The following is a 57,671-nucleotide window of genomic DNA, read 5'->3' as shown; positions in this document are numbered from 1 at the left end:
GTAGTAAAAATTATAAATTTTAAATGGAAAGATGATTTCTTAAAATAAACTCTTCATTTTTAAAACCTAGAGAAGGTTAAACGGCTTTATTCGTCTTCCTCTCGCGCCGATCTGATATAGGTAATATACGCCTCATATTGCTCCAGTACATCATCAATCACCTGCTGACGGCTCAATCCCATTAAATCATAGCCACCTGATCCAGTTTGGGTAGTGACTTCGAGACGATAATAAACATCGTTGTCGGAGGCCATTTTTCCGCTAAAGGTCGGTGCTGGTGTCGCCACCATAGCCACTTGATAATAAAAATCATGAACACCGTCCGTCGACACCCTCAGTAAAGGTCCCGAAGGGCGAGTAGGATCGATGGTTGAGATTGTTTCGTCGTGGTCGGCATTCTGACGCTCGGCATCATAACCCTGACCTCTAAATTCCGCCGCCACGTCATCAAGAGCAGGGCGAATCACACGCTCTAAATACTGTACTCCTTCTTTTTTTGAGGCAAAAGTAAGCATCTGCCCAAGTTGCTGTTTCCAGGAACGATCGGGAATATGACCACCGCTTGGAGTAATTGTTGGATCGCGAATTACTTTTCCTTCTTGTTCTGCACGCTCTATCCGAACCGCTTTATAAAATGAAAACATGACCAGATAAGCAATAACAGTTACCGGAAGCGCAAAAATTAGCGTGGCATATTCCATTGTAATAACGCCGCCTGCCAGAAGCATAGAAATGGTCAGTACTGCTGTTAGAACGGCCCAAAATATTCGTAACCATTTAGGACCATCCTCACTGGGATCAGGAATCGAGGCTGAAAAATTTGACATTACCATAGCACCAGAGTTGGCACTGGTAATGTAAAATAACAATCCTGAAAAGGTGGCAAGAGCAATCAGGAATAGGGGTGCAGGGAACATTCCCAAAAGTGTATACCAGCCATGTTCAGGACTTGTGATTGCCAGTTGGGCAAATTTTGTGTTGCCTTGTAATACTTCGTACAGGGCTGAGTTGCCAAAAAAGGACACGATAATAAAGTCACAAAGCACCGGTACCGTAATCGCCGCAACTACAAATTCGCGTAACGTTCGGCCCCGGGAAATCCGAGCCAAAAATACGCCTACAAAAGGTCCCCACGCCAGCCAAAAGGCCCAAAAGAAAAGGGTCCAACTGCCCATCCAGTCACTGCTGTCCGGAACGTAGGCAAAAGTTTTAAACATTCTTGAAGGCAGCGTCACCAAAAATTGACCGATGTTTTCTACCAGGGCGTTAAGTAAAAATGCGGTTTGGCCTGCAAACAGAATAAAGGCCATCATGGCCACGGCGCTCCACAGATTCAATTCAGAAATCCAGCGGATTCCACGATCTACGCCCGATGTTGTTGCTGCAATCGTTAAAATCACAGCGCCAATAACCAGTGCAATTTGCAAAGTTAGACCTTCGCTAAAGCCAAACAGTTTTGCGAAACCAACGTTAAGCAGCACCACGCCAATTCCCATGGTGGTTGCGACGCCAAAAACAGTTCCTATCAATGCGATGGTGCTGATGGCGTGACCTAACGGACCTTTTACTCGTTTCCCAAAAAGTGGATAGAGCGCTGCCCGGATTGAAAGCGGCAAATTCCATCGATAAGCAAAATATCCCATTGCCATCCCGAGTAGTGCATAGACCGCCCAACCGGCGATACCATAGTGAAACATGGTCCAAACGACCGCATCCTGTAAAGCAGCGGCAGATTCTGCATCACCCGAGGGTGGCGTTAAATATTGTACGACGGGTCCCGTCACCGAGAAAAACAAAAGGTCAATTCCGACACCTGCTGCAAAAAGCATTGCGGCCCAGGTAGCCAGTCCATATTGTGGCCGCGAATCATCAGGTCCCAAACGCAAATTTCATGCTTTTGATAGTGCCACCCAGACGACAAAGAAAATGACAAGCGCCATCGTCAAAACGTAGTACCAGCCCAAATTGGTGGCGATCCAGTTAACGGTTAATTTCATTGTTGATCTCGCTTGATCAGGCATCGCAATTGCCCAAAATGAAAACGACGCAATTACTGCAGATGATATTATTAAAACACTCCAGTTAATTTGGGTGGTTTTATTCTGCCATAGTTTTTGAGCGCCTTTCCCCAAATCACTTTTTGATACAGGAACCTCACTTTTAACTTTAGGCGACTTTACGCTGCCACCGAAGCGACTGCGTTCAAACGGCGATTTTTCTGAATGAGTGCTATCATTCAGGTTATCTTTCTTGGAGTTTTGGTTCATGGGTATCGTATTTATTTAGGGAACAAGGTTGTAGCGACATCGTCACGAAATACAATTCCGCCACATCAGGTTGTTTAACTCAAATTTACATCTTTTTTATTTTAGAAAAATAAATAGATAACAAAGTCGAAAGCCTTCCTGGTTTCGAGAAAGTTTCTTCGTTCTATTCAATAAGCCACACGAAAGGATTCGTGCGGCAGCGCGGGAGCGAGAGGGTTTTAATATTTCGTTTCCTGTATTTTTTCAGGATTTTGTCTTACATCAAAAACATTTGCAATTACAATTCTCTTTGTTTCAAAATTGATGTAATAGATTATTTTGTAATTTGTTGAAATCAAATATCTAAATTCCTGCAAGCGGTCTTTCAACAATTCTTCTTCGGGACCAATTCTTGGGTTTTTATTTAAATCAATTGTTCGGTCAACAATTTGTGTGATTATTTTCCTTGAAGTTTTAATTCCTGCTTTACCTTTGTAGTAGTCAAAAATATCTTGCAGTTTGTCTTCTGCAAGTTGAGTCCAAAAGATTTCTAACTCCATTTCTGGATTTTTTTCTTTAGATCTTCTGCTGGGATAAGACGATTGTTTTCTTCATCATTCATGGCTTTGTCAATTTCTTTATTAAAATCTTCCAAAGACATTGGTTTCAAATTCTCTTCAAAAAATTCAGTTTTTGTTTTGTAAAGTAAATTTTCTAAAGCAGTGATCAACTTTTCGTTATCAATTCTCAAAAACTCCTGAACCAGTGATATTTTACGTGCTTCTAAATTCATTTTGTCCAAATATTTAATTCAAATTTACGTAATTTTTATTTTGAAAAATTGAAACTTCTAAATTTACTTTTGAAAGTTTTGTATACTATAAGCCACACGAAAGGATTCGTGCGGCAGCGCGGGATTCTTTCTTAGATTTGGAATTATCTTGTTGCAAATAGTAATAATTAAAAAGGTAAATTATCAATATACACATTCAAAGGAAGTTTCTTAGTGAACGTTCCCTTATCTGTAGCAATTTCCAAAAGTAAATCGCCTTTAATAGTATAGTTTTCCCTGATAGTAGAGCCCTCAAATGCGTACGCTAATGTTCTTTTTAAATTTAAATTTAATTGTGTCCAACCTTTTTTTGCAAGTTTAGGATTTTCAGTGCTCAATTGATATTTATAGGAAAACGGTTTGATTTCCGACTTTCTGTTTGGTAATTTTTTTCCATCTTGAGAAATATTCCATTGTTTGGTTGAATGAAGATAAATTCCATGTATTTCAGTAGAAATTTTTTCTGAGATATTTTCAATGTCAATTTTGAAATCTAATTCTGCTTCAGCATATTCATTACTTGAATTTAAAACCCCAACAGTTTTTAATTCAACTTCAAGTGGAATATTTTTGCGTTGTTCAATTTCTTTTTTAGCCCAAATGATATTTTTTTTAAGTTGGTCTTGTAGATGTTTTATAGAATTTCCATAAATTATGTGACGTTTATGCTTTAAATCAAATGGTATATCTTCTGAGTTTTGAGTTAATAGAATTGTTAATTTTCCAATAGCATGTGCATAACCTAGTTCATAAAAAAACATTTGCATTTTTATTTGATAAATCAGCAATTATAAAATCAGAGTTTTCGATCTCCTTATAAATTTTTACTAGCATTCCTTCTTCAAATAATTCTTCATCTAGTCGATATGCAGTTACCTTTTCATTTTTTGCAGTTTCTTTAATTCCCAATTGATAAATATCATCAAACTCTTTGGAAAATGGCATTATGACAAATGATTTCATATGACGGATTTTGGTAAAACTTAGTTGTATGTATGATGTAAAAATAAAAATACTATAAAATATTGATGATTTTTCACTATGCTAAAATAGGTAAAATACTGTACAACTCCTCAATTGCAGTTTTCCAATTGGTTTATTTTATTTACCTTCGCTATTTTTATTGTCAAAGTTTTGAATTTGTTGTAAAAAAAAACACGTCTCAAAAGACGTGTTTTAAAAATAGATGTAAAAAGAATTTATCTCTTCATAATTCTCTTCACCGCTGCAATAACCGCGTCCGAATCAATTCCGTATTTCTTCATTAATTCTGCTGGGGTTGCAGATTCTCCGAAAGTGTCATTTACGGCTACGAATTCCTGGATGGTTGGTCTTTTTCTGGACAACATTCCGGCAACGGATTCTCCTAAACCGCCGATGTAATTGTGTTCTTCGGCTGTTACGATTCTTCCTGTTTTTTCTACCGATTTTAAGATGATTTCTTCGTCTAAAGGTTTGATCGTGTGAATGTTGATGACTTCACAAGAAATTCCTTCTTTCTCTAAAGCATCTGCAGCCAATAAAGATTCCCAAACTAAATGTCCGGTTGCTACGATGGTTACGTCGGTTCCTTCTTGAAGCATAATTCCTTTTCCGATTACGAAAGGCATATCTTCCGGAATGAAAACTGGAACAACAGGTCGTCCGAATCTTAAATAAACCGGTCCTTCGAAATCTGCGATGGCCAATGTTGCTGCTTTGGTTTGGTTGTAATCACAAGTGTTGATTACGGTCATTCCAGGAAGCATTTTCATCATGCCGATGTCTTCTAAAACCTGGTGTGTTGCGCCATCTTCACCCAAAGTTAATCCTGCGTGGGATGCACAAATTTTTACGTTTTTGTTTGAATATGCGATTGACTGACGAATCTGGTCATAAACTCTTGAAGTAGAGAAGTTGGCGAAAGTTCCGGTGAAAGGAATTTTTCCGTTGATGGTTAAACCGGCTGCGATTCCCATCATGTTGGCTTCTGCGATTCCGATCTGGAAAAAACGTTCTGGTGCTTTTTCAATGAATTTCTCCATTTTCAAAGATCCGATAAGGTCTGCACAAAGTGCTACGACATTTGGGTTTTTATCTGCCAATTCTGCTAATCCAGCGCCGAATCCGCTTCTTGTATCTTTTTGTTCTGTGTATGTATATTTCATGACGACTTTGTAATGTTTTTTAACTGAGTCATGTAACCTTTCGGTTTCATGAGGAATTTTAAATTTTGAATTCTAAATTTTAAATTTTCCGAATCTATCGGATTTAAATAACAAGTTTTCTAATTATAACTGATCTGCAGCCCGGCCTGAGTGGAGCTCTTTTTAATTGGTGGCTGAGCATGTCGAAGCCAGCAATTAAAAAAGCGGGAACGGAGGACGGAATTGTCTGCCCAAATGAGTTTAATAATCAGCTGGCGCTTCTAAATACAATTGTTTGAAAGCGTTGTCCAGTTGCTCGTTGCTAGGCGCTTTTCCGTGCCATGCGTGAGTTCCCATCATAAAATCTACACCATGTCCCATCTCGGTATGCAAAAGGATACACACTGGTTTTCCTTTACCGGTCTCGGTTTTTGCTCTTTCTAGAATCGCAATTACGGTTTCTAAATCGTTTCCGTTTTTCTCGTTCAAAACGGTCCAACCAAATGCTTCCATTTTTGCGTGTAAATCTCCAAGATCTAAAACGTCATCGGTATCACCGTCGATCTGACGTCCGTTGTAATCGATGGTTGCAATTAGGTTGTCTACTTTTTTAGCAGCGGCATACATGAATGCTTCCCAGTTTTGACCTTCCTGCAATTCGCCATCGCCTTGTAGCGTGTAAACCAAACTGGTATCACCGTCTAATTTTTTACCTAAAGCGGCACCAATCGCAACCGACAATCCTTGACCCAAAGATCCTGAAGCGATTCTGATTCCTGGAAGGTGATCATGCGTGGTTGGATGTCCCTGTAATCTGGTTCCCAATTTTCTGAAAGTTGCCAATTCTGCAACGGGAAAAAAATCGAATCTCGCTAAAGTGGAGTAGAATACGGGCGAAATGTGTCCGTTGGAAAGAAAGAAAAGATCTTCGTTTTTTCCTTCCATGGTGAAAGGGAGTTTGTAGTTCATCACTTTCCCATAAAGGGCGGTGAAGTATTCGGTACAGCCCAAACTTCCGCCTGGATGTCCTGAATTAACGGCGTGAACCATTCTTAAAATGTCTCTTCTAATCTGTGTGGTAAGAGATTTCAGCTCTTCAGTAGATTTACTCATTATTGTTGATTTATTAGGTTGCGAATTTACAAATTTTTGATGGGTTTGGGAAATGAAACGAAATGATGTTTCGCGTATCATTGTTAGCCTGTTATTTGATTTTTGAACAGGGAGTTTTTATTAATAAAACATGGATTTAGAACTTAATGTATTATAAATAGTTTTGTACTTTCAAAAATTTGATTGGTTGATTTTTTATCTGCGAAATTGTGTTTTCTTTTCGCAGATATTATTTTTTTTATTAAAAAGTTGTCGTGAACTAAAAATTGGTGTTGAAATTCAAAATTTACTTCAATGATGAAATGTTTATGAGGAAAGCCATTATATCATTTTCTTAAGGGTTCAAATTTTATACCTTTGTGGAATCGATTATTACACTGCGATACCATCTATAATTCTACTCATGAGGCGAAAATTAATTATCATTTTCATTATTTGTTTTTCTTTTACTCAAATTTTCTGCAAAACGGCGGAGCGTACTATTTTAAATAAGGAAATTGATTTAAATTTAGAAAAGTCACAAGAATTTTTTGGGAAATTTAATTTTGTTGAATCGATCCGTTATGCAGAAATTGCTAGAAATCATTCTGTAATAAATAGATATGATGCAGGTATTATAAAATCAAACATTTACTTAGCCAAAAATTTATTAGAAATAGGAGCTTACACTCACGCTCTAAAATGCTTAGATGTTGTAGCCAGCCAAAAAACTTTTAAAGATCATCTCATGAGTCAGGTAGAAGTGCATCGCATCAAAGGTCGCACTTATGGAATGTTGAAGTTATATGACAATTCGATCACTGAATTTAAAAAACAATTAGAATTATCAGCGAAAATTGAGGATCATGAGAAAAGATTGCTTTCTACATTTTGGGCCCACGAAAACCTATCGCATATTTATGGAACACTAAATTTAAGGGATTCTGCCTACAGTCATTTGAATCAGCAAATCGAATTGCTGAAAAACTTACCTGAAGAAGCCAGTTTTTATAATGTGAGTTCTACTTACGTTCAGTTGGCTGAACAATATATCAAAGACGGTCAATTAGAAAAAGCGGAAGATTTATTAAATCAATCAATGGCTTTGTTAAAAAAGTATGAAGCAACTTATCTATTCGGCACTTTGGAACAATATGGCAATTTAGAATTGAGTAAAGGAAACTTAAAACTGGCTGAAACTTACTTTCGAAAAGGATTACAAAATGCGCTGGATTTAAAAGACAAAGATGCTGAGATGCATTTTTATGATGTGATAAGTGATTTTTATTTTGACCATAATCTAAGCAGGCAAGAAGCAAATATTTTTTTATCAAAACATAAAAAATTAAAAGATTCCCTTGATCGGAAAAGTACGACGGCTTTGAATATTGGTTTGAAGCAAATTACTGACGAAAAAAATAGTGAACTGAAGCAGAAAGACACTACGAAAACCATAATACTTATTATAGGGAGTGTTTTATTTTTACTAGGCGTATTGTTTTTTGCTTTTTCAAAAAGAACACATGAAAAAAACATTGCGCATTTTCAAAAAGTGCTGACAGATTTAGATGAGAAATTAAAAGTTAAAGCACAATTTATCGAGCAACTACAAAGGGATGAATTAAGTATTCCAAAGGTAATCACTGCAACTTCAAAAACAGATGCGTCTGTCATTATGAATGCGGAGACCGAAAAGAAATTATTATTGAAATTACAGGAATTTGAAGAGTCGACTTTATTTACAGAAAATACGATTTCTTTATCGACCCTTTCAACTTTTTGTGAGACGAATTCTAAATATCTTTCTTACGCAATAAATGCTTACAAAAAGAAAGATTTCAATAATTACATTAATGAACTTCGTGTTAATTATATCATTGAAAAATTAAAAAACGTACCGCTTTACAGAAAATATAAAATTGCGGTTCTTGCCGAAGAAGCCGGATTCTCTTCTCAGAACAAGTTTTCTTCCGTTTTCAAAAAAGTAACCACTATTTCTCCGTCCGTTTTCATCGCTTATCTGCAAAAGAGCGATGAGGTATAATTTTGCAAAAGACTTAAGACTTCATTAATTAGATTTTGAGAAATTATTATTTTGTCCTTTTCGGGAAAATGATAAGTTGATTATTGAGAGTCAAAATTTTATAATTATTAAGGAGTGAATTTAAATACGAGTTTAAACCTTTCTGCAATAGACTTTATTATAAAATCATAGAGCGTTTTTATCTTCAAAAAACGGTATTCATTGAAAAAAATCATCTTTAATGAAATAGTCACAAATATTCGGTGATTGTTCTTTAAAAGTTATAATTTCGCTGCGACAATTAATAAACCTAAAATGGAGTATTTGGAATTGTAGATTCTATTACTAAAGTTGTGTCAAACTTTAAATTTTTAAAAAGTGTTTGTTGATGAGGTGATAATCGCAACAAAAATATTATGAAGAAATCTGTTTTATTATTTGTCTTATTTTTTTATGCTCTGTCTTTTTCTCAGGATCTGGAAGCGTACAATAAAGTCTATTCTAAAACCTATTTAGAAACTGCTCAAAAGGATTTAAAAATTGCGTTCAAGGTCGCAGATTCTCTCTACAAAATTTCTAAAACTCCTTTGTTGAAAACGAGAAGTTTGATGCTTACGGCTTCCTTATACAAACAGTCGGGCGATGTTAAAAAATCGATAGAATATGCTTTGAAATCTGGCGAGATTATTGAGCAGACCGACAATTATTCGTGGCAGGCTAAGGTTTACGGTTTTCTGGCGACGCAGTACCGAATGGTGAAGTTGTATAATTCATCCAGAAAATATTTAGAAAAAGCTTTTGAAATAAGTGAGAATATTGAAAATCCAAAAGCAGCCAATAATATAAAGGGTTTAATGTTGCAGGAGAAAGCATATAATGATATTGAACAGAAAAATTTTAAAAAGGCAATTGAAAATATTAACCGATCCCAAAACTATTTTAAATTAACTGAAGCTAATCTGGATTTTTTTACGGCCAATAATGAACAGTTGTTGGGTTTAAGTTATTTTAATCTTAATGATTTGGATCAAGCTTTGTCGCATTATAAGAAGGCTTTGAAATTCACAGCCAATGATCCTGAGAATTTCTTAGTTGGGCTAATTTATAATGGTTTTGCTGAGGTTTATCTGGAGAAAAAAGATCTGAAAAGCGCAAAAAAATATTTGTCTTTAGCTGAAAAAATTTCTGAGAAGTCACAATATTTAGAACTTAAAAATGAAATATATAAAACGTCGCAAAAATATTATGCAGTTATCAATGACGTTGAAAAATTGGTTGCGGTACAAAAAAAGCAGGATTCGGTGGTTGAGAAAATAGAAACCAAATCGAATGAATTTATTAATGAATCTTTTTCTTCTTTAGAAACAAATAGTCATTTGGCAGAAAAGAAGAGTTCAAACAAAACCTGGATTATTATAGTCGCTATTATATTAATTGTTTTAGGAGCGGTTTATATCATTTTTTCTAAAAGAAAGCATAAGAGAAACCAGGAGCATTTCAAAGAAATTCTGGCTGATTTGGATCAAAGATTAATTGCCAAAAAAGAATTTATTAATCAACTGCAAAGAGATGAACTGACTATTCCAAAGGTGATTTCTGAAATTCCAAAAATGGATGGTTCTGTGATCATGAATGCGGAGACCGAAAAAAAATTACTACTAAAACTTCAGGAATTTGAGGAGTCCAATTTGTTTACAGAAAATACGACTTCATTATCCACGCTTTCTACGTATTGCGAAACGAATTCCAAATATCTCTCTTATGTGATCAACACTTATAAGAAGAAAGATTTTAATAATTACATTAATGAACTGCGCGTTAATTACATCATTAAAAAATTAAAAGAAGTACCAGTTTACCGAAAGTACAAAATTGCGGTACTTTCCGAGGATGCCGGATTCTCTTCCCAAAACAAGTTCGCTACTGTTTTCAAAAAGGTAACGACTATTTCTCCGTCTGTTTTCATCGCTTACTTAGAAGAAAGCGACAAGATGTAGTGATTGTAACTTATTCATAATCAAATTTTTAGAAATACATATTTTACCACTTTAGCGAAAGTGGTAAGGCTTGTCCTTTTATAATGCAAGGTCTACCAGTACTTTTGCTCCGTCAAAAAAGACAGCTACTGAAAATGAATTACGGATCAGTACCATATTAAAGAATGTCCCTTCAGGGCAGATGATGAAAAAAGCAAAGACAGAATGCGGAGATGAAATGCTCCGCGTCTGAATTTGTAAAATTCACTTCTTTACCATTGCTAGAAAGATCGTATATCATTTTTCAGAAATTAAATCCTATTATTTTACCGACCTAAAATTCATTTGGATTCTGAATCTATTAAGACTAAAAACTTCCTTTTAATTGACTGGACGATGAATGCTAAATTTGATTTTACGATACTTTTTTAATAACACTTATGAGAAAACTTTTTTATTTTTTTAAATTTCGTATTTCCATTATTGGACTTCTTTTGCTGGTGAGCAATCAATTGTATGCCGATGGTTCCCGGGATCTTTATCCAACGGGTAAAATAGGTTACCGTGCTTATTTGCGCTCAAGTTCAGTTGCTGACGCCCAAAGATGGCCTTTTCCAACTTTAGGAACGCATTATGTTTATGCTAATGTTGGCGAAAGAATTACTTTGGCTTCCAGTGCCCAACTTGCGAGTGGATCTTCAGCGATTAAACTTTATAGTCCTACAGGAACTGAACTTATTAATAATGCTACTGTTGCCGGTCAAATTGCAAACCGTGCTGCTGAACTCGCTGGTCCTCAATTAAATGGGCAAACTGGTGGTAATCGATATACTCCAATTTATTACCAAGTGCCAACTGGTGGTGCCGGTATTTACCGTGTAGAATTTCTGGCAAGAGGGACAGGCGATCCAGGAACCACTATTCTTGCTAATGGCAACTGGACACAAGGTGATAATGCTGGTATTTTCGCCTGGGATGTTTCTGTGATTAATGCTGCCAATTCGGGATTCATCCAAGGTCGTGTTTATACAAATGTTCTCAATCTTACGAATGGAACGAGTAATCCTCAATCGAACGGTTTTCATGGTGTCCTTTATCCTTTGACAAAAGACGGCTACACTTACAAGGTTAATAATAATGGAAACAATGGAATGTACTTTACATTCTTTGTTAACAATAATGGTTTCTTAAAGCCGGATGGTTCTGCTCTTTATAAAAGTTTAAACAATACCAGTTTAGGAGCAGGTGCGGTTCATAATCCTACCAGTGCGGATACTACTCAACAGATTACCCATAAAATGTTTTATACTTTACCCGCATCTGATTTGCCGGAGAGTGCGATCGGTGCTGTTCCGGGTGGATCAACCTGGTTGAAAAACAGCCCTGTTGCACCGTCTCTTAGCGGAGTTTCGTTAGTTGGTGTTGAAGGCACACAAGGTCAATTGAGTAGCAAAGGAGGTTACGTGAAATTTATAGCGACGACCCAAGGTGCTTATACCATCACTCTTAAAAGTCCAATTAACCCTTTAGAGTTTCCCACGCGTACTATTACCGGATTCGCAGTAGCAGGTGAAAACAGTGTTTTTTGGGATGGTAAGGATGGTGCCGGAAATCCATTACCAACAGGAGAAGTTCCTGTTGAAGTTACGGTGCAATTGCAAGGTGCTGAGGTTCATTTCCCCTTTATTGATATGGAATATAACATTAATGGAACCATCATTCAACTTTTAGATAAAGACAATTTATCAAACGTAGTTTCTGATATCGTTTATTGGAATGATGAAAATATTGCTAATGGAACTTCTGGTACGAATGCACCGAGAGGACGTTATTCTGACCCAAAAAATAATAGCCAATTAGCACCAACATACAGCGCTGGAATTAGCAGTTCAACCAACGGACATATTTGGGGAGTGGGAGCCAGCGGAACCAGTGGTCAATTTGGAGATTCTAAGTCGATGGATACCTGGACATTTATTAAAGGCGCAGCGGTAACTGTTCAAAGTTTATTAGAGGTGAAAATTGCAGATTTGAAAATTTCTCAACTTTATGCGGACAAGACCTCGGTTTCACCGGGAGATCATTTATCATTAACCGTAAAAGTGAAAAATGACGGACCAGATGGAGTAGAAGGTTCAAAATTTAATTTTACACTTCCTCCAGGCTTCGATCCCCAGAGTTTCGTGTTTAATGGAAATGGATGTGGTGCAGAATCTATTGGAATTAGTTATAATCCCGTAACAAGAATTTATTCATCCAAACTTGATTTGCCAAATGGTTGTGAAATTACTTATACGTTTAAGCTTTTGGTTTCCAATACAGGGAACGATGGAAATGCATTTTTTGTAGCAGATATTTTAAGACCAAATGATGTTACCGATCCCGATGCTACCAATTCAGATCCTAATATTCTTCCTACCAATGCTCAATTTGAATGTGTCAATAATGGTTTGGATGGTATCTGTAATAATATTAAAAATATCGCAATTGTATATTCTTTAGAACCAATTTGTACGGAACAGATTTTAGGGGAAACATTTACTGCAGAAGGTGGAGCGGAGAAAGTCTTTAATCAGCCTGCTACCAATTTCGGTTTTGTTTTCGATATATATTCTTTAGATAATTCATTTAATATGAATATCAATGGAGTCAATTTGGCAAGTTCAGAAATTGAGTTTCAACAGGAAAGTACGCCCGCTCCAGGAATTAATATTCGTTTTATGGACGGGACAACTTACGGAACAGGTGGTGCGGACGGTACTCAAAAGATATGGGAAATGACCGGAACTTCAGTCGCTCCTTTAATTAGAATGGTCATTAGCCCAACCGGAGCAGTCACCATGTTCGGAAGCAAAGTATCAGGTGGATCTTTATTTCCTTTGGAATTAATTAATGGCAATGCTTTTAATACTATTATGTGGAATGCAAGTTCACCAAATATCATCACTATTACTCAAAATGTGGTAGGAACAACCAAAATTTCAGGTCGAGGATATGGTTTAAATATAGTGCCTTGTGCCTGTTATAATCCTGCGAATACTACTGGTGCAGCCGACGATACAAAAATGGGAATCACCTTATTGCAAAGAGCCGGAATCGAAAATGCAGATCAATGGCCAATGGCTAGAAAATCAGGTCATATCGCCTTAGAAGCAAATACGAAAGGTTTCGTTATCACCAGAATTGCCAAAGCAAACTTAGGAGGAATTACCACTCCTCAAGAAGGAATGATGGTTTACGATACCACCGATAAATGTCTTAAAATTTTTGCGGATGGAGTTTGGTCTTGTTTCTCTCAACCCGCTTGCCCATAACAAATGACATTGATTGATAGTGCTTTAATTCATTTTGAAATAGATATAAATTTTTAAAAAAATACGATGAAAAATATAGTTTCAATTTTACTTCTGCTCGTTTCAGGTACTGCTTTTTCGCAGGTAATTATTGGGGATGAGATAGGAACGGCAACAGATAAAACGTCTGTATTACTGGAGTTTGCATCTGGAAAAAATAAAGGGATTATTCTTCCTTATGTTAAATTAAAACCTTCCGGTACAGGTCTTGTGGAAGGAACAATTATTCTGGATGCTACAGATCCCACCAAAGCAAAAGTGAAATATTATAACGGATCACCAACTTGGGTAGATTTGAGTAATGGCAATGAAGCCAACATCACTTCAGCCATGAGCATTCAATCATCAACAATTACAGAAGACGCTTCTGCTAAAGCCATTATAGGATCGAATTTTTCTGTCGCTGATGGAGTTTTGGTTTTAGAATCCGAAACCAAAGCAATGGTTTTACCGATGGTTGCAAGTACCGATGATGTTCCAAATCCGTCGCCGGGAATGTTGGTTTATATTAATAAAACTGGTGCAAAAAGGTTAGCCGTATTTAACGGTGCTAACTGGACTTACTGGAAGCCATGATTTTTAAAGTAGAATTTTGTGATGTTTTGTTTTTATTATAAAAGAATCCGAGGTTTTTGTCTCGGATTCTTTTCGTTTTAAGCAGTTTGCTAAATATTAAAAATATCAACTTTGTAAACTTAGCAACCTTCATTCATGAAAACACTCACTTCTGTGACCACATTATTAATCATAATGAACGATAAAAGCGTTCCCGCGTCATTGTCTGTAAGGGTAAAAGTGCTTTTTGTAGTGGAGATTTTTTCTGTTTTTTCATCCCACATTTGGGCGACAGAAAAATTGGGGTAGTTTCTATAAGCGTCGATTAACTGGTCTTTGGTGCTGCCAACGCCCATACCACTTTTGGTACGGAATTTTTTACTTTTGGTCATTAAAGAATAAATCTGGTAGCCTCCTGTATTTTGACCTTGATCATCATAATTCTGCATAATGCTAATCTCTATGACTTCCCCTAAATAATTCACTTTATTTGTTTTCATGTAATCATCATCGCCCATAAAAGAGGTGAGTTTTGATTTACTGAATTTTTCAACGTCTTTATTTTTCATAAAAACAGTATACGGACCTATTCGCAAGGTAGAAAGATCAAAGTTGTCTTGAGCAAAAGTCAAGTTCATTCCGAAAATAAATAAAATTAGAAAGAGTAGTTTTTTCATGGTTCAATGGTTTTTATGGTGATCATAGTTTTGTACTGCTAAATTAAGGATTTGCGATGAGTATTCGAAATAAAAAATCCGAGTTGTTAACTCGGATCATATTTTAATAATTTTCAAAAGTTTTATGTAATTGCTCCCTGTAATTATAAATATCGTCAAGTGAATTTAATAGAATTTTCTCTCCTAAATCTTTACCATGATGGAAAACTTCAATGTATTTATTGGAAGAGTTGAAATGTAATCTTGCTAAGGGCTTTCTGTTATTATCATCTAATAAAATTCCAAAATAGGATTGCGTATCTCTAAATGCAATTCTTTCGGTTGCGATTTTTTCTCGTAAAATTGCTTTAACAATTTGAAAGCCTTCAAGTTCTTCCTCTGTTGTTATAAACTTAGGAACTTCAACATCAGAATCGATTGGATTTTCTATTTCAGGAGTTTTATCTTTTGTAATGCTTTCATTAATATTTAACGCTGACTTTAACCGTAAACTGATGGAGTCATTTATTGAATTATTTACTGCTTTTTTCGTGTACTCTCTGAAAGTTACCATTCTGGAAGCAGTTAGAGGTTTATCAAAAAATTTATTAACAAGCATTTTCACAAATTCATCCGATGGATCTATAACTTCCTTTTCAAACTCTTTTCTAATTGCTTTAATATATTTTAAGGCTTCTGCAGAATCTAGAATGCTTTCTAAATTATAATCAGTTTTAGTGAAATTTCCTAAAATTTTAATTGATGAATCCCTGATGTCATTTAGATTTAAAGTAAAAAATGGCTTTTCATCCATTATATTAGGTTTCTCTAAATCAGTGTAGAAATTATAAACATGACCATTCGTTAGAACTCCAAATCTTGCTTTGGCAAGATGGTAATATCTATGAAGTTGGGAATTGTGCGCATCTACATTTTCCTTCCAGTTTTTGCATTCTATGATTAGGATTGGTTCATCATTGTTTTAATTACATAATCAACCTTTTCTCCTTTTTTAGTTCCAATGTCACAAATGAATTCAGGAATCACTTCCGTTGGATTAAAAATGTCATATCCTAAAATCTGTATAAACGGAAGAACGAAAGCGTTTTTAGTTGCCTCTTCAGTATTAATTTGATCTTTTAATGAATCAACCCGTTGATGTAGTTGTTGCAGTTTAATTTTTAAATCAATCATCTCATTTTTCATATTTTCAGTTTAAAACAAATATACTTAAAATGTTGATATTAGGCAGCATAGATAATTTGCCGGCTACTTCTTCCGAATCATCCACAACCCAATAAAAGTCAGCAAACTATTAAGGATAATCATCTACGTCGGTTTAGTACGATTGTCAATTTTTTGAAGAACCTTGTCACGGTTTCAAACCTTGACAAGGTTAGAGCAGGATTTAATTTAAGATTATCAGAACTGATAATCAGTTTCTTTTTTATGACAGAACCTAAAGTTTTCCTTATCCTCGAATAGTTCAATTACTTCATCTCTTTTCAACGAAGTAAAACTGTTGCTTATAACTGTTTTGTAAGAAGAGTATGGGTAATCTTTAAAATCTTCTGAAATAGGGTTTTGATAAATATAAATAATACATTGTCTTAAATAATCTTCAGAAGAAATAAGTTTTCTTTTGAAAGGTGACTCGATTAAAGCACCATGACGATTATTTTCTTTGTTAAATGCTTGCGAATAAGAATTAAAAATATTTGAAAATTGTTTCGAAAAAACATGTTGAGGAGCGTGTAAACCATCAACCTTGTCAAGGTTCAGAACCTTGACAAGGTTTTCTAATTCAGAATCAGATTTAATTCGTACTAACAAATGAAAATGATTTGGCATCAAGCAATAAGCGTAAATATCACAAACATTTAGAAGATTATCTTTAATTTTATTTAAGAAAAACAAGTAATTTCTTTTAGTTTTAAAATTAAGTTCACCATTGATACCACGGTTATAAATGTGGTAGAAACGATCTGATTCTATTGGTGTTAATCTGATGTCCATTTTTATTTTTATTTTCAGAACCTTTTTAAATTATGCCTTGTTTTTGAAGAACCTTGTCAAGGTTTTAAACCTTGACAAGGTTAATTCCGAGTACATTCAGAAAACACTAAATTTAAAAAATTCCTACTTCTTCCGAATCAACCACAACCCAATAAAAGTCAGCAATCCATTAATAATAATCAGTTCCACCCCGATTTTATAATCGCTGTTGTGCGTGACAAAATAATTAATTAACCACGTTAAAACCGGCGAAACCAAAGTCACCACCAGAATTCCGTACTTTTTTACAATCTGAAATTTCGTTAAAATACCGAAAGCAAAAAGTCCCAGAAGTGGTCCGTACGTATAACCCGCAACTTCCATAATTAAATAGACAATCGACTTATCGTTGATGGCTTTGAAAATCATTATTAAAACAAAGAAAATGATGGTGAAAGTCAAGTGAACTTTCATTCTCAATCTTTTCTTTTGCTTTTCTGTTTTGTCCTGGTCTTCGTTCATGTTCAGTAGATCGACGCAGTAAGAACTGGTAACCGCCGTTAATGCGCCGTCAGCAGAAGGGAAAAGCGCAGAAATTAAACCGATAATAAAGATGATCGAAATGAAAAGTGGGAAATATCCTTGCAGCGAAAGTGCCGGAAATAAATCGTCACCCATAATATTATTGATCACGCCCGTCGCAGAATCTTTAAATCCAAAAGCGTTCGTAATACTTTCCTGGCCGTTCACGATGTTTACAATTTGTCCGTATTCCGCCCCGTTTTCCATGGAGAAAAGATAGAGCAGTCCACCTAAAAATAAGAAGGCAAGATTCACAATCAAAAGCGTTCCCGCAAAAGTGAGCATATTCTTTTTTGAATTGTGAAGGTTATCAACCGAGATGTTTTTCTGCATCATCTCCTGATCCAAACCAGTCATGGCAATCGTAATAAACATTCCACCCAAAATTGTTTTCAGGAAAAAGGTTTTTGAATTCACATCAAAATTAATAAAATGCGTATAATCTTTCGCTGCCAAAACGGTGTACGCCTCGCCTGCAGAAAGATTCAAATGAGATAAAATATAAACAATACAGCCAATCAAACTGATGATCATAAATGAAGTTTGCAGCGTATCGGTAATCACAATCGTCTTCACACCACCTTCAAAAGTATAGAGCAGAACCATCAATAATATCACCGCCGCCGTTAACCAAAACGGAATACCCAATCCTTCTAAAAGGAAAATCTGCAAAACATTAACAACCAGAAACAACCTTGCGGTCGCCCCAATCGAACGGGAAATAATGAAAAACAGAGATCCAATTTTATGCGCTTCTACATTAAACCTCCTTCCGAGATAAGTGTAAATCGAAGTTAGATTCATCTTATAATAAAGTGGCAATAAAACAAAGGCCACAATAAAATAGCCAATAAAAAAACCGATAACGAGCATGTAATATTCAAAACCACCGAACGCATAATCGCCGGAAGTCATTTTTCCCACCGTTCCCGGCACCGAAATAAAAGTCACGCCACTCAAACTCGTCCCGATCATCCCGAAGGCAACCAGCCACCATTTACTTTTTTTGTTCCCGATGAAAAAAGACTGGTTATCCGCATTTCTGCTGGTAATATAAGAGATCACCAAGAGTCCAATAAAATAGGCGAAAACAAATAAGAGTAAAATAGTTCCTGTGTTCATTTTTGAAAATTTATGAGCAAATATAGTTTTTTTTGGCAGGATTAAAGCGTCTTTCTACCTACTTCCCATCTTCCCTTATTTTATTTGGGCGCACATTTCCGTCTCCCACTCCCGCTTTTTTCCTCCTCGTTCCTCGTCAAAAAAAGAGCTCCGTTCAAGCCGGGGCGCAAACCTTCACTTCTATTCAAATTCAGGCACAAAAAAACCTTTCAGTTGATATTACCGAAAGGTTTTATTTTTAATCTATTTGTCAGACTGAACCTGCCGAAGTCTTTATCTGTAAACTAACTTTAAACACGCTGATAAAAGCGCGCAATTACATATGTTTTAATGCATCTTAACTAATTCGTTACCTAAATGTTGAAAAAACTACTCCACCAAAAGAACTTTAAATTCCGGCGTTTTTTCAATCATCTTTTTAGCATATGGACACAGAGCAAGAATCTTTAAATTATTTTTCTTCGCAAATTCCACGGAGGTTTTTACCAATTCCATTCCCAAACCTTTTCCACCAAATTCTGCGGCTACTTCAGTATGAAGAATTTCCAGAATTCCTTCTTTTACTTTGTATTCCATAAAGCCGGCCTTTTCTGCATCATAATACACATCAAAAGTCCCGTCGTTTTCTTCGATATTAATCATATCATAATTTTGTGATGCCATCTTATTTTTATTTGCTGAATTAAATTTACAAAAAAAAGTGGAAATGCTTTTAAAAAACATTTCCACTTTAATATAACATTTTCAGAATTACATTGTTTGTCTCGGCGCCCACTGATCGTATGGAGTCATATCAAAACTGTTGACTTCATCCATACTCAAGCCCAAAGCGTTTGCCACGCCTTGTCCATATTCAGGGTCTGCTTTATAGCAGTTTCTGATGTGACGGATCTGTACAAATTTTTCTGCACCTCCCACATTTGCTGCGGTATTTTTAAACAGTTGATCTGCTTTTCCATCTGCCTTTATAATTCGGAATAAATCGCCAGGTTGGGTGAAATAATCCTCATCATCATCCCGAAAATTATGAGCATATGCGTCGCCCGATAATTCCAAAGGAGGTTCTTTTGCAGAAGGTTGTTCCTGCCATTCGCCGTAACTGTTAGGTTCGTAATGTTTCGTACCGCCGTAATTTCCATCTACGCGCATTTGTCCGTCTCTGTGATAAGCGTGATAGGGACATCTCGGTTTATTTACCGGAATTTGATAATGATTCACGCCTAATCGATACCGTTGAGCATCACCGTAGGAAAATAATCTTCCCTGTAACATTTTGTCGGGAGAGAAACCAATTCCGGGAACAATATTCGTTGGGTTAAAGGCGGCCTGCTCAACATCTGCAAAATAATTCTCAGCATTTTTATTCAGTTCAAATTCTCCCACTTCAATTAAAGGGAAATCTTTTTTAGACCAAACTTTGGTTAAATCAAATGGATGGAAACGATAGGTTTTGGCTTCTTCCTCCGTCATGATTTGTACAAACATGGTCCATTTCGGGAAATTGCCTTTTTCAATATTGTCGAATAAATCACGTTGCGAAGATTCACGATCCATTCCAACTAATTTTGCGGCTTCCTCATCGGTTAAATTGTCAATTCCCTGTTGGGTTCTAAAATGAAATTTTACCCAATGGCGAACATTCTCCTTATTGATAAAACTGTACGTATGACTTCCGAAACCGTGCATGTGTCGGTAGCCATTTGGCAAACCACGATCACTCATTACAATGGTCACTTGGTGCAAAGCTTCTGGCAATAAAGTCCAGAAATCCCAATTGTTTTGGGCGCTTCTCATATTTGTTTTTGGATCCCGTTTTACAGCGTGATTCAAATCAGGGAATTTCATCGGATCACGGAAAAAGAAAACAGGCGTATTATTTCCTACCAAATCCCAGATTCCTTCATCGGTATAAAACTTCAGCGCAAAACCACGAATGTCTCTTTCTGCGTCGGCAGCACCTCTTTCGCCAGCAACGGTAGAAAAACGTGCAAACATTTCTGTTTTCTTACCGATTTCATTAAAAATATTGGCTTTGGTATATTGTGAAATATCATGTGTTACAGTAAAGGTTCCAAAGGCACCAGAGCCTTTGGCGTGCATTCTTCTTTCCGGAATCACTTCTCTGTCGAAGTTCGCCATTTTTTCTAAAAACCAATAATCCTGCATCAGCAGCGGTCCTCTTGGTCCGGCAGTTTGAGTGTTCTGATTGTCTGGAACGGGCGCTCCGGTTTGTCTTGTTAATTTTTTCTTGTCTTCCATGTTAAAATATTTGAAGGATTAAAGTTAGGAATTTTAATCTTAGATAATTATTAATTTTATCTAACTCCGTTATTCATAACAAACGATCGATCTAGTTATTGAGAATTTAATAAACAATTAAGAGAATGCTTGTTAAAATAAAAAAACAGCCAAATACTGACTGTTTCATTTATTGTGATTAAAATTAATCGAGTTCTTTAATCTTCCAAAAACCCAAACTTACCGTTATTGTAATCATCAAAGGCTTGATGGATTTCTTCTCTGGTATTCATTACAAAAGGACCATGCGGAACGATCGGTTCGTTTAAAGGTTCGCCACTTAAAATTAAAACAACGCTGTCTTCGGTTGCTTCAATAGTGAATGTTTCTCCTTCATTATTAAATAATGCAAAATGATCGGTCGGAACTTTTTCGTTTCCATTAATGATAATGTTTCCTTCAATCACCAAGGCTCCGGTGCTGAAGTTTGCTGGGAAGCTAAACTCGGCTTTTCCACCAGTTTTCAATTTGGCATTCATCAAATGAACCGGGCTGAAAGTTGTTGCCGGTCCTTTTTTATCTTGATAACTTCCTGCTATTAATTCAATAAAACCATTTTCACCTAAATCAATTTTTTGCATTTCAGTATTAGAAATTCCCTGATATTTGGGCTTACTCATTTTATCTTTTGCAGGAAGATTTACCCACAACTGAACCATTTGAAAAACTCCGCCTTCTTTTGCCCATTCCGTTTCATGAAATTCTTTGTGTAAAACTCCGGAAGCCGCCGTCATCCATTGCACATCTCCTTGTCCTATAATTCCACCGCCACCGGCGGAATCGTGATGTTCAACTCTTCCCTGGTACGCAATGGTTACTGTTTCAAAGCCACGGTGCGGATGAACGCCAACACCTCTAGGCGTGGAAGTCGGTCCAAAATTAAATTTCGAATTGTAATCCAGCATGATGAACGGATCCATTCGTTTCATAGTCAAATGTGACACGCTCGGAATAAAATTATGCACTCGGAAACCATCTCCTACAAAATGTGCAGGTCTCGGTTGTACTATAATTTCTATTGTTTTAGTTGCCATTTTATCTCTTATTTTAAAAGACAAATGTACAGTAGAATTAAATCAAAAACATTGATATAGGATAAGTTATGCGCCAACTAATTTGTAATTCGGGTCTGCTTTAAAAAGAAATAAACTAAACATGAGATCGCATATTTTCGCCGTCGGTAGCATGAAGTCGTCTAAATACAAATCCAGTAAGAATGGTTAGAAAACCGACGAGGAAAAAGGTATATCGGAAAGCGAGATGAATTTGACCATCAGTTATCGCAGCGTTGTTTTCAAATAATTTTAAAGTAATTAAACCAATCGCAATACCAAATCCAACAGCAAGTTGTTGATTCACTGCTAATAAAGAATTCCCGCTACTCGTATGAGAATCCCGTAAATCTGCAATCGCAATTGTATTCATCGCAGTAAATTGAATTGAGTTGAAAAAGCCTAATATCGCGATTATCGGCACAAACCAATAAATGGAAGTGTTAATTCCTGGAATACCCATAGAGGCAATTAGAAAACCGATGATAAAAGTATTGGTCATTAAGGTTCTACGGTACCCAAATTTTTCCAGAATTTTGATAACAAATGATTTCCCAAACATAGCGGTTAAAGCCATTGGTGCTACAATCCATCCAGAAACTACAGCGGTTTGCCCGTAAGCAATCTGAATCATTAAAGGCAGTAATAGTGGAATAGCACTTATTCCTAATCTGGTGGCGAGGTTTCCTAAAATTCCCACGCGAAAGGTTCTTACCTGAAATAAATTCAAGGGGAAAATAGGGTTTTTTGTTTTTTTGGCGTGAACGTAATAGTAGTAAATCATCAAAAAACCTAAAGTGAAAATCAGTAAAACCGGCGTTATGTTTTTTACGGTTCCAAACAATTCAAGCGAAATAGATAACAGGAGAGAAGCGGAAGCGAAAATTAGAAATCCTTTTAAATCGAAACTCATTTTCTTCGATTGGTAGTCGGGCATGAATTTTAAACTGAGTATGATTCCTAATAAACCAATAGGAATATTAATTAGAAAAATCCAGTGCCAAGACAAATAGTCTACCATATAACCGCCAACTAATGGTCCGAGAACTGGCCCAATTAAAGCGGGAATAATTGCATAATTCATGGCTTGTACCAATTCGTTTTTTTGAAAAGTTTTTATTAAAGCAAGTCGTCCAACAGGAGTCATCAAACTTCCGCCAATTCCCTGTATGACTCGTGAGATAACCAAATGGTTAAGGTTTTGAGAAAGCGCACAAAGCAAAGAGCCCAAACTAAAAACGACTAAAGAAGTAATGAAAACTTTCCGCGTTCCAAATTTATCCGCCAGAAAACCACTTACAGGCATGAACAAAGCCAGCGTCAAAACATAAGAGATAATCGCATTTTGCATATTCAGAGGCGATTCGTGTAAGTCTTTTGCAATCGAAGGTAAAGAAGTATTTAGAATGGTAGAATCCAGCATTTGCATAAAAATGGCAGTCGCCAGAATTAAGGGTAGAAATTTTTTAACAGCTGTATCTTTGGGTTTTGGCATAATACAAATTTAGGGTAATTCACAGCAAAGTCATTGCCATGAATTAGAATCTTTATAAAAAAATAAACGGTGGTTCCAGTGCGAAAATCAGGGTTTTGAGGCAAACTTTTTCAATGCCGTTAAAAATCGAGTAATTGTAAATTGACAATTCAATTTTGGAATTTGTTTTACTTTTCAAGGTCGAAAAATCTTTTTTCGTAAAGCAAGTCTTTAACAACATTCATTTCATATTCTGTTTTTATTTCCGAACAACTTTCACGCATTTGTCTACGAAGACTATTTGCGGTTTCGGGCAGTTTATCGGTTGAGTTTTTCCATGTTTCTTTGTCTGGCCATTGAGCGTAACCAATGAAAAATTGCACTTCAACTTTATGCAGTCTTGAGCCATAACTGCCTGCAAATTGATAAATTAATTTTGTCAGTTCTGTCCAGGCATTAATAAAATCATTTTCTTTTCCTTCAATTATTTTGAAAGAATAAATAACGGTGAATTTGTGATCAACTTTCATATCATATCAATTTCTAAATTTAACTCAGAGGGTTTTCATCAGCATCGTGTAAAATTTAAACGCTTTTTTTTTCTTAAAACAACCATAAAAATACGAAAAGTCGTACTAACAATAATTTATTCGGTGTGTGGTTGCGTCTCTAAAAATTCTCATATATATAACTTCAAATAATTATTCAAAAGTTCATTAATCAAATTCACTCTCATTTTTTTCTTCGTATTCCTTTATAGGAGTAAAATTGAAATATCGAAAATAAGCATCTGAAACTTCCGTGTCATTTATTTTGAAAAAAAATCAGGGTCTTTATTTTAGCCTGTATGAAAACGGGATTCCGCGATGATATTTGTCATGCTTTTAAAACTGTTTTTTCCTGATGGCATATATAGTGCACATCGGCAGGGGTTTGTGGAAAAATTATATTCTAGTTACTTCTAATCTCGAAAGAGGATTTCGCTAAATATATTGCGTATATTAGAAATTAATTTATATATTGCGACACATTAAAAAAAGGTAATAATATGGCGAAAACGAAAGTGCAATACGAATTTCCAATGCACTGTCAGTCAGAGATTTTGTACGAATATATGGCGAGCGCAGAGGGACTTTCTGAGTGGTTTGCGGATGATGTTGTGGAAAAAGGAGATGACTTCTATTTTAGTTGGAGCAATGGCCCCGAAGAAAAAGCGACGCTTATTCGTTACAAACCGGAAGGTTTTGTGCGTTTTCGTTGGGAAGAGGATGAAGGAACCAAAAATTATTTTGAAATGACCATCGTTATCGATGATATTACTGATGATTTGGCTCTTAATATTGTTGATTTTTGTGATGCTGGGGATGAAGAGGAAAATAAACTTTACTGGGAAAATTTAATCGAAAATTTAAAATTGAAGTTAGGCGCATCCTAATTTTTTTAATCTAAATATAAAATGAACGATTTATCGTTCATTTTTTGTTACTAAAATCCTGACTATTTTGAAATTATCATTTGCTTCTGAGCAGTCTCAACTAAACAATCGCGCATTCTTATATGGGGATGTGGTGCAAGTTTCTTTTTTTATCCGCAACTCACAATTGATCATGGCGGAGGAATGTTATTTTTATTTAATGGCTTCAATGCGTAAAATGAGAATGGCAATTCCGCTTTCCTATACGCTGGAGTTTTTTCAGAATTTATTTACAGAAAAGGTTTTGCAGCAGGGTGTTGAAGACGGTATTGTTCATTTTTTTGTCTACCGGAGTGATGACGAAAAAGTACTTTCTAAAAGTGAGATTTCTTTTTATTTCGAAGTTGAATTGATGCAGGATATTCTAGGTATTCAGCGTGATTTTGAAATCGATTTGATTAAAGAGATCAATGTGAACACGAATGTTTTAAGTGGAATTCATGTTCATTCTGCAGAAAATATTTATGCTGAAATCTATGCCAAAGAAAATGATTTGGATGATGTAATTTTCTTGAATCCAAATAAAAGAATCGCGCGAAGTATTTATGGCAATTTATTATTCCTGGAAGAGAATATGATTAACATTCCGAAAACAACAGAAGGTGCGTATATTTCGCCTTTGCTGGAGAATTTCGTAACCTTTGTTCATAAAAATAATTTGGCCAAAATTCAGGAGTCAGAAATGATTGCTTTTGAATCTCAGAAAGCAGAAGAAGTTTTGCTGATGTCTGATTTGAAAGGAATTTTTGCAGTGACTAAAATCCGAAATAAAACTTTTGGAAAAGACCGTTTCGCCGAAATGATTGAAAAATGGAAGGTTAATTTCCTCTAGAATTGACAAACCCAGTCAACCGCCTTTAAAGAAAGCCATTGACCAGGTTTTTAGTTTTTTTAAACTAGTTTAATAACGGGATGCTTTAGTTTAAATTATAAGTGATAATGCTAAAGTTTTGTTAATTTTTTGAAGGTAAATTGGTTGTAAGTAAAGCATGATTAGGAAAATATCCAAACGTTCAGAATTTGTTCAAATATCTAGTGCGACTTCTAAAAACCCCGTGTCTCCAACCTCAATTCATCGAAACATCTTCCGGAGCATTTGCCCATAACAGGTATTCGCCACCTAAATTCTGCATGATGTTTTTCCAGAGTGATTGGTCGTTCGGTGAAGTGTAATCTAAATTATAAACCTCTACTGGCGTCCACATTTTTCGCAGAATTTCACCTTCTAATTGTTGACCAGACCAGCCAGAATAGCCTGAAAATACTTTCACATCATTAATCGAGATTTGATGATCTAAAATAGAAGAAACAACATTTTCAATATCTTCCGTAAGATAATATTCCTCTGTAATCGCAAGATAATCTTTCGTTATTTTTTTTCCTTTACAAATGAAAAAAGTCTTATCATTTTCTACAGGGCCACCTTCATATACAGAAACTTGAAATCCAAAAATCTCGAGCAGTCGTGAACTCATATTTTCATTTTTCTTGTTGAGAATGAGGCCGAAAGCACCTTGCTCATTATGGTCGACTATTAAAACTACCGAACGGGAAAATATGTCTCCCGAAATATCGGGAGTGGAAATTAAAATTTTACCTTTGTAAGAAGTATTCATCAGATTGATAAGGTCAATTAAAAAACCTTAATCAAATGTAATAAAAATTTAATGGAAAACCTGCACGACAAAAGAAAAATATACGATCGCTCCGAACTTCTGGAAAGTCAAATTAAAGAAAATCCGATGGAACAGTTTCGGAATTGGTTTTTGGAAGCTGAGCAAACTCCACAAATTTCTGAGGCCAACGCAATGGCGATTTCAACTTTGGAAAATGATGGCTGCCCAAGAACCAGAATGGTTTTGCTGAAATCTTATACGTGGGAAGGATTTATTTTTTATACCAACTACGACAGTAGAAAAGGGAAAGCGATTGAAAGTAATCATAAAGCGTGTCTTCATTTTTTCTGGCCCAATTTAGAACGCCAGATCATCATTAAAGCAAATTTGGAAAAACTGGGAGAAAATTTAAGTGATGGTTATTTTCATTCCCGCCCAAAGGGCAGTCAGTTAGGAGCAGTAGTTTCACCTCAAAGTCAAGTGATTCCTAATCGGGAATTTTTAGAAGAAAAGTTAAAATCACTTGAAGAAGAATTTGAAAATCAAGAAGTTCCAAGGCCGGAAAATTGGGGTGGTTATTTGGCAAGACCCTATGAAATAGAATTTTGGCAAGGTCGCCCGAATCGTCTTCACGACAGAATTATTTACGAATTGCAAGAAGATTTCGACTGGAAAATTTCTCGTTTAGCACCCTAAAAAAGTCCCGATAATTCGGGACTTTAATTTTTAAGTATAATCGATTGATTATTTTTTCTTACCACCCATTACAGCGTCTGCTAAGTCAGAACCTGCTTTGAATTTCGCTACCGTTTTAGCAGCAATTTTGATTGGTTTTTTAGTAGCTGGGTTGATCCCTTGTCTTGCAGCTCTTTGTGCTACAGAGAAAGTACCGAATCCTACTAAAGAAACTTTACCATCTTTTTGTTTCAAAGTATCAGTAACGTTAGAGATAAAAGATTCAAGAGCTGCTTTTGCTGCAACTTTTGTAATGTTCGCGTCTTTTGCGATAGCGTCGATTAATTCAGACTTGTTCATAATATTAATTAGTTAAGGTTAGTTCTATTGTTAAAGCAAATATAAAACAATTTTCATATTGTGCAAATTTTTTGCTAATATTTAATCAATATTCAATCAAATTCTTGAATACTAAATAAAATTTATAATCGTGATATTTTTGTTTTATCGGTGTTTGCAACTTATAATATCATGCCGAACTCCATCTATATCGCAATTTTCTGAAAATAATTTATTGCTCAATGTAATTGCGAATTATGGAATTTTGTGGTAAATCCAAATTGGTAATTCAATATTTTTAAAAGATATGGATTTTTAAGATGTGTTTATTGTTTAATCACTAATCGTAATTATATTAGAACTGACCAAATAAAAATTAATTTTATTCCTTTAATTAAAATAATTAAATTTGCGCCATGTTAATTGAAATTTTTAAATCTAAGATCCATCGCGTACGCGTTACCGAATCAGATCTTAATTATATAGGAAGCATCACCATTGATGAAGATTTGCTCGAAGCCTCAGGAATTATCGTGGGTGAACGAGTGTACATCGTTAATGTGAATAATGGTGAACGGTTCGATACTTACGCCATAAAAGGTAAAAGAAAATCTGGAGAAATCTGTTTGAACGGTCCGGCAGCACGACGCGTTCAGAAAAATGATATCATCATTATAATGGCTTATGCTCAAATGACGCCGGAAGAAGCAAAAGCTTTCCAGCCGAAAATTATTTTCCCAGATGAGCAGACCAATCTTCTTACCTAATTCTGAAAATCCCTTACTTTGGAACAGAACAAAAAATCAAACCCTCTTAAAACCTTTTTAACGATTGCTATTTCTCTTGGTATTGCTGCACTTTTTATGTGGTTGGCGCTAAAAGGGATGGAGTTTAAAAAAATCGCCGGCTATTTTGCGAAAGCCAATTATCTCTGGGTTTTTATCGCTTCGATTTTTGGAATTCTTGCGTATTGGTTTCGTGCAATCCGTTGGAATCTTTTATTGGAACCGATGGGGTATCAAATCTCCAACTCTAATTCTTTCTGGACCATTTCTTTTGGTTATTTAATGAATTTAACCATTCCCCGAAGTGGTGAATTGGCTAGGGCAACCGCTTTATTTGGCGTAGAAAAAGTTCCGGTTGAAAAATCTTTTGGAACAATTATTTTAGAAAGAGTAATAGATTTAATATGCATGGTTGGTTTTTTAGGTTTAACCTTAATATTTAAATACAAAGCATTCCTTGCGTTCTATTCTTATATCACCGAAGAAAAAGGAAAAACAGCAACGACAACATCCAATTCAACAATCTATATTTTTGGTGGGATTTTGATCTTAGTAGCAATTTTATTTTTCATATTTAGAAAAAAACTGGAGCAGTTTTCTATTTATCAAAAGGTCCTGAATTTCGCAAAAGGAATTGTTGACGGTTTGACTTCAATTTTTAAAATGAAGCAGAAAGTGAAGTTTATCGCTTATTCTCTGGCAATCTGGATTTGCTATTATTTAGCAGCGTATTTAGTTTGTTTTTCACTACCGGAAACGTCTCAGTTTACTTTTGCTGATGGTTTCTTTATCATCGTCGTAGGAACGTTAGGAATGATGATTCCGGCTTCTGGTGGAATCGGTGCTTTCCATCTGGCTTTAAAGTTTGGTATTATGGCCTTGTTTCTTTCAATGGGTAAAAATCCCGAAGAAGGTGGCGAAGTTGGATTGTCGTACGCTTTTATCTCGCATACTATGCAATTGGTGATCATGTTGGTGATGGGCGCAATTTCAATTCCTGTTTTGACGAAAGCCAGAAATAAAGCAGTTAAGAATCAGAAAAATTAAACTAGAAATACAATATAAAAAAAGGGTTTACTTGAATTAGTAAACCCTTTTTTTTATGGTTAATTAGATTAATCTTTAACGAAATATACTTCTGACTCATCTATAATTGGAATATAAATGCGATGCCAGTTTTCATGTCCTTCAATCATTTCCCACGTATGACCTTCACCATTGATGTCTTCGGCTAGAAGAACGATTCCTGGTTCTACAATAAAAGATAAACCGTCGCTTGTTGTGAATTTTAATTTCCCACTCAATGTGATAACGAATTGTTTTCTTGGTGCGATATGAGTTCCTATTTGCCAAGAATCAATTTTAATGGCAAACCAAAATTCAGTTGATTTAATTTTTAAGTCAGTTTGAATCTTATCCAAAGGCTCTTTTCAATAAACTCTCTACTTTCGGTTCGCTTCCTCTAAAATTTTTGAACAGTTCCATCGGATCTTTCGTTCCGCCAGAAGAAAGTAAGATTTTATATTTTGCTGCGATTTCTGGATTAAAAATTCCATTTTCTTTAAAATATTGGAATGCATCCGCATCTAAAACTTCTGCCCATTTATAAGAATAATATCCCGCCGAATATCCACCCTGGAAAATGTGTGAAAAACTTGTACTCATAACGGTTTCAGGATTGCTTGGATAAAGATTGGTTGCTTTGGTTTCTTCTACTTCAAAGGTTTTAATATCACCCACTTTTTCAGGATTACTGTGATATTCCATATCCAAAAGTCCGAATCCAATTTGTCTTAAAGTTTGGTAACCTTCCATAAAGTTTTTGGAATCTGATATTTTCTGAATTTTCTCATTCGGTAAAACTTCGCCGGTTTGATAATGTTTTGCAAATGTTTTTAAGAATTCAGGTTCGTAACAATAATTTTCTAAAAACTGAGATGGAAGTTCTACAAAATCCCATTTCACAGAAGTTCCCGAAAGATTCGGATAAGTAGTATTTGCCAAAACCCCATGTAAAGCGTGACCGAATTCATGGAAAAGCGTTGTCACTTCCTGAAAAGTCAATAAACTTGGTGTGTCAGAAGTCGGTTTTGAAAAGTTACAAACCACCGAAATATGCGGACGGTTATTTTCCTTATTTTTAATGGATTGACTTTTAAAACTCGTCATCCAGGCGCCGGCTCTTTTTCCTTTTCTTGGGAAATAATCGGCGTAGAGTAGGGCTTTGAATTTTCCGTCTTCGAAGATCTCGTAAGTTTTTACTTCCTCGTGGTATTTTTGAATTTCTGTTGTTTCTTTAAATTCTAAGCCGAAAAGTGTTTTTGCCAAACCAAAAACAGCCTCCTGAACTTTCTCCAGTTGGAAGTAAGGTTTCAGTTCTTCATCATCAATATCGAATTTTTGTTTGCGTAATTTTTCAGCGTAGAAAGCATGATCGTAACTTTCCATTTCTTCGATGCCGTCGGCTTTTGCCAGTTTTTTTAATTCCTCGATTTCCTTTTCTGCGTAAGGTTTTGCTTTCTCCAAAAGTTCGTTCAAAAATGATTTAACCTGTACCGGAGATTTCGCCATTCTTTCTTCCAGAACGTAATCTGCATAATTTTCGTACCCTAATAATTTTGCTTTTTCCTGTTTTAAGGAAATGATTTCTTTAATTAAATTTTGATTATCGAATTCATTATTTTGAAATGATTTTTTACCATTTGCCAACGCCAATTCTTTTCGTAATTCACGGTTTTCAGCATAAGACATTAAAGGTAGAAAACTTGGATATTGCAAAGTCACCACAAAACCATCCAGATTTCTTTCTTTCGCTTCTTCGCGATATTGTTCCAAAATTGCTTCCGGAATTCCTACCAATTCTTTTTCGTTCGTAATATGTTTGAAATAGTTATTCGTTTCCGCTAAAACATTTTGTCCGAATTGAAGTGATTTTTTTGATAATTCAATACTGATATTTTTAAATTTTTCTTTGTCCGCATCGTTTAACAAAACTCCACTTCTTACAAAACCTTTATACGTTTCATTCAAAAGCATTTGCTGTTCTTCGTTCAGATTGTATTTTTCTTTTTCATCAAAGACTTTTTTTATCTTTTCAAAAAGGGGTAAGTTTTGAGAAATCTTTGCAGAAAACTCAGTTAAAAGTGGCGAAACTTCCTGAGCAATTTTCTGAATTTCGTCATTGGTTTCAGCAGAATTTAAATTAAAGAAAATACCGGAAACAACTTCTAATTTTTCCCCTGAAAAAGCCAAGGCTTCAATCACGCTTTCGAAACTTGGTTCTTCTTTATTGTTAACGATTTCGTCAATTTCTTTTTCTGAAATTTTAATCAATTCCTGAAATGCAGGAAGAAAATGTTCTTCTTTAATATCGTTAAAAGGAGCGGATTGATATTTTGTTGTAAATGTTTGTAATAATGGATTTTGCATTTTTAATTGAAGTATAATTAAATTTTATCTATTTAAGATCGAACAGCAAATTTACTGAAAATTAAATTTTATATTTGATGAAATAAAACTCTAAAAAACCATGAAAAAATTCTTAAAAATTCTCTTGGCGATTGTTGCCATTCTTATCATCGTGATGTTTTTAATGGGAAAAGCATATCATTTTGAAAAATCAATTGTCATTAATGCTCCTGTAGAAAAAGTGTATGCACAGATTAACTCCACAAAAGCAATTAATCAATGGAATCCATGGATGAAACTGGATCCGAATTTGAAAGTAACTTATTCCGGAAATCCTGGCCAAATTGGCGATAAATATTGCTGGGAAGGAAATGATGAGGTCGGAAGTGGTTGCCAGGAGATTACGGCATTAGTTCCGAATCAAAAACAATCTACAAAGATGATTTTCTATAAACCTTTTGAAAGCGATGCTACTTCTAATATTATCCTTACGCCGGAAGGAAATTCGACTAAAGTAACGTGGGATATGGATTGTGAATTGGATTATCCGATGAACTTAATGAAATTATTTATGGACGGGCAAATGGATAAATCTTATGGCGACGGATTGAACGCTTTGAAAGCGATATCTGAAAAATAAATTTTGAAATATAAGATGAAGTCGGTTTTTTAAGCCGACTTTTTTGTGAAATGATAAAAGGTATTCAGTTACTTTTTGTAATTAGTGACAGACTGTTAAAATTGTTATAATGTTTGAATCCATCAGAAATAATTACCTTAAATTTGTATTTCGTTTTTTAAATTTAAAAATATTTTAAGAACGACTTTAAATAAAATTCAGAAAAATCAGTAAATGAAAAAATTCACAGCCATCGCGCTTCTTGCTATAACATTAGTTGCCTGTAAAAAAGAAACTCAAACCGTAACCAAAGTAGATCCGGAAACCGGAAAAACAATCACCGTAGAAGTTCCTGTAGAAAACACGGCAGATTCTACAAAAATTGAGAAGACGCAAGCAGCAGTGCCTGCTATTCATGATTCGCTTGGAATTTACAAACAGACTTTCAAATTAGTAAAAGGCCAAACTTATCCTTTAGTTACTTATCAGAAAGATGTACAAACAATGACGGCGCCGGACGGGAAATCCCAAAGCGGAACCAGTGAAATGACCGATGAAATGTCTTTTACCGTGAATGATTTCAACAATGGAACTTATGATATTACTATTAATTTAACCGGAAAAAGAAATTCACAATCTGCCAACGGGAAAACAGTTTCCGTTGATACCAAACAAGCAGAGCCGAAAGACGAGCAGTTGAAAATGATGTGGAAAGTGAACAAGGCGTTGGTGGGTAATAAACTGAATTTAAAAATGACCGAAAGCGGAAAAGTTCTTTCTATTACGGGCTTTGATGCGGTTTATAATAAAATTTCAGCATCTGTCGGATCAACAATTAAAGACGCTAAAGACAAAACTGCTTTTATCAATAGTTTCAAACAAAGTTTTAACGAGAAAATGTTGAAAGACCAGTTCACGAAAAACTTGGTTTTGATTCCTGCAAAAGGAGTTAAGATTGGCGACAAATGGTCCGAAAGCGAAAATGCAACTCCAGACGGAAAAATCAAATTAACCACGACTTATACTTTGAAAAGTGTTGGTGATGGAATCGCAGAGATTTCTGTAGCGGGAGGAATTCCTAAAAAATCGGATAAACAAACGCAAGAAGGCGTGACCAGATCAATGAGTTCTGAATTGGCACAAAATGGTACAATCACTTTAGATGAGAAAACAGGTTGGGTGAAAAATCAAAATATTTCTGTAAAAACGACGCAAACAGAAACGCTTTCAGATGGTAAACAATCGCAAACGATGAAATCTGTTTCTAATTCAACTGTAATTGTAAATCCTGCAAAATAAGATTGTAGTAACTATCAAAGACAAACATGATCTATTATCAAAAATAAGAAATGAAATATATATTAGAATTAATTCTAACCACAGTAATCATTTTTTTTGTTTGGAATTTTTTAAAAAGAATGTTTTTTACTAAAATTTTTAAATTTCCACAGCCGAGAAATGATGAGAATGTAACGCAGCAGAAATCCAAAAATAATCTGGACTCCAAAATCCATTGGGATGCTGAAACGGTAGATTACGAAGAGGTTAAAGAACCTAAAGAAAAATAAAGATTTGAAAATCCTTTGACAATGTCAAAGGGTTTTTCTCAATAATAAACCTAAAGATGTTAAAAAACAAAAACTTAATTTTCATTATCGGAAGCCTGGTGGTTTTCATTTTGTTGGCGGTCATTTATGCCAATCCTGTGTTAACCGGAAAGCAACTTTTTCAGCACGATATTGTGCAGTATAAAGGCGGTGCCAAAGAACTTTTGGATTATCGTGCCGAACATGGCAAAGAAACTTATTGGAGCGATTCTATGTTTGGCGGAATGCCGACTTATCAAATGGGAGCGCAGTTTCGCGGTGATGTTATTAAAAAGATTGATGATTTGCTGAACTTTTTACCAAAGCCGGCTAATTATATTTTCCTTCTTTTTTCAGGATTTTTTCTTTTAGGTTTAGTGGTAGTTAGAAATTGGAAATACGCACTTTTGGGCGCTACCTTTTTCGGACTTTCTACTTATTTTTATATCGCACTTGCTGCAGGACATAATGGTAAAATTCATACGGTTGCTTATTTCGCGCCACTTTTAGCCGGAATACTTTTGGTTTATATCCGCAAAAAATATGTCGTTGGATTTATTGTGACGGCACTTTTTATGGGATTGCAAATTGCGGCAAATCACCCGCAAATGACGTATTATTTATTCATTGCGTTGGCATTTTTATTCTTATCAGAATTGATTCGTGCTTTCCAAGGGAAGACCGATTGGAAACATTTCGGTATTTCAACCGGAGTTTTAGCCTTAGCATTTGTATTAGGAGTTGGAATGAATTCTCAGCGGATTATGGCGAACTCAGAATATATCACTGAAACCGTTCGTGGCAAACAAATCTTAGACAACGAAAAACATTCTGCCGACAAATCCGGGATGGATAAAGAAAGCATGTTGATGTGGAGTTACGGGAAATTAGAAACTTTGAATTTATTTATTCCGCGATTAATGGGTGGCGCAAGTAATGAAGAAGGTTCTGATAAAATGATGGCGAAAGTTCAGCAATTAGTTCAGGAAAATGTAGGATCGCAACAGGAAATGGACAGAATCTCGAAAGGATTTGGAAATTTGACTTATTGGGGCGAACAACCAGGAACTTCCGGACCGGCTTATCAAGGTGCTGTCGTTTGTTTTCTGGCAGTTTTAGGTTTTTTCTTTGCCTGGAAAAAATACAGATATTGGATTTTAGGAGCATCAATTTTAACCATTCTTTTGGCGTGGGGAAGTAACTTCATGATTGTCTCCGATTTCTTCATAGACTTCGTTCCTTTCTATAATAAATTTAGAGCGCCGAGTTCAATTTTAGTCGTTGTAGAATTACTATTTCCTTTGATTGCCATTGTTGGTTTATACCGATTTTTTAATTCAAATGAAAAGACAGAAACCTCTACGGATAATATATTAACAGAAGATTATAAGAAGAAAACTTTGATTTATGTAAGTTCTGTAGTTTTAGGAATTACGGTTCTATTATTGATTTTCGGAAAGTCTATTTTAGGTTTTTATACGCCTTCAGAAAAAACTTATCTTCCGCCATTTTTATTGGAGTTTTTGGTTGATGAAAGATATAAAATGTTTAGTATCGATGCATTCAAAGCGATTCTCTTCGTAGGAATTACGGCAGGAGTTTTATTTTTAAGTTTAAAAAATAAAGTCACTCAAAATATAGCGATCATCATTATTGGATTAGTGAGTTTCTTTGATTTGTGGAGCGTGAATAAAAGGTATTTAAACAACGATAATTTCATTGATAAATCATTTACAGAAAATCCTTTTCAGACAGAAAATTCAGATTTGTTAATGCAGAAAGTCGGTGATAACGCCAATTTAAAATCCCTTTTGGATAATACCAACATGAACAAAACGTTGGAAACAATTGCCGAGAAAGATAAAGGTCATTACCGAATTTACAATCAAGTTTTAGGAGCGTTTGGCGAAACCAATACTTCTTATTTTAAATCGTCCGTTGGTGGTTATCATGCAGTGAAACTAAGAAGATACGATGATTTAATCAATGAATATTTTGGTAAAATGGATACGGTAAAAGTTCCACGAATCCTGAATATGTTGAACACCAAGTATATGATTTTTGGATCTCCTGAACAACCTCAAGGAGTTACCAATGCTGACGCAAATGGAAATGCCTGGTTTGTGTCTGAAGTAAAATTTGCGAATACTCCAAATGAAGAATTGGATCAGATTGGAATCATTGATAATAAGAAGGTCGCAGTAATTGCAAAAGAAGATCAAAAATATTTTGATGGAAAACCTTTGCAAAAAGATTCTACCGCCTTTTTAGATTTGAAAAAATACGAAGCCAACGAACTTGAATTTACGTCTCAATCGAAAACGCCTCAGTTAGCCGTTTTCGCTGAAATCTATTATCCAAAAGGGTGGAAGATGTTTGTTGATGACCAGGAAGTTCCTTATATCAAAGCAGATTACTTGTTGAGAGCGGTTTATGTTCCGGCTGGAAAACATTCGATTAAAATGATTTTTGCACCAGCAGTTATCGAGAAAGGGAAAATTATTTCGATGATTGCATTTGGATTATTTTTATTGTTGAGTGGATTGGGTATTTATTTTTTATATCGCCAAAGACAGGAAAAGAAGTTGGTAAAGAAGTGATTATTCGTTGTGAACTTAATGTTTCTGTCATTCTGAACGGAGCAAAGCGAAGTGAAGAATCTAAGTAATAACTATCAATGAAAACTTTAGGAACACATAACTACTTTATTTATATTTTAACAAATAAGGAAAAGACGGTTTTATATACTGGAGTTACAAACAACCTTGCAGAAAAGGTTGTATTGGCATCGGAATCCTGAAGCAATTTCGAAACATTTCACGACGAAGTATAAATGTTTTTATCTTATATACTTCGAGCAATTTCAAGATGTTGAGACGGCAATAAGCCGAGAAAAGCAAATAAAAGGATGGACGAGAAAGAAGAAGGAAGATCTAATTAATATAGTTAATCCCACTTGGAGATTCTTAAATGATGAAATTTGAGATTCTTCACTTCGCTTTGCTGCGTTCAGAATGACAAATCAAAAGATAATATAATCAGTAAGACAAAAAAAATATTAATCATCACCTATTATTGGCCGCCTGCGGGTGGACCAGGTGTTCAGCGTTGGTTGAAATTTGTAAAATATTTACCCGACTTCGGTTGGAAACCTACCGTTTTCATTCCCGAAAATCCGAGTTATCCGATTGTTGATGAAACTTTAGAGAAGGAAGTTTCTGAGGATTTAGATATTATTAAAACGAAGATTTGGGAGCCATATCAACTGGCGGAAATCTTCGGCAAAGACAATAAGAAATTTAAAGCCGGACAATTTGATGTTGGTAAAAACCAATCGTGGAAATCTAAACTTTCAATTTGGGTTCGGGGGAATTTCTTTATACCTGATGCACGAGTTTTTTGGGTAAAACCTTCTGTTGAATATTTGAAGAAGTATTTGAAAGAAAATCAGTTTGATGTTTTTGTCACAACTGGTCCGCCGCATTCAATGCATCTGATTGGTTTGGAATTAAAGAAGGAATTTCCTCATCTAAAATGGATTGCAGATTTCCGAGATCCGTGGACAGAAATTTCCTATTATAAACATTTGAAACTGACGAAATCTGCAGATCAAAAACATAGAAATCTCGAACAGAAAGTATTCGAAACTGCGGAAATTACTTTAGCCACCAGTTTCTCCGATGCGGAAAATTTCAGAAAAAAAGGAGCGAATGCTTTTTGTATTACGAATGGTTTTGATAAGGATGAGGTTGAGCAAAAGATTCCACAAAAGAGTTCCAAATTCACTTTAAGTTATATCGGAGTTCTCGAACAGTTGCGAAATCCGCAAATTTTATGGAAAGTTTTAAATGAAATAGTTTCTGAAAATGAAGATTTTAAAAATCATTTCCAATTAAAATTTGTCGGAAGAATTGATGATAAAATTCTGAACGAAATAGAACAGTCATCACTGAAGAATTCAGTAAATAATCGAGGCTATCTTTCTCATGCAGAAGCAAATGTGGAAATGGCGAATTCTGATTTGCTGTTAATTACCAATTTTCCTGATGATATTTCAAAAGGAATTATTCCCGGAAAGATTTTCGAATATTTAGCAACAGGAAAACAGATCATTTCATTCGGTCCAAAAGAAAGTGATGTCAAGAAAATATTAGAACAAACCGACGCTGGAAAGCATTTTTCCTATGATGATGAAGCAGAATTAAAAGTGTTTTTAGTAGAAAAATATAAAGAATGGAAATCAGGAATTTCAAATTCTCAGACTCAAAATATTGAGCAATTCTCCCGAAAAAATTTGACTAAAAAACTGACTGAACTTTTGTAATCCACTTTGCGTGAGGGAGAAGGTGGAAATCCTTTTTTTCTAATCCTAACTTTCAACATTAGATAGAATCTACATCAAAAAAAGATTGGGAACCGGATACCAACGTTTATAAAAATAGCCGTAAAAGTTTACTTTTACGGCTATTTTTATAAAGGGCACGCCCATAAAATTTTACAACCAACCCATTTCTTTCATCCAGTCATCATTGTAGATTTTCCCCACATATCGGGAACCGTGATCGTGTAGCAAAACAACAATCACATCATCTTTGGTGAATTGATCTTTCATCTGAATCAAAGCAGCAATCGCACTTCCCGCAGAATAACCACAGAAAATACCTTCTTCTTTTGCCAGTTTTCGGGCGTAAATTGCACCATCTTTATCGGTTACTTTTTCGAAATGATCGATCACCGTCATATCGTAATTTTCAGGAATAATATCTTCGCCAATTCCCTCTGTAATATAGGAATGCGCGTGTTCCGGATGAAATTCACCCGTTTCATGATATTCCTTTAAAATCGAACCATAAGTATCAACTCCGATTATTTTAATATTTGGATTTTTTTCCTTGAAGAACCTGCCACAACCCGTTACCGTTCCGCCCGTTCCCGCACCTGCCATGAAATGCGTTAACTTTCCGTCGGTTTGCTCCCAGATTTCTGGCGCAGTTTGTTCGTAATGCGCTAATCGGTTCGATAAATTATCATATTGATTCACATACCAACCGTTTTCAGTTTCTTCGCCTAATCGTTTAGAAACGGAATAATAAGAACGTGGATCTTCTGGCGTTACGTCCGTCGGACAAACGATTACTTCTGCGCCAACGGCTCTTAAAATGTCATTTTTTTCTTTCGACTGTTTCGCGTTCGTTACGAAAATACATTTGTAACCTTTCACGATTGCCGCCAAGGCCAAACCCATTCCGGTATTCCCGGAAGTACCTTCGATAATGGTTCCGCCTGGTTTCAAACGTCCGTCTTTTTCAGCATCTTCAATCATTTTCAGCGCCATTCTGTCTTTCACAGAATTCCCGGGATTGAAGGTTTCTACTTTTGCCAAAACCAAGGCTGGGAAATCTTCACCCAAAACTTTGTTAAGTTTTACAAGCGGCGTATTTCCGATGGTTTCTAGAATATTTTGTGCGTATTTCATTAAGTTAATTTTTTGGAGCCACAAAAGTAGGAATTCTTTTACACTCAGTCCCGCTTTCCGTTATATCTTTTTCTTTCCGCGCCAAATGCCCCTTTCAAAGAAAAAGGATACCACTGCAATCTGGGCTAAAATTTCTTACCGTCTTTTTTTGACAGGATTTTAATTGTACTTGATCGCTTTTACCGGAGAAATTTTACTGATCAAATAACTCGGTAGAACCAGTGAAATCCCAGATACAATAAGGATTCCCACAGAGATTAATAAAATATGGAAAATGTTTATTTCAACTGGGACGACACTTAAATAGTAGTTTTCAGGATTCAGGGTGATAATGCCGAAATATTTTTGAATGAACAAAAACCCTAAACCAATTAAGTTTCCGACGATTAGGCCCGGAATCATAATCAGCAAAGTATAATTAATAAATATCGCTCGAATCTGGCCGTTGGTCGCGCCTAAAGTTTTCAGCATTCCAATCGAGTTGGTTCTTTCGATAATTAAAATTAATAAAACCATGATGATATTAATGATCACTACGACCAACATAATGGTAATAATGAGCGCAATATTCGTGTCAAAAATCGCAATGAAATCCATGATTTGCGGATATTCGTCGGTGGCTTTTACAGTGTAGTTTTTGTAGCCAACGAGTTCGTCAACTTTGGGTGCGTCTTCATCAATATCATTAATGTTCTTCAGAAAAATATCGATTCCGCCAATTTCCGAATCTTTCATTCCCTGAATTTTGCGGGCGTGATTAATTCCACCAATGATAAAGACATCATCAATTAATTTAATATCAGTTTTATATATTCCAGCAACTTCAAATTTCCGGTAAAGCGGACTTTGATTTTCCTTGGAAAAAATGGCGACGATACTGTCCTTGACTCCCAGGTGAAGATCAGTTGCGATTTTTTGGGAGATGAGGATTCCACTGTCAAAACCTTTTTCAGTAAAGGTGGGTACGCGACCTTTGACGATGAATTTTCGGAATCGCGCTGAGTCAAATTCATTGCCAACGCCTTTAAAAATGATACCGGCAAAATTATGTTCGTTGCGCAAAATTCCACTTACAGAAATATATTTTTGAGTAGAAGCAACGTCGGGTAAACCTTTTATCTTATCGAGTTGAAGCCCGTCATTACTCAGAATGGAGGAATTATAAGAATTGTTAGACTGTTTTGATTTTACCGAAATGTGTCCGGAGAAATCGGCCATTCTTTCTTTAATCGCTTTTTTCGACCCAACTCCAGTAGAAACGGTGATGAGCGAAACAATAACTCCAAGCGCGACGGATAGCCGACCAATAAAGACAATAACCCGTGAGAGATTATTTTTATTATCTTTGGAAAATGCAATTTTTTTAGAAAAATATACCGGAAAATTCAATCGTATGATTTTAAGCCTCAAAAATAAAGATTTACTTCTGATTGTGCTAATTTATTTTGGTTTTTGCCAAATGAGTTTTGCCCAAAACCTCGATACAAACTGTTTTAAAACCGGCGCCGACCGCCCGGAATTGTATCTGCCTTTATTGAAAAACAAGACCATTGGAATCGTCACCAATCAAACCGGTTTGATGAAAGATAAAACGTTCCTGGTTGATTTCTTGGTTAAAAATAATGTTCAGATAAAATCAATTTTCGCCCCAGAACATGGTTTCCGCGGAGATGCAGATGCAGGCGAACACGTGAAAAATGGAGTAGATACCAAAACTGGAATTCCGATTGTATCTCTTTATGGATCGAATAAAAAGCCAAAACACGAACAGTTAAAAGGAATTGATATTATTCTTTTTGATATTCAGGATGTGGGCGTGAGATTCTATACTTATATTTCTACTTTAACTTATGTAATGGAAGCGGCTGCAGAAAATAATGTGGAAGTCATTGTTCTCGACCGACCAAATCCGCACGATGGATATATTGATGGACCAGTTCTTAAAAACCAATGGAAAAGTTTTGTTGGAATGCATCAAATTCCGGTTGTTTATGGATTGACGATTGGTGAATATGGAAAAATGGTCAACGGTGAAAAATGGTTGGAGAAAGGAATTCAAACAAAATATACTTTGATTCCGATGCAAGGTTATCATAAAAAACAGCGGTATGAAATTTCTGATAAGCCGTCCCCGAATTTACCGAATGACAAATCCATCAACCTTTATCCGAGTTTATGTTTCTTTGAAGGAACTCAAGTTTCTGTGGGTCGTGGAACGAATTTGCCTTTTCAGATTTATGGTTCTCCGTGGACCAAAGATTTACCGTATCAATTTACCCCAAAACCTTCTGCAGGCGCAAAAGATCCTTTCTTAAATGGTAAATTATGTTACGGTGAAAACCTGTCAGAATATCCAGAAGATTTAAGAGCACTTAATTTAGACTGGCTTTTAAAAGCATATAAAGACGATAAAAATCCACAACAGGATTTCTTTTTAAAGAATTTATTCTTTGATAAATTAGCCGGAACTGATGAATTGAGAAAGCAAATCATCGCCGGAAAATCTGTGGTTCAAATTAAAGATTCCTGGAAAAGTGATTTGGAGAATTTTCAGAAGATAAGAGCGAAGTATGTGATGTATGAAGATTAAGTTTCAAGAGCCAAGTAAAAAGTAAAAATACCCAAGAGGAAAAAGTGAATGGTCAATGGTGAAATGTGAATTTTCGACTTGTTTTTTAATCTAAAAAGTCAGAAAATTTTTGAGCAGTTCATTATCTGAAGTAAATTCTAATTCTCTTAATTCCTCAATGAGCCTTAATGGTTACAATTTTAATTTGTGCAATTTCTGCCTCAAACGTAAGAGTGAATTTTTTTGAAAGTTTCAATAAAAAGTGTAAAAATATTCGTGCATTCGTGGCAAAATATTTATACTTCTAAAAACTCGCTTTCACCTGCATCGATCCCATGTGAATTGTTCGTTCACCTGAATTCCTACCTTCATAATTCAAATCAACTTGAATAAACGAATTAATCGCTTGTTGTAGAAACACCGACCAAACCTGATTTTTTCCTGGCTTCAAACCATCGAGCATTTGGTTGCCGACAAGCGAGAAATTATTTCCCGTAAAATCATTTTTAATAAAAGAGAAATTGCCGCGAACTGAAGTTTTTCGCCAATCCCACTGCAAACTTCCGGTAAGGTCAAACGTCTTTAAAAACTCTTCGCCATCAACTCTCTTCTTCTGACGAAAAGCCGAAGAAAGTTCTGTCTGAATCGCTTCTGTAAATTTATAAGTTGCTTTCGGTTTTGTTTCCACATTTTGCAACTGAAAATCCCGGCTGTTAAAAAGTTGCGATGCGTTTTTAATATCATGAATCGAATTCTCCCAATCGATCCGGAAATCTTTCCCAAACCAATGTCCAATATTCAGGAAATGAGAAACTTGTTTTCGCTCTTCATTACTAAAGTTCGCATTGATTAAATTACTGTTGGCGATAAAACGGTAATTTCCATTCCAGCCAGATTTGTCTGTAGGATTAAATTGTGCCGAGGCCAGAATATTTTGATTTTTCAAAATTTGATCTTCATTCTTTTCGAACGGATTTAAAACGAAAACCTTTTCTTTTTTTAAATAAGAGTTTTGAGAATTAATGGAAAGATTAAAATTCCATCTTTTCAGAAATTGATTTTCAGAATTGAAAACTACGGAAGGATTTACAAATAAAGCCAACTGCATTTTGTTTTTATTCGACGGAATATAATTTACGGTATTCGTGTAAATCCTTATATACTGCGCCAAATCTGCATATTCAGCAATTTCAAATTCGTCTAACTGTTGAACTCCGTCGCCGTTATAATCCGTCCATTTGTAAATTCCCTGTCCATCAGTGACTTTGATATATTGAAATTCCCGCTGTGCTTCCTGACCATTTCCTAATTCATAAAACGCCTGCAAACGCATTCCATTATTAAAAAGTTGTTGCTGATAAGTCATATTTCCAACGATGAAATCCTGATTATAAGTTGCCATTAAATCATCCGTTTTCTCAAAGAATTTTCGGTAATGGAGTAGAGCAGATAAAGTGGTTTTCTCGGTTTTAATGATCTGACTTTCCGCCATAAAACCGAGGATTTGATTTCTATTTTGCAAGGTATTATTTCTCACAGAATCGTTATCACGCAAATACATTTTTGCCAAAAGTTTAGTTCGGGTAGAATCACCAATTTTTTTCTGCACAAAAATTTCTTTCCAGCGATAACTTGTAACATCAAGCAAATCTGTCTGGTTGAAGTTTTTTATATTTTGTTCCATGCCGGCGCCGATTGCCCAAGTTCCTTTTTTACCCGAATATTCTGTAGCAACACCAGTTCTCACAAAATTGGTATTCTGAAAAGTTGATTTCGTATCGAGATAAGAAAAGTTTCCTGTCGTATTAAATTTCCCTTTTATCCAGCCAAAATCCAGATCGTTTTTTATTCCGGTATAAGAATCTTTTTCATCTAAATAATTGATTTGATAATTCAGGAAAGAAGTGTTTTTCCATTGATTCATAAAACTAAAAATCAAACGGTTTTGAGTAATTTGATTAAACTCTTGAGCCAGGTTAAAATCCCTTGAAAATTCAACATCATTAATCCGATCTAAAATATGAAACTGCGAATTGATATGTTGGTATTCAAAACTCGGCGTTCCTTTCCAGTTGTTTTTGCTAAAGGTTTTATTCCCGAAAACGCGTCCAGCGTAACCGATATTTTGATTGGCATCTTTGGAAGAAAAAAGATTGATATCGTAATTGCTTAAAGAAAAGTCTGCACCGATTTTTCCTTCTTTTAAAAGTACTTCAGCATTGGTAGAAAAAATCTGTGCCTTTTGAGGTGAAGGTAATTTGCGAACGGCTTTATAAGTTCCGGCATTTGGACCAACATATTCGAAAACCCGTCCGTTGTTCGTGGTCTGTTTTAAACGGTAATCGCCTAAATTATCGCCAAAATAAGTAAAGGCAACCTGATACAATGTTTGGGTTTGATCATTAGAGAATTCGTAGTAATTTCCGTTTTGATTCTGAACGCGTTGATAGAGAATTTTATTCACATCATATTCCGAAACCGTTCCGGAGGGAGCGTACATTAAATCTGGATTATTTCCAGCGTTGGCTAAGATCTGCTCATCTTCTTTAGATAGATTTAAAGAAAGTGGAGCGTTTTTATTATCATTTTCCATAAACCAGTTGAAACCAATTTTCACTTTCTCTCTTTCATGTTGAACGCCGCCTGTTACTAAAAATCGCGTGTAATTTCTATTCGTATAATTATAAGAAATGGTAATAAAATTCTGTTTGAAAATCGGTCGGAAACTGGTAAAAGTAATTTCACCCGTATTATAATTAATCACGTAATCCTGACTTTCGCCACGTTTCATTAAAATCCCATCAATAAAAACTTGCTCTGATCCAGAAATGATGGTAATAAACTGTTCGCCATTTTTTCCGTTTAACCGGTAAGGGCCTTGATTTCCTTCCACGCCTTGAAAACGAACACGGTAAAATTCACTTCGTGCAACGCCGGCAGAAATATTGGCAAATGTTTTATTTTCATTCCCAAATTTCGTCTGATATTCTAAACCCATACTTCGCCTTTGAAAACGACCGAAATAGGTTTTTTCATCCATTAGATCCAAATGACCGGCACGCAAAATCGAGTTGTCTTTCATATTGAGTTGAAGATAAATCTTGTCGAATTCCTCAAGCGTTTGCGTATAACCATCTGCTTGAATCGGCAGATTATGATCGGAAATCGAAGCCAGAATTGAAACATCGTTCGAGAGTTTTCCGGTAATCTGTAAATCCATGGAACTCTGCACGCTTTGTCCCTGATTATTCCCAAACGTGATTCCTCTGATAATAGAACCTTTAGAATTTAGATCGCCTAGAATTTGAGACCGTGTATTTTTAACCAAAACACCTTCATCAATAATGGTTTTATTCGGCATTCTGATAAAATCCAAAGTGTCTTTCGAGAAAATATCTTTTTCAATTTTCGCTGTAAGGATGGAATCTTTTTTTAAAGAGTCTTTTGAAATGTTAGGATTTTGCCACGTGAAAATTTGAGCATTAATTATACTTAATGCAGATACATAAATAAATAAGAATAGTATTTTTTTAATCAAAGCGCTTTAGAAACAGTGGTGTAAAAGTAACGAAAAAGTCTTTTCAAAATTGTTGTTGCATATTTAACATATAATTCATGTTGAAATTAGCGAATTAATAAAATAGATTGTATTTTTGCCTCAGAAATTATTAATAATTAAATTTTTAAAACATGAAAAAATTCTATTCTTTATTCGCAGCGGTAATCTTAGCTGCAACAATTAATGCACAGGGTACTGAAGGCTTTGAATCGCAAGCGGTAACTACTGGAACTGGATATGGCTCAGTTATTTTTACAGGAGATGTAGCTTCCTCTTGGGATTTAAGCACCGCAAGAATTATAGATACCCCTGCAAATTTTAATATTACTGGTACAAGTGCTTTAATGAATGCAAACGGTACTGTGAAAATTACTTTTGTAAATGGTATCGGTAATTTGAAGTTTCAATACAGAAAGGCTTTTACTGGTGGGACTCCAAGAAGTATTCAAGTTTCTGTAAATGGAGTAATTAAAAACACGACTGCAGCATTTGGTTCTGGCAGTGGTGCACAAGCAACAATTTATGATTATAGTCTTGACATCAATGAATCAGGAAATGTTGTTGTAGAAGTAAAAGTACTTGGTGGACAAACTACTTTGGATAATTTTGTTTGGACTGCTAACGCGACCACTGCTGTGGTTGATGTTACCGCAACTAAATTAAACTTAGTTAAAAACACAGTTGTTGCAAATGCAATTATGTTCGCTACTAAAGCAGACGTTCAAATCTTAAACATGAACGGGCAAGTTGTTAAAACTGCATCTGTTAATGAGAACACTTCTTTAGACGTTGCAACCTTAGCAAAAGGAATGTACGTTGTAACTGCAACAGTAAACGGAAAAGCAGTTTCTCAGAAAATTATCAAAAAGTAATTTTTAGAAAAAATTAAAAGAAGATTACTGGAAACGGTAATCTTCTTTATTATGTGATATATCTCACCTTTATCTTTTTTTTTAAAACAATTTTGTAAATTTGCTATATCAAAATTATATTATAAACAATTAAATTTCAATACAATGAAAAAAATCTTTACAATTTTAGGTGTTTCTGCAGCAATGTTCGCTTCTGCACAAACAAATTTGTTCGCCGGATCAGACTTTAATGATTGGCCAACATTAGAATCAAGTTTAGGATTTTCCCTTAAATCTGGGGAACAAAGTGTAAATGGTGGTGTAGGTGGAACCGGTGCTTTGAAAATCATTGACAATACTACAACTCAGAACATTTATGTAATGACCGCTAACAAAAACATGAATACGAGTGGTATTAATTATATCACAGTAAAATTCAAAGGAGTTTCTGGTGGTATTTCCTTTAACGCTGGTGATAAATTCTTTAACGTACCTGCAGGTACTTCTTCGAACATAACCCTTCAATCTTCTGCAACTAATTCATATACTGGAAGCATTAACGCAGCAGACTGGATTACGGTTACATTAGATGTTTCTGATGTATCATGGACTGCTAATTCATTTTCTATCAAACTACAAAAAAGTTCGACTAATGCACTATTTGTAGATGATATCAAAGGTTCTGCAACATTAGCAGTTGGTAATGTTAACGCAACAAAAGCAAATCTTGTTAAAAACACTGTGGTTACTAATGAAATTATCTTCGGAGAAACTTCTAAAGTATCTGTAATTAACATGAATGGTCAAGTAGTTAAAACTGCTGATGCTACTGAAAACTCTAGACTTAACGTTTCTGAATTACCAAAAGGAATGTACCTTGTATCTGGTACAGTAAACGGTAAAGCAGTTTCTCAGAAAATTATCAAGAAATAATGTTCTTGCCAATCAAATAAAAAAAGCGACTCCAATTTGGAGTCGCTTTTTTTATGCTGTAAAAGTAAATTCATTTTAGTTTGGCACCATCGAAATGTCCGTAGGAAATCATAATTGCTTAATGACTTCTTAATGGTGAAATTCACACGGTAGATTGCTTTTTCCAAAGAAAACATTCGATTACAGCTCAATTAGAACCAACCTCTTCTAAAATAACCTGTAATCGCATTGAAGTTTAATACCAAAGTAAACCTTATTCTCTGTCCATAATCCTTAAAAGAAGGTTCGAAGCCCAGCGAACTTTGAATTGGAAAATAGACCTCCAGAAAATCTGGAATCACTTTTACTTTAACACCAGAATCCCAAATAAATTCTGCGTTTTTATTTTTGTTCTTATAAACTCCTGCATCGGCGTAAACATTAAACCAACGCCAAACGTGAGAATCCACATTCACCGCCGTAATCCACTGATTGGCCGTCGTTCCCAAATAAGATTTAAAACCGCCTTCAGCAACAATTAACTGTTGCGCAAATAATCCTGAAGTCGCACTCTGTCCTAATAATCCATAAGAAAAAGCATAATTAGAAACTCGCGAAATTCCGTAATTAAAAAGACTGTTCTTGGTATTGTTGGTGATAAAATATCCTCCAAAAAATCGCATGCTGATTTTCTTGTCTTCTGCAAATTCCCATCGATAAGATAATTCAGTTGAAATTTTCTGAAAATCTTCCATCCACTGGAAATTCGCATTCATAGATCTTTCGTGAATCAAAGTTCGGTCAGAATAACCGTAACCTAAGTTCCAAAGATTGTATTTTCCGTACTCGGTGGTTATTTTAGTCGGATCCAGATCTTTCTCTAAATAATTATAAGAAAATCCAATACTTCGGCCGATGTCAGACCGTGGATCTTTAGCAAAGTTAATTCCGACAAATGTTCCAATCTTTCGGTAGGTTAAATCATAATCATAATGAAAATGCGAGGCAGAAACGCCAAAATCTAAACTTCTGTAAAAACTGTTCGCGGGTTGAAAAGAATAAGCCACGCCACCTGAACCCGCTAATTGACCAGTTCCGGAACTGAAATAAGGCGTAAAAGAATATTGAAGCTTCCGGTCAAATAATGAGGCATTTTTAAAGTTGATTCCAAATAATACTTTATCATAAGCATTAAAGTTTAACCGCGGATTTACGTAAATCTCATTATATTCGGGATTTGGAATATCTTTAAAAACTTTAAGTTTAATTTTTTTAGTGTTGGCGAAAAAACCTTTGGTATATAGATAGTTGTCGCGAAAATTAATTTCCGGGAAAATATAATTGTCGTTAATTACGATTTTTTCCGCATTGGATTGTGGAATATTGTAATCAACTACTTTTTTGGAATCATCGGTATCAAACCAAAAAGTCTGTTTTCCACCAGATTTTTCTTCGGTTTCAATTTTAAATGGAATCGTTTGTGTCGTGTTTTTAATGACTTTCACCTGAAAATCATCACCGAGTTTTCGGTATCTTTTTAATTTAATATTGACCCGGTTTTTCTGCTCAATAAAATGTTCTAAAAAGTCGGAGGAATATCCTGAAGCCAAGGAAAGTTCATCTAGAAATACTTTTTGATCCACAGATTTACCAGAGTATTGTGTGAAATAATGCATTAAAAAATCATCAAAATTTTCTTGACCCATTTTCTCTGCGATAAATGAAAAGAGACTGCCCATTTCAAAATGACTTATTGCAGATGCATTAAAATTACTTAAATCCTCAAAAGGTTCGCTGATTTTCTGATCCAGGTTTTGAGCCACAATGTATTGGTAGGCAAGTCCGTACCTTTCATTCAGTTGTAATTTTGACAATTGAAAAATCTTCAAAGGTTTCAGACCAAAAAACTTGAATTCATCTGGTAAATCACCCAAGAGTTTTCGATCTTTATAATAACGGTCGAGATATTGAATTTCCAGATAAGTTTTTAAACCATTCATCAACCAATGATCATTGCTCTTGTTAAAAATTACGGTTCGCTGAACAATCGCTTTAGATAAAATACTGAAGTAATTAAGATCCGTTTGCTCTGAATCTTTGAAAAGTTTATAATGAAATTTCCAAAATTTCAGATCATCAATTCCAGTGAAATCTTCATCTTTTCTAAATTTTTCTGAGATGAATATTTTATTGGGCAAATTCCCAATTTTATTTTTAATAAAATGAAGTTGTAGTGGAAGATAAAATTCCAGATTTTGTTTTTCGGTTGCTGTTAAAGAATAGCCGAAATCAATTTCAATTTTTTGACCGTCAATTTGAGTAGTTATTCTATCATTAATTTTTTTACTAATTAAGAATTCGGGATCTTTATTAAGTTTCCCTTCAAAAGAATTGCCCTGAGTTCGTTCCAGATTACTATCCGCAAAATAATAAGTTGGAAGTTCAAAATTAATTTTCCAGTAATTTCCGGGACTTTGATTTTCTTCAATGTTCCGATAATATTTCGGACTTTGATTTTCATCTTCGAAAGCATCTGGAACAATAAAGAAGTATTTTAAAGAAAATTGTTTTTCCCCAATTCCATAGGTTGTAAATTTTTCATCAGGTAGATGCAGATTATATTTTAAAAATATCTTTATACTTTCGCCAGGTTTCAATTCCTGATAAAGAGGATAGTAAATATTTTCATCATTCCCGGAAAGGTATTCCCAGTCTGAAGAGTTAATTTTAATTTGTAGTTCGGTAGTGTTGCCAAGTTCTTCTGGATTGGCAAAGTAAAGTTCACTCTCGCGATTCTGAAGAGTGCGTTTAAGTAACGGCGTGTTTCTTTTTTGATAAGCAGAAACCCAATTCAAAAGTTTTATCTTTTTTAAAGGAAGTGCTGTATTGTTAAAGTAAATTATTTCTTGATTGACCGATACAAGTTTGCTGTTTTCCGCAACTTTCGCAGAGATTGTAATGGTATCCTGCTGAGCAGAAACCCCAACAAAAACTAAAAGAAAGAAGAAGGCAGTGGAATATCTTTTCATTTTCAAACGTAGGTCAAATATAACGATGTTTTTTAAAAATTAGTGTTCTTTTTCACTATTTAGAAATAATAAGTAATTTTGAGTAACCTTTAAATATTGTGCCATTTGAAACGATTTGGACTCTTGCTGATGTTGTTTTGTTTTCTAAATTCTTTTTCCCAAGTAATTGAGACTACACGACCATTGGCCATCGATCCATCTAAATCTACCATTCGCACACGATTTTCACCACCAAAAGGTTTTTCCTGGGTCAACGAACAGCCTGGAAGTTTCAGTGAATTTTTAAATAACTTTCCACTTCATCCACCCAATTTTCCGGTTAGAGATTTTACGGGAATTCCCATTGATAACCAGAAAAATCACATTGCGATCTTGCGAATTGATGTTGGTGAGAAAAATTTGCAACAATGTGCTGATGCCTGGATTCGCCTTTACGCGGAATATCTATGGCTAAATCAAAGGTTTGATGATATTGGATTCGAATTTACAAGCGGTCAATTTTTTTCCTGGAACGATTTTAAAAATGGAGTAAGAACGAAAGAAGATAAAAAGAAAGTGAGTTTTGTAAAAACCGAAAAATTCGATGATTCCTATGAAAATTTTCAAAAATACTTAGAAGTCATTTTCAGATATGCGGGAACAATTTCCCTGGATCGTGAATCAATTCCCATTAAAAATAATTTGGCAATCAGAACAGGAGATTTTATTATTAAACCCGGAAGTCCTGGACATTCGGTGATTATTGTAGGTGTTGCCAGAAATTTAGCAGGTAAAAGATTGTACTTATTGGCCGAGAGTTTTATGCCAGCACAGGATATTCATATTTTAGTCAATCATAAATATCCGCAACTTTCGCCGTGGTATGAACTGGATGTTGATTTGCCGGAAACAGTGACTGCGAAATATATCTTTAAACCAACTTCGATTAAAAGATTTCATGCGTTGAGATAACTGTTCTGTCAATTTTTATTAAAGGCAATAGATACAGTCATCTTTCTGCATTAAAGAATACGATAAGTAATTAGAGTGATTATTTAGAGAGAAGTTTTAGTTTTGCACTTCCCTTAAAAATCCTTCTGCAAAACATTCTATGAAAAATAAATTACCTAATTCGTTACTCTATCTCCTGAGCGTTTCGGCAGGTTTGGTGGTCGCAAATTTATATTACAACCAACCGTTGCTACACGATATTGCGCTAAGTCTTCATGTTAAAGATGCGGAGGTGAGCAATATTGCGCTTTCTACGCAGATCGGTTATGCGTTGGGTTTGCTGTTTATTATTCCGCTCGGCGATAAAGTCAGCAATTTGAAAATCATTAGATTAAATTTTCTAATTCTGGTCCTTTCCCTTTTAGGAGCGGCGCTTTCGCAGTCTTTGCCTTTATTGATTTTCAGCAGTTTTTTAATTGGGTTTACTTCTACATTGCCGCAATTATTTGTACCAATGGTTGCTCATCTCAGCAATGATGAAGGTCGCGGACGGGCGATTGGAATTGTGATGAGCGGATTGCTGATCGGTATTTTAGGAAGCCGGGTTTTGAGCGGTTTGGTCGGCGAATATTTTGGCTGGCGAAGTGTTTTCTTTGGAGCAGCCGGTTTAATGACGATGCTTTTCTTTTTATTAAATGCGAAGTTACCTGTCATTCAACCCAAATTTGGAGAGAGTTATGCGAAGTTGATGAAATCTCTTTGGTTTTATTTAAAGACCGAACCAACCTTACGATTAGCAACTTTGCGTGGTGCGTTGGCTTTCGGAAGTTTAAGCGCGTTCTGGACGACCTTTGTCTTTCTGATGCAAGATTCTTTTGGTTACGGAAGCGCAGTTGCCGGCGGATTCGGGTTGTTCGGAATTGCCGGAGCACTCGGAGCAACCGTCGTTGGAAAGTTGAATAACAGAGTTAAAAAAAGTAAATTGATCATCGCCGGAACACTATTAATTATCGTTTCCTGGTTGATATTTTTAGTTTCTCCTCATTCAATTGTTGGATTAATTATCGGTGTTATTCTGATTGATTTGGGAGTGCAAGGCGTTCATATCACGAATCAAAACATTGTCTTTTCAAAAAACACAGAAGCCAGAAATCGGGTGAATACCATTTATATGGTTGGGTTTTTCATTGGTGGAGCAGCAGGAACAAGTTTCGGTTCACTCGCCTGGAATTATTTCGGCTGGACCGGAGTTTCAGTTGTCGGTCTGTTATTTTCCGGGATTATTTTGATTGTTCAATTGTTGACCAATAAGAAGACGATTTAAGTAAAGAGATTTAATATTCTATTTTCAAAATTTCAAAAATACTTTTCCTTTCACCCAAATTTAAAATTGCCTGTTCGCCTACTTTCTTATGCATCAATGCTTTTGCTAAAGGCGTAATGAAAGAAATTTTCTTTTGCGAAATATTGGCTTCATCCACACCAACCAATTGAAAAGTTTGAGTCGCATTATTTTCTACATTTTTAAAGGTAACTGTTGCGCCAAAATGAACTTCATCTTGAGGTAGTTTTGTAGAATTCACAATTTTTGCAGACCCAATTCTTTCATTCAATAACTGGAGTTTTGCGTTGAGATGATTAAAGGCAATTCGGTATTCTTTCTCTTGAGAAGAATCTAAATTTTCCTGTTCCCTCAGCAATTCTTCTTTTTCTTTGAGTAAAGAATCCATTCCTTTTTGCGTGACGAAATTTTCGGTTCCAGTCGGTAAATCGGCTCTTGGTGGAACCAACGGAACTTCTTCCTGATCATCTTCTTTTACAAATCCTCTGCTCATAATTTAAATTTAAGTAGAATTAATGCAATTACCAGACCTTGAGTTGGTTATTTATAAAGTAAAAAAACTTCCAAAATCTGCGACTTTGGAAGTTTGTAAAATTTTCTTGAGAAAAACCTTTAGTCACAATTTCCATCAACATCACAACTTTCTCCGCTGTGAATAATTTGCAAACCTTTATCGCCCGCAGAAAACTCTTTCCAGGAACTTTCTAATACTTCTGAAAATGTTGCCGGAGGTTGTGCGCCTGAAACTCCGTATTTATCATTAATAACAAAAAACGGCACGCCGCTGATTCCCATTTGACTGGCCATCATCATATCGCGAGTTACCTCCATTCCGAAATCGTCTGATTCCAAAGCCGCCTTTATTTCATCTTCTTCTAAAGAAACCGATTTCCCGATTTCAATTAAAGTCGCTTGATCATCAATGTTTTTACCATCGACTAACTGTGCTTTAAATAAGGCTTCTTCAGTTTCGTTGGCTAAATTTTTTGTGGCTGCCAGTTGCAGTAAAAGATGTGCTCTATAAGAATTGGCCACTTTTTGGTGATCGAAATTAAAATCAATTCCGGCTGCTTTTCCGGCTTTGTAAACGTGCTCGTACATTTCTTTTGCCTGCGAAACAGGAACTCCTTTTGCTTCTGAAAAATATTCAAAAGAACTTTTTTCAGGCTGCGTTTTTAAGTTTGGATCCAGTTGAAAACTATGCCAGGTGACTTCAATTTTATCTTTGTCTGGAAACTGTTCCAGCGCTTTTTCAAAATTCTTTTTTCCTACATAACAAAAAGGGCAACGAATGTCGCTCCAAATATCTACTTTCATAACTTTTAAATTTATAAATACAAAGATAGGGAAGTTAGAAAGGAATGTACTTGAGGTAAGATAAGAAGAGACAAAATCAATAACTATTGCGACGAATGCACCAATATCGGCTTTTGAATATTGGTTGATTCTTGGCGAAAAATTAGTCTATAGAAATCAGATCCCGAGCATTCCAGAATATTTCAAAATTAAATACCAGACAGTCAACGTCACAAATGATAATGGAATTCCGACACCCAAAATTAAATTACAAAGTTTGGGTTCTAATTTATGTGCCGCCGCAATAATTACCGCCGTCACCATTGGTCCCATGGCGGATTCTAAAAAAGCGACTTCGATCATTTCTCCTCTTTGCTTTAAAATCAAAAAATAAAGAATGAAAATTACGGCGGGAAATAAAACAAGTTTGAATAAAAGTGCCCAGAATAAAGGTTTCGCATCATGATCCAATTTCTGCCAGCGCAGTTGGCTTCCGACTGAAACCAAAGCCAGCGGAACGGTTGTCGCTCCTAATTTAGCAAAGACATCATCAATCTGTAAAGGAATATTTACATCAAGTACATTTAAAAGTACAGCCACACAAAAAGCAATAAAAGGCGGAAATTTCAAGATTTTTTTGATGATTTCGGAAATCGCAACTTTTTCACCCGAATAAAAACTGGCAATCGTAATTCCCAAAGTTGAAAGTGCAACAAACGAACCCGGTTGATCAACGAGCATTACCGTTTGCAAACCACTTTCGCCGTACAAAGATTGTATGACCGGAATTCCAACAAAAGAAGTATTTCCGAAACCTGCACACATAATTAATGCGCCAATCAGTGTTTTCGACCCGTTCATTTTCTTGCCTAAAAAAGTAAAAAAAAGAATCGCTAAACCTACATTAATCCACGGAACCATCACCGGGAAAATCACCTGTAGATTGAGGGTAATCTTTGGAATATAATACAATGACAAGGCAGAGAGTGAAATATTAATCACAAAAGAATTCAGGGCGAGATGCCCGTTTTCGGGGAACAGTTTTGTTTTCCGCAGAAAAAATCCCAGAAATAAACAAAGGAAAAGTAAAATGATATTCGACAAGTTTTGATTTATTTAAGGAAGACTTTATCTAAAAATAAGCAAGAGCAGTTAATTAAAAACTCCCGCAGATTAAGTAGATCCTGCAGATTTTCAATAATGTTTATCTGCGTTATCTGCCTAATCTGTGAGAGCATATTTTATGAAATTTAAAGTAATTTATAAACTGGATTCGTACGCATTCCAACCTGCGATCTTATAACTTAAAGCAGATTTTTCAGCATCATCAGATTTGTAAATTCCACGTCCTACAATAATAAAATCGGTTTCGAGTTGGGTGAAAGCGTGTTCCGGCGTATTATATTGCTGACCTTTTCCGTCGCCTTCATCGGCCAGATTAATTCCGGGCGTAAATAAAAGCAGTTCGTTTGGAATTTTATTTTGGCAAACTCCACCAAAAACATTCGGATGAGAAAGGGCGATTTTCGTCGCTTCTTCGCGGTAATCAGTATTGGTTAATGTTCCTTTAGACGACATTCCCAAGATCGCAACTACGCCCACATTTCTGAAACAGTCGAGTGAATCATAACCCGCAATTACCTGTGCAGTAACGAAATCTGCCCAGTTTGAGATTTTGTACATCCCGTAAGAGAACTGCAATTCCTGTGTATTTCCTATATCGGCAAACTTGCGGTCTTCCATTAAAAGGAAATTGTATTTCGTCGCTAAATCTTTCAGTGGTAAAATGGTTCCATCAGGATCAAAATCCATTATGATGTCCATGTGCGTTTTTAGGGCAACGATGTGTGGACCGACTTTTTCAGCCAACGCCAAAAGTTCCTGAGTTGTCGTGACATCAGCGGAAACAATTAGATTTGATTTTTTTTCAATCGCAATTTCCAGTAATTTTTGGGCGACAGAATGATCGCAAACATTAAGTTTATCTTCGTAAGAAATTCTTTTCTCTTCTTTGAATTTTACCACGTTTCCGGCCAGAAAATCGTTGATTCTTTGTACTTCCTCATCGACTAGATGACCTTCTTCTTTTAAAATAGAACAAACTTCAGAAATCGTAAAAAGGGTATGAACACGGAAACCTTTATTTTCTAAAATTTGTTTTCCACCTTGCTGACGGTCCAAAACAACCACGATATCAGAAACAGTTATTCCTTCGTTTTCAATTTCCGGAATTGTCTCCAACAAAGAAGCGCCGGAAGTAATCACATCTTCTACCAACAGACAGTTTTGACCAGTGGTGAAAATACCTTCCAGTATTTTTTTTGTACCGTATTGTTTGGCTTCTTTTCTTTTAATGATTAATGGGATGTAACTCTCCAGAGACATTGCGGTCGCCATGGGAAGTGCTGCGTAAGGAACGCCACAAATCAAGTCGAAATTATCTAATGGAAGCATATCCAATAAATAATTTGCGAGTAATTTCAGGATTTTTGGATCAGAAGAGAGCGGACGTAAATCCACATAAAATGGGCTTTCAATTCCCGATTTCAGGGTAAATCGCCCAAACTTAATGATGCCGAGTTTATAACACTCCAGAAAAAATTCTTTCTTAGTTTCCATTTACTTTTTACTTTATCACAAAGTTAATGTTTTCAAGTAAATTTTAACTAATGATGAAGGGTTAAAAAAGGGAAAAAGGAAAGTGAATATGAGAATTTTTTTGAATTTTTAAAATATCAATTTATTCTTTAATATATTTCTGTACAATATCTTCGAAATTATCAAGATCAAATGGTTTCGCCAGAAAATCATCGGCTTGGGCCTCCTGGGCCAGTTCACTAATATTGCTGTTGGCTGAAAAATAAATCACGGGAATGTTTTTTAAATCGTCATTGGCTTTAATCATTCTCGTGGCTTCAATTCCACTAATGTCGGGCAGCCAATTATCCATAAAAATAAGATCAGGCATAAATTCATTTACCTGTTGCTCCACATTATTGGTGGTGGGCGAGGTTTTTACTTCACATCCCAGATCTTCTAAAATTTCGGTGCACAATTCCAGGATTTCCAGATTGTCATCAAAAATAAATATTTTTTTATTCACTGCTCTAAATGTATTTTCGGTTAATTTTATAGTTGATTAATATACTGAGCCATGTCTTTTAAATCAAGAACGGCATCGATTTCTAAATGATCCAAAGCGTATTCCGGCATAAAAGGTACAATGGCAGAATCAGGATTTTGAATGATTGCGCGACCACCTTTTTTTTTAACTTTTTGTAAACCTTTTGTTCCGTCACTATTGGCACCAGATAAAAGCAAACATACGAGATTTTCCCTATAAACTTCGGCAGCGCTCTCAAAAGTAACATCGATGGAAGGCCGGGAGAAATTTATTTTCTCGGACGCATCGAGAGAAAAGGTTTCATTTTTTTCAAGAAGCAGATGATAGTTTGGTGGCGCCAGATAAATGACGGCTGGCTTTATTTCTTCTTTTTCCTCAATTTCTTTTACGCGCATTGTTGTTTTATTGCTTAACAGATCGGTCAGGAGACTTTCTTTTCCAGATTTGCGATGCAGAACGATGATTATCGGAAAGTGAAGTGAAGAATCAATATCTGGCAAAAGTTTTAGAAGTACATCTAAACTGCCCGCTGAACCACCGATAATCAAAGCTTTACAATTGTTCATATTACTGAATTTTACGCCAGATTTTTCCGGTATTTAATCTTTCGAAGTTTTTAGAAACCGTTGAAAAGTCTAAGGTTTCCTTTGTCCCCAAAGCAAGATAACCAAACTTATCCAAACTGTTATCAAATAATTC

General features: G+C 35.4%; 52 protein-coding genes and 2 pseudogenes (1 of these 54 only partly in view). 21 read left to right on the top strand and 33 right to left on the bottom strand.

The genetic code is table 11. The features are described from left to right. Positions 1 to 86: 86 nt before the first annotated feature. From betT to PUH65_RS06395, 7 genes and pseudogenes are all read right to left on the bottom strand, one after another. Positions 87 to 2,267: pseudogene (gene betT / locus PUH65_RS06425) on the bottom strand (choline BCCT transporter BetT). Between the two features lie 218 nt (positions 2,268 to 2,485). Next, positions 2,486 to 2,806: a type II toxin-antitoxin system RelE/ParE family toxin gene (locus PUH65_RS06420; RefSeq protein ID WP_305519023.1), complete on the bottom strand. Its 321-nt coding sequence runs from the start codon at positions 2,804 to 2,806 to the stop codon at positions 2,486 to 2,488. After that, positions 2,797 to 3,039 (bottom strand): hypothetical protein, encoded by a 243-nt coding sequence (locus PUH65_RS06415; RefSeq protein ID WP_305519022.1) that lies wholly within the window; start codon positions 3,037 to 3,039, stop codon positions 2,797 to 2,799. Before PUH65_RS06415 ends, PUH65_RS06420 begins: the two co-directional genes overlap by 10 nt. A 167-nt stretch (positions 3,040 to 3,206) precedes the next feature. Next, positions 3,207 to 3,839 (bottom strand): hypothetical protein, encoded by a 633-nt coding sequence (locus PUH65_RS06410; RefSeq protein WP_305519021.1) that lies wholly within the window; start codon positions 3,837 to 3,839, stop codon positions 3,207 to 3,209. Then, a complete protein-coding gene (locus PUH65_RS06405; RefSeq protein ID WP_305519019.1) occupies positions 3,826 to 4,041 on the bottom strand; it encodes a hypothetical protein in 216 nt (71 codons plus the stop codon). Before PUH65_RS06405 ends, PUH65_RS06410 begins: the two co-directional genes overlap by 14 nt. A gap of 236 nt (positions 4,042 to 4,277) precedes the next feature. Further along, a complete protein-coding gene (locus tag PUH65_RS06400; RefSeq protein WP_305519018.1) occupies positions 4,278 to 5,225 on the bottom strand; it encodes a transketolase family protein in 948 nt (315 codons plus the stop codon). A 240-nt stretch (positions 5,226 to 5,465) separates the two neighbouring features. After that, positions 5,466 to 6,317 (bottom strand): transketolase, encoded by an 852-nt coding sequence (locus PUH65_RS06395; protein ID WP_305519017.1) that lies wholly within the window; start codon positions 6,315 to 6,317, stop codon positions 5,466 to 5,468. 403 nt (positions 6,318 to 6,720) lie between these two features. On the opposite strand from PUH65_RS06395, the gene PUH65_RS06390 reads away from it, so the two are divergent. The 4 genes from PUH65_RS06390 (at position 6,721) to PUH65_RS06375 (ending at position 14,224) form a co-directional block, all read left to right on the top strand. Then, positions 6,721 to 8,340, top strand: a complete 1,620-nt coding sequence (locus tag PUH65_RS06390) for a helix-turn-helix domain-containing protein (RefSeq protein ID WP_305519016.1) — start codon at positions 6,721 to 6,723, stop codon at positions 8,338 to 8,340. A gap of 395 nt (positions 8,341 to 8,735) precedes the next feature. Then, the gene (locus PUH65_RS06385) at positions 8,736 to 10,316 is read left to right on the top strand and encodes a helix-turn-helix domain-containing protein (RefSeq protein WP_305519015.1); all 1,581 of its coding nucleotides are present in this window, start codon (positions 8,736 to 8,738) and stop codon (positions 10,314 to 10,316) included. Positions 10,317 to 10,735: 419 nt separating this feature from the next. Beyond that, entirely contained in the window at positions 10,736 to 13,609 is a 2,874-nt protein-coding gene (locus PUH65_RS06380) for a hypothetical protein (protein ID WP_305519014.1), read from the top strand. Between the two features lie 66 nt (positions 13,610 to 13,675). Continuing rightward, on the top strand, positions 13,676 to 14,224 hold the full coding sequence (locus PUH65_RS06375) for a hypothetical protein (protein WP_305519013.1): 549 nt from the start codon (positions 13,676 to 13,678) through the stop codon (positions 14,222 to 14,224). Positions 14,225 to 14,343: 119 nt separating this feature from the next. On the opposite strand, the gene PUH65_RS06370 is transcribed toward PUH65_RS06375, so the two are convergent. The 11 genes and pseudogenes from PUH65_RS06370 to PUH65_RS06330 form a co-directional block, all read right to left on the bottom strand. Further along, complete coding sequence (locus tag PUH65_RS06370; protein ID WP_305519012.1) at positions 14,344 to 14,880, bottom strand: hypothetical protein; 537 nt, start codon at positions 14,878 to 14,880, stop codon at positions 14,344 to 14,346. A 103-nt stretch (positions 14,881 to 14,983) separates the two neighbouring features. Then, entirely contained in the window at positions 14,984 to 15,673 is a 690-nt protein-coding gene (locus tag PUH65_RS14915) for a hypothetical protein (RefSeq protein ID WP_370692024.1), read from the bottom strand. Positions 15,674 to 15,754: 81 nt separating this feature from the next. Beyond that, positions 15,755 to 15,817, bottom strand: a pseudogene (locus PUH65_RS14910) (hypothetical protein); the annotation flags it as partial. Between the two features lie 2 nt (positions 15,818 to 15,819). After that, positions 15,820 to 16,053 (bottom strand): hypothetical protein, encoded by a 234-nt coding sequence (locus PUH65_RS14905; protein ID WP_370692023.1) that lies wholly within the window; start codon positions 16,051 to 16,053, stop codon positions 15,820 to 15,822. 228 nt (positions 16,054 to 16,281) lie between these two features. Next, complete coding sequence (locus tag PUH65_RS06360; RefSeq protein WP_305519011.1) at positions 16,282 to 16,875, bottom strand: transposase; 594 nt, start codon at positions 16,873 to 16,875, stop codon at positions 16,282 to 16,284. 123 nt (positions 16,876 to 16,998) lie between these two features. Then, entirely contained in the window at positions 16,999 to 18,558 is a 1,560-nt protein-coding gene (locus tag PUH65_RS06355) for a sodium:solute symporter (protein ID WP_305519010.1), read from the bottom strand. 369 nt (positions 18,559 to 18,927) lie between these two features. Beyond that, entirely contained in the window at positions 18,928 to 19,221 is a 294-nt protein-coding gene (locus PUH65_RS06350) for a GNAT family N-acetyltransferase (RefSeq protein WP_305519009.1), read from the bottom strand. Between the two features lie 87 nt (positions 19,222 to 19,308). Continuing rightward, positions 19,309 to 20,817, bottom strand: coding sequence for a catalase (locus PUH65_RS06345; RefSeq protein ID WP_305519008.1), 1,509 nt, complete (start codon positions 20,815 to 20,817; stop codon positions 19,309 to 19,311). 197 nt (positions 20,818 to 21,014) lie between these two features. Beyond that, positions 21,015 to 21,890, bottom strand: coding sequence for a pirin family protein (locus tag PUH65_RS06340; RefSeq protein ID WP_305519007.1), 876 nt, complete (start codon positions 21,888 to 21,890; stop codon positions 21,015 to 21,017). A gap of 115 nt (positions 21,891 to 22,005) precedes the next feature. Continuing rightward, positions 22,006 to 23,403: an MFS transporter gene (locus PUH65_RS06335; protein ID WP_305519006.1), complete on the bottom strand. Its 1,398-nt coding sequence runs from the start codon at positions 23,401 to 23,403 to the stop codon at positions 22,006 to 22,008. 167 nt (positions 23,404 to 23,570) lie between these two features. Further along, the gene (locus PUH65_RS06330; protein ID WP_305519005.1) at positions 23,571 to 23,912 is read right to left on the bottom strand and encodes a hypothetical protein; all 342 of its coding nucleotides are present in this window, start codon (positions 23,910 to 23,912) and stop codon (positions 23,571 to 23,573) included. Between the two features lie 518 nt (positions 23,913 to 24,430). Between PUH65_RS06330 and PUH65_RS06325 the strand changes: the two genes are divergently transcribed. Together PUH65_RS06325 and PUH65_RS06320 are read left to right on the top strand one after the other, a co-directional pair. Beyond that, entirely contained in the window at positions 24,431 to 24,817 is a 387-nt protein-coding gene (locus PUH65_RS06325) for an START-like domain-containing protein (RefSeq protein WP_305519003.1), read from the top strand. A gap of 67 nt (positions 24,818 to 24,884) precedes the next feature. Next, positions 24,885 to 25,688, top strand: coding sequence for an aminotransferase class IV (locus tag PUH65_RS06320; protein ID WP_305519002.1), 804 nt, complete (start codon positions 24,885 to 24,887; stop codon positions 25,686 to 25,688). Positions 25,689 to 25,923: 235 nt separating this feature from the next. Here PUH65_RS06320 and PUH65_RS06315 read toward each other — a convergent pair whose 3' ends face one another. Further along, entirely contained in the window at positions 25,924 to 26,472 is a 549-nt protein-coding gene (locus PUH65_RS06315) for a YqgE/AlgH family protein (protein WP_305519001.1), read from the bottom strand. A 51-nt stretch (positions 26,473 to 26,523) separates the two neighbouring features. On the opposite strand from PUH65_RS06315, the gene pdxH reads away from it, so the two are divergent. Then, complete coding sequence (gene pdxH, locus PUH65_RS06310) at positions 26,524 to 27,168, top strand: pyridoxamine 5'-phosphate oxidase (RefSeq protein WP_305519000.1); 645 nt, start codon at positions 26,524 to 26,526, stop codon at positions 27,166 to 27,168. Positions 27,169 to 27,216: 48 nt separating this feature from the next. On the opposite strand, the gene PUH65_RS06305 is transcribed toward pdxH, so the two are convergent. Then, positions 27,217 to 27,507, bottom strand: coding sequence for an HU family DNA-binding protein (locus tag PUH65_RS06305; RefSeq protein ID WP_305518999.1), 291 nt, complete (start codon positions 27,505 to 27,507; stop codon positions 27,217 to 27,219). A 395-nt stretch (positions 27,508 to 27,902) separates the two neighbouring features. On the opposite strand from PUH65_RS06305, the gene panD reads away from it, so the two are divergent. Both panD and PUH65_RS06295 read left to right on the top strand, forming a co-directional pair. Then, on the top strand, positions 27,903 to 28,253 hold the full coding sequence (gene panD, locus PUH65_RS06300; protein WP_305518998.1) for an aspartate 1-decarboxylase: 351 nt from the start codon (positions 27,903 to 27,905) through the stop codon (positions 28,251 to 28,253). 18 nt (positions 28,254 to 28,271) lie between these two features. Beyond that, a complete protein-coding gene (locus PUH65_RS06295; RefSeq protein ID WP_305518997.1) occupies positions 28,272 to 29,318 on the top strand; it encodes a lysylphosphatidylglycerol synthase transmembrane domain-containing protein in 1,047 nt (348 codons plus the stop codon). A gap of 68 nt (positions 29,319 to 29,386) precedes the next feature. Here PUH65_RS06295 and PUH65_RS06290 read toward each other — a convergent pair whose 3' ends face one another. Together PUH65_RS06290 and PUH65_RS06285 are read right to left on the bottom strand one after the other, a co-directional pair. Then, entirely contained in the window at positions 29,387 to 29,692 is a 306-nt protein-coding gene (locus tag PUH65_RS06290; protein ID WP_305518995.1) for a hypothetical protein, read from the bottom strand. Continuing rightward, positions 29,685 to 31,700 (bottom strand): M3 family metallopeptidase, encoded by a 2,016-nt coding sequence (locus tag PUH65_RS06285; protein ID WP_305518993.1) that lies wholly within the window; start codon positions 31,698 to 31,700, stop codon positions 29,685 to 29,687. Before PUH65_RS06285 ends, PUH65_RS06290 begins: the two co-directional genes overlap by 8 nt. Positions 31,701 to 31,800: 100 nt before the next feature. Between PUH65_RS06285 and PUH65_RS06280 the strand changes: the two genes are divergently transcribed. From PUH65_RS06280 to PUH65_RS06255, 7 genes are all read left to right on the top strand, one after another. Next, positions 31,801 to 32,319 carry an SRPBCC family protein gene (locus tag PUH65_RS06280; protein WP_305518988.1) on the top strand — a complete coding sequence of 173 codons (519 nt, stop codon included), beginning with the start codon at positions 31,801 to 31,803 and terminating at the stop codon, positions 32,317 to 32,319. Between the two features lie 213 nt (positions 32,320 to 32,532). After that, positions 32,533 to 33,597, top strand: a complete 1,065-nt coding sequence (locus tag PUH65_RS06275; protein ID WP_305518986.1) for a DUF6263 family protein — start codon at positions 32,533 to 32,535, stop codon at positions 33,595 to 33,597. Between the two features lie 50 nt (positions 33,598 to 33,647). Continuing rightward, complete coding sequence (locus tag PUH65_RS06270; protein ID WP_305518985.1) at positions 33,648 to 33,866, top strand: hypothetical protein; 219 nt, start codon at positions 33,648 to 33,650, stop codon at positions 33,864 to 33,866. Positions 33,867 to 33,922: 56 nt separating this feature from the next. Then, positions 33,923 to 36,484: a YfhO family protein gene (locus PUH65_RS06265; RefSeq protein WP_305518984.1), complete on the top strand. Its 2,562-nt coding sequence runs from the start codon at positions 33,923 to 33,925 to the stop codon at positions 36,482 to 36,484. 77 nt (positions 36,485 to 36,561) lie between these two features. Then, on the top strand, positions 36,562 to 36,684 hold the full coding sequence (locus PUH65_RS14900) for a GIY-YIG nuclease family protein (protein WP_370692022.1): 123 nt from the start codon (positions 36,562 to 36,564) through the stop codon (positions 36,682 to 36,684). Next, a complete protein-coding gene (locus PUH65_RS06260) occupies positions 36,650 to 36,868 on the top strand; it encodes a GIY-YIG nuclease family protein (RefSeq protein WP_370692021.1) in 219 nt (72 codons plus the stop codon). Before PUH65_RS14900 ends, PUH65_RS06260 begins: the two co-directional genes overlap by 35 nt. Before the next feature lie 53 nt (positions 36,869 to 36,921). Then, the gene (locus PUH65_RS06255; protein ID WP_305519314.1) at positions 36,922 to 38,208 is read left to right on the top strand and encodes a glycosyl transferase family 1; all 1,287 of its coding nucleotides are present in this window, start codon (positions 36,922 to 36,924) and stop codon (positions 38,206 to 38,208) included. Positions 38,209 to 38,379: 171 nt separating this feature from the next. Here the strand turns inward: PUH65_RS06255 and PUH65_RS06250 are convergent, their stop codons facing one another. Both PUH65_RS06250 and PUH65_RS06245 read right to left on the bottom strand, forming a co-directional pair. Continuing rightward, positions 38,380 to 39,360 carry a PLP-dependent cysteine synthase family protein gene (locus PUH65_RS06250; protein ID WP_305518983.1) on the bottom strand — a complete coding sequence of 327 codons (981 nt, stop codon included), beginning with the start codon at positions 39,358 to 39,360 and terminating at the stop codon, positions 38,380 to 38,382. Between the two features lie 159 nt (positions 39,361 to 39,519). Continuing rightward, positions 39,520 to 40,749 carry an FtsX-like permease family protein gene (locus PUH65_RS06245; protein ID WP_305518982.1) on the bottom strand — a complete coding sequence of 410 codons (1,230 nt, stop codon included), beginning with the start codon at positions 40,747 to 40,749 and terminating at the stop codon, positions 39,520 to 39,522. A gap of 4 nt (positions 40,750 to 40,753) precedes the next feature. On the opposite strand from PUH65_RS06245, the gene PUH65_RS06240 reads away from it, so the two are divergent. Further along, a complete protein-coding gene (locus PUH65_RS06240; RefSeq protein WP_305518980.1) occupies positions 40,754 to 41,950 on the top strand; it encodes a DUF1343 domain-containing protein in 1,197 nt (398 codons plus the stop codon). 283 nt (positions 41,951 to 42,233) lie between these two features. On the opposite strand, the gene PUH65_RS06235 is transcribed toward PUH65_RS06240, so the two are convergent. Continuing rightward, a complete protein-coding gene (locus PUH65_RS06235; protein ID WP_305519313.1) occupies positions 42,234 to 45,419 on the bottom strand; it encodes a hypothetical protein in 3,186 nt (1,061 codons plus the stop codon). A gap of 200 nt (positions 45,420 to 45,619) precedes the next feature. Between PUH65_RS06235 and PUH65_RS06230 the strand changes: the two genes are divergently transcribed. Both PUH65_RS06230 and PUH65_RS06225 read left to right on the top strand, forming a co-directional pair. After that, the gene (locus PUH65_RS06230) at positions 45,620 to 46,360 is read left to right on the top strand and encodes a T9SS type A sorting domain-containing protein (protein ID WP_305518979.1); all 741 of its coding nucleotides are present in this window, start codon (positions 45,620 to 45,622) and stop codon (positions 46,358 to 46,360) included. 144 nt (positions 46,361 to 46,504) lie between these two features. Continuing rightward, entirely contained in the window at positions 46,505 to 47,272 is a 768-nt protein-coding gene (locus PUH65_RS06225; RefSeq protein ID WP_305518978.1) for a T9SS type A sorting domain-containing protein, read from the top strand. Positions 47,273 to 47,463: 191 nt separating this feature from the next. Here the strand turns inward: PUH65_RS06225 and PUH65_RS06220 are convergent, their stop codons facing one another. Continuing rightward, positions 47,464 to 50,280: an aminopeptidase gene (locus PUH65_RS06220; protein ID WP_305518977.1), complete on the bottom strand. Its 2,817-nt coding sequence runs from the start codon at positions 50,278 to 50,280 to the stop codon at positions 47,464 to 47,466. Positions 50,281 to 50,385: 105 nt separating this feature from the next. On the opposite strand from PUH65_RS06220, the gene PUH65_RS06215 reads away from it, so the two are divergent. Together PUH65_RS06215 and PUH65_RS06210 are read left to right on the top strand one after the other, a co-directional pair. Beyond that, positions 50,386 to 51,231: a DUF4846 domain-containing protein gene (locus tag PUH65_RS06215; protein WP_305518976.1), complete on the top strand. Its 846-nt coding sequence runs from the start codon at positions 50,386 to 50,388 to the stop codon at positions 51,229 to 51,231. Between the two features lie 139 nt (positions 51,232 to 51,370). Then, positions 51,371 to 52,534 carry an MFS transporter gene (locus PUH65_RS06210; protein WP_305518975.1) on the top strand — a complete coding sequence of 388 codons (1,164 nt, stop codon included), beginning with the start codon at positions 51,371 to 51,373 and terminating at the stop codon, positions 52,532 to 52,534. A gap of 10 nt (positions 52,535 to 52,544) precedes the next feature. On the opposite strand, the gene PUH65_RS06205 is transcribed toward PUH65_RS06210, so the two are convergent. The 7 genes from PUH65_RS06205 to PUH65_RS06175 all read right to left on the bottom strand — a co-directional run. Further along, positions 52,545 to 53,045: a GreA/GreB family elongation factor gene (locus PUH65_RS06205; protein ID WP_305518974.1), complete on the bottom strand. Its 501-nt coding sequence runs from the start codon at positions 53,043 to 53,045 to the stop codon at positions 52,545 to 52,547. 119 nt (positions 53,046 to 53,164) lie between these two features. Next, entirely contained in the window at positions 53,165 to 53,869 is a 705-nt protein-coding gene (locus PUH65_RS06200; protein ID WP_305518973.1) for a DsbA family protein, read from the bottom strand. 156 nt (positions 53,870 to 54,025) lie between these two features. Beyond that, positions 54,026 to 54,952 carry an AEC family transporter gene (locus tag PUH65_RS06195; protein ID WP_305518972.1) on the bottom strand — a complete coding sequence of 309 codons (927 nt, stop codon included), beginning with the start codon at positions 54,950 to 54,952 and terminating at the stop codon, positions 54,026 to 54,028. A gap of 156 nt (positions 54,953 to 55,108) precedes the next feature. Further along, entirely contained in the window at positions 55,109 to 56,467 is a 1,359-nt protein-coding gene (gene pyrF / locus PUH65_RS06190) for an orotidine-5'-phosphate decarboxylase (protein ID WP_305518971.1), read from the bottom strand. A 121-nt stretch (positions 56,468 to 56,588) separates the two neighbouring features. Continuing rightward, positions 56,589 to 56,951 (bottom strand): response regulator, encoded by a 363-nt coding sequence (locus tag PUH65_RS06185; RefSeq protein WP_305518970.1) that lies wholly within the window; start codon positions 56,949 to 56,951, stop codon positions 56,589 to 56,591. 26 nt (positions 56,952 to 56,977) lie between these two features. Continuing rightward, complete coding sequence (locus PUH65_RS06180; RefSeq protein WP_305518969.1) at positions 56,978 to 57,538, bottom strand: chemotaxis protein CheB; 561 nt, start codon at positions 57,536 to 57,538, stop codon at positions 56,978 to 56,980. 1 nt (position 57,539) lies between these two features. Beyond that, positions 57,540 to 57,671: the 3' end of a protein-glutamate O-methyltransferase CheR gene (locus PUH65_RS06175; protein ID WP_305518968.1), read on the bottom strand. Its footprint extends 690 nt past the window's final position; 132 of the gene's 822 nt are visible here — the last part of the coding sequence; the start codon falls outside the window, past its right edge; the stop codon is at positions 57,540 to 57,542.

The sequence above is a fragment of the Kaistella sp. SH40-3 genome (assembly GCF_030686865.1).
In the GTDB taxonomy this organism is placed as follows: Bacteria; Bacteroidota; Bacteroidia; order Flavobacteriales; family Weeksellaceae; genus Kaistella.
This window is presented reverse-complemented; position numbering and strand designations above follow the sequence as displayed.

Coding starts and splice junctions, on each gene's coding strand:
- PUH65_RS06420 (WP_305519023.1), bottom strand. CDS start 2,806: ATGGAGTTAGAAATCTTTTGGACTCAACTTGCAGAAGACAAACTGCAA.
- PUH65_RS06415 (WP_305519022.1), bottom strand. CDS start 3,039: ATGAATTTAGAAGCACGTAAAATATCACTGGTTCAGGAGTTTTTGAGA.
- PUH65_RS06410 (WP_305519021.1), bottom strand. CDS start 3,839: ATGTTTTTTTATGAACTAGGTTATGCACATGCTATTGGAAAATTAACA.
- PUH65_RS06405 (WP_305519019.1), bottom strand. CDS start 4,041: ATGAAATCATTTGTCATAATGCCATTTTCCAAAGAGTTTGATGATATT.
- PUH65_RS06400 (WP_305519018.1), bottom strand. CDS start 5,225: ATGAAATATACATACACAGAACAAAAAGATACAAGAAGCGGATTCGGC.
- PUH65_RS06395 (WP_305519017.1), bottom strand. CDS start 6,317: ATGAGTAAATCTACTGAAGAGCTGAAATCTCTTACCACACAGATTAGA.
- PUH65_RS06390 (WP_305519016.1), top strand. CDS start 6,721: ATGAGGCGAAAATTAATTATCATTTTCATTATTTGTTTTTCTTTTACT.
- PUH65_RS06385 (WP_305519015.1), top strand. CDS start 8,736: ATGAAGAAATCTGTTTTATTATTTGTCTTATTTTTTTATGCTCTGTCT.
- PUH65_RS06380 (WP_305519014.1), top strand. CDS start 10,736: ATGAGAAAACTTTTTTATTTTTTTAAATTTCGTATTTCCATTATTGGA.
- PUH65_RS06375 (WP_305519013.1), top strand. CDS start 13,676: ATGAAAAATATAGTTTCAATTTTACTTCTGCTCGTTTCAGGTACTGCT.
- PUH65_RS06370 (WP_305519012.1), bottom strand. CDS start 14,880: ATGAAAAAACTACTCTTTCTAATTTTATTTATTTTCGGAATGAACTTG.
- PUH65_RS14915 (WP_370692024.1), bottom strand. CDS start 15,673: ATGGATGAAAAGCCATTTTTTACTTTAAATCTAAATGACATCAGGGAT.
- PUH65_RS14905 (WP_370692023.1), bottom strand. CDS start 16,053: ATGATTGATTTAAAAATTAAACTGCAACAACTACATCAACGGGTTGAT.
- PUH65_RS06360 (WP_305519011.1), bottom strand. CDS start 16,875: ATGGACATCAGATTAACACCAATAGAATCAGATCGTTTCTACCACATT.
- PUH65_RS06355 (WP_305519010.1), bottom strand. CDS start 18,558: ATGAACACAGGAACTATTTTACTCTTATTTGTTTTCGCCTATTTTATT.
- PUH65_RS06350 (WP_305519009.1), bottom strand. CDS start 19,221: ATGGCATCACAAAATTATGATATGATTAATATCGAAGAAAACGACGGG.
- PUH65_RS06345 (WP_305519008.1), bottom strand. CDS start 20,817: ATGGAAGACAAGAAAAAATTAACAAGACAAACCGGAGCGCCCGTTCCA.
- PUH65_RS06340 (WP_305519007.1), bottom strand. CDS start 21,890: ATGGCAACTAAAACAATAGAAATTATAGTACAACCGAGACCTGCACAT.
- PUH65_RS06335 (WP_305519006.1), bottom strand. CDS start 23,403: ATGCCAAAACCCAAAGATACAGCTGTTAAAAAATTTCTACCCTTAATT.
- PUH65_RS06330 (WP_305519005.1), bottom strand. CDS start 23,912: ATGAAAGTTGATCACAAATTCACCGTTATTTATTCTTTCAAAATAATT.
- PUH65_RS06325 (WP_305519003.1), top strand. CDS start 24,431: ATGGCGAAAACGAAAGTGCAATACGAATTTCCAATGCACTGTCAGTCA.
- PUH65_RS06315 (WP_305519001.1), bottom strand. CDS start 26,472: ATGAATACTTCTTACAAAGGTAAAATTTTAATTTCCACTCCCGATATT.
- pdxH (WP_305519000.1), top strand. CDS start 26,524: ATGGAAAACCTGCACGACAAAAGAAAAATATACGATCGCTCCGAACTT.
- PUH65_RS06305 (WP_305518999.1), bottom strand. CDS start 27,507: ATGAACAAGTCTGAATTAATCGACGCTATCGCAAAAGACGCGAACATT.
- panD (WP_305518998.1), top strand. CDS start 27,903: ATGTTAATTGAAATTTTTAAATCTAAGATCCATCGCGTACGCGTTACC.
- PUH65_RS06285 (WP_305518993.1), bottom strand. CDS start 31,700: ATGCAAAATCCATTATTACAAACATTTACAACAAAATATCAATCCGCT.
- PUH65_RS06280 (WP_305518988.1), top strand. CDS start 31,801: ATGAAAAAATTCTTAAAAATTCTCTTGGCGATTGTTGCCATTCTTATC.
- PUH65_RS06275 (WP_305518986.1), top strand. CDS start 32,533: ATGAAAAAATTCACAGCCATCGCGCTTCTTGCTATAACATTAGTTGCC.
- PUH65_RS06270 (WP_305518985.1), top strand. CDS start 33,648: ATGAAATATATATTAGAATTAATTCTAACCACAGTAATCATTTTTTTT.
- PUH65_RS06265 (WP_305518984.1), top strand. CDS start 33,923: ATGTTAAAAAACAAAAACTTAATTTTCATTATCGGAAGCCTGGTGGTT.
- PUH65_RS14900 (WP_370692022.1), top strand. CDS start 36,562: ATGAAAACTTTAGGAACACATAACTACTTTATTTATATTTTAACAAAT.
- PUH65_RS06250 (WP_305518983.1), bottom strand. CDS start 39,360: ATGAAATACGCACAAAATATTCTAGAAACCATCGGAAATACGCCGCTT.
- PUH65_RS06240 (WP_305518980.1), top strand. CDS start 40,754: ATGATTTTAAGCCTCAAAAATAAAGATTTACTTCTGATTGTGCTAATT.
- PUH65_RS06230 (WP_305518979.1), top strand. CDS start 45,620: ATGAAAAAATTCTATTCTTTATTCGCAGCGGTAATCTTAGCTGCAACA.
- PUH65_RS06225 (WP_305518978.1), top strand. CDS start 46,505: ATGAAAAAAATCTTTACAATTTTAGGTGTTTCTGCAGCAATGTTCGCT.
- PUH65_RS06220 (WP_305518977.1), bottom strand. CDS start 50,280: ATGAAAAGATATTCCACTGCCTTCTTCTTTCTTTTAGTTTTTGTTGGG.
- PUH65_RS06210 (WP_305518975.1), top strand. CDS start 51,371: ATGAAAAATAAATTACCTAATTCGTTACTCTATCTCCTGAGCGTTTCG.
- PUH65_RS06205 (WP_305518974.1), bottom strand. CDS start 53,045: ATGAGCAGAGGATTTGTAAAAGAAGATGATCAGGAAGAAGTTCCGTTG.
- PUH65_RS06200 (WP_305518973.1), bottom strand. CDS start 53,869: ATGAAAGTAGATATTTGGAGCGACATTCGTTGCCCTTTTTGTTATGTA.
- pyrF (WP_305518971.1), bottom strand. CDS start 56,467: ATGGAAACTAAGAAAGAATTTTTTCTGGAGTGTTATAAACTCGGCATC.
- PUH65_RS06180 (WP_305518969.1), bottom strand. CDS start 57,538: ATGAACAATTGTAAAGCTTTGATTATCGGTGGTTCAGCGGGCAGTTTA.